Source organism: Variovorax sp. Soil_C_33, assembly GCF_057656935.1.
In genome coordinates, this window is sequence record NZ_JBDGJK010000022.1 from 1 (window position 1) to 52,760 (window position 52,760).

Annotated in this window: 58 protein-coding genes (1 of these 58 running past the window's edge); 30 read left to right on the forward strand and 28 right to left on the reverse strand. The window is 68.2% G+C overall.

Going from position 1 to position 52,760, the window contains the following annotated elements; translation table 11 throughout:
- Positions 1-73: 73 nt before the first annotated feature.
- The 3 genes from AC3A6B_RS26250 to AC3A6B_RS26260 form a co-directional block, all read right to left on the reverse strand.
- Positions 74-871 carry an enoyl-CoA hydratase/isomerase family protein gene (locus AC3A6B_RS26250; RefSeq protein ID WP_487839579.1) on the reverse strand — a complete coding sequence of 266 codons (798 nt, stop codon included), beginning with the start codon at positions 869-871 and terminating at the stop codon, positions 74-76.
- A 12-nt stretch (positions 872-883) separates the two neighbouring features.
- Entirely contained in the window at positions 884-1,303 is a 420-nt protein-coding gene (locus tag AC3A6B_RS26255) for a hypothetical protein (RefSeq protein WP_487839580.1), read from the reverse strand.
- Between the two features lie 81 nt (positions 1,304-1,384).
- A complete protein-coding gene (locus tag AC3A6B_RS26260; RefSeq protein WP_487839581.1) occupies positions 1,385-4,348 on the reverse strand; it encodes an autotransporter outer membrane beta-barrel domain-containing protein in 2,964 nt (987 codons plus the stop codon).
- Positions 4,349-4,479: 131 nt separating this feature from the next.
- On the opposite strand from AC3A6B_RS26260, the gene AC3A6B_RS26265 reads away from it, so the two are divergent.
- Positions 4,480-4,701, forward strand: coding sequence for a hypothetical protein (locus tag AC3A6B_RS26265; protein WP_436290677.1), 222 nt, complete (start codon positions 4,480-4,482; stop codon positions 4,699-4,701).
- Positions 4,701-5,762, forward strand: a complete 1,062-nt coding sequence (gene mnmH / locus AC3A6B_RS26270; protein WP_487839582.1) for a tRNA 2-selenouridine(34) synthase MnmH — start codon at positions 4,701-4,703, stop codon at positions 5,760-5,762. The genes AC3A6B_RS26265 and mnmH overlap by 1 nt, the downstream gene beginning before the upstream one ends.
- On the opposite strand, the gene AC3A6B_RS26275 is transcribed toward mnmH, so the two are convergent.
- Together AC3A6B_RS26275 and AC3A6B_RS26280 are read right to left on the reverse strand one after the other, a co-directional pair.
- Positions 5,749-6,654, reverse strand: coding sequence for a DUF808 domain-containing protein (locus tag AC3A6B_RS26275; RefSeq protein WP_487839583.1), 906 nt, complete (start codon positions 6,652-6,654; stop codon positions 5,749-5,751). The two genes, mnmH and AC3A6B_RS26275, sit on opposite strands and share 14 nt — an antisense overlap.
- 8 nt (positions 6,655-6,662) lie before the next feature.
- Positions 6,663-7,178 (reverse strand): N-acetyltransferase family protein, encoded by a 516-nt coding sequence (locus AC3A6B_RS26280; protein WP_487839584.1) that lies wholly within the window; start codon positions 7,176-7,178, stop codon positions 6,663-6,665.
- An 86-nt stretch (positions 7,179-7,264) separates the two neighbouring features.
- Here AC3A6B_RS26280 and AC3A6B_RS26285 point away from each other — a divergent pair, with 86 nt between their 5' ends.
- Genes AC3A6B_RS26285 through AC3A6B_RS26295 form a run of 3 tightly spaced genes read left to right on the forward strand, consistent with a single transcriptional unit; the run spans position 7,265 to position 7,949 of the window.
- Positions 7,265-7,411: a hypothetical protein gene (locus AC3A6B_RS26285; RefSeq protein ID WP_170855465.1), complete on the forward strand. Its 147-nt coding sequence runs from the start codon at positions 7,265-7,267 to the stop codon at positions 7,409-7,411.
- Positions 7,408-7,671, forward strand: a complete 264-nt coding sequence (locus AC3A6B_RS26290) for a VF530 family protein (RefSeq protein WP_487839585.1) — start codon at positions 7,408-7,410, stop codon at positions 7,669-7,671. The genes AC3A6B_RS26285 and AC3A6B_RS26290 overlap by 4 nt, the downstream gene beginning before the upstream one ends.
- Entirely contained in the window at positions 7,668-7,949 is a 282-nt protein-coding gene (locus AC3A6B_RS26295; protein ID WP_487839586.1) for a 2Fe-2S iron-sulfur cluster-binding protein, read from the forward strand. The genes AC3A6B_RS26290 and AC3A6B_RS26295 overlap by 4 nt, the downstream gene beginning before the upstream one ends.
- Here the strand turns inward: AC3A6B_RS26295 and AC3A6B_RS26300 are convergent.
- Positions 7,938-9,176 (reverse strand): MFS transporter, encoded by a 1,239-nt coding sequence (locus AC3A6B_RS26300; protein ID WP_487839587.1) that lies wholly within the window; start codon positions 9,174-9,176, stop codon positions 7,938-7,940. The genes AC3A6B_RS26295 and AC3A6B_RS26300 overlap by 12 nt on opposite strands.
- 47 nt (positions 9,177-9,223) lie before the next feature.
- Here AC3A6B_RS26300 and AC3A6B_RS26305 point away from each other — a divergent pair, with 47 nt between their 5' ends.
- Positions 9,224-9,865: an RluA family pseudouridine synthase gene (locus AC3A6B_RS26305; RefSeq protein ID WP_487839588.1), complete on the forward strand. Its 642-nt coding sequence runs from the start codon at positions 9,224-9,226 to the stop codon at positions 9,863-9,865.
- An 8-nt stretch (positions 9,866-9,873) separates the two neighbouring features.
- Here the strand turns inward: AC3A6B_RS26305 and AC3A6B_RS26310 are convergent, their stop codons facing one another.
- From AC3A6B_RS26310 to egtB, 5 genes are all read right to left on the reverse strand, one after another.
- Positions 9,874-10,311 (reverse strand): universal stress protein, encoded by a 438-nt coding sequence (locus AC3A6B_RS26310; RefSeq protein WP_093102281.1) that lies wholly within the window; start codon positions 10,309-10,311, stop codon positions 9,874-9,876.
- Positions 10,312-10,415: 104 nt separating this feature from the next.
- Positions 10,416-11,159, reverse strand: coding sequence for a 2OG-Fe dioxygenase family protein (locus AC3A6B_RS26315; RefSeq protein WP_487839589.1), 744 nt, complete (start codon positions 11,157-11,159; stop codon positions 10,416-10,418).
- Positions 11,156-11,437 (reverse strand): DUF427 domain-containing protein, encoded by a 282-nt coding sequence (locus AC3A6B_RS26320; RefSeq protein ID WP_487839590.1) that lies wholly within the window; start codon positions 11,435-11,437, stop codon positions 11,156-11,158. The genes AC3A6B_RS26315 and AC3A6B_RS26320 overlap by 4 nt, the downstream gene beginning before the upstream one ends.
- Positions 11,438-11,475: 38 nt before the next feature.
- Positions 11,476-12,462, reverse strand: a complete 987-nt coding sequence (gene egtD / locus AC3A6B_RS26325) for an L-histidine N(alpha)-methyltransferase (RefSeq protein ID WP_487839591.1) — start codon at positions 12,460-12,462, stop codon at positions 11,476-11,478.
- Positions 12,462-13,712, reverse strand: a complete 1,251-nt coding sequence (gene egtB, locus AC3A6B_RS26330) for an ergothioneine biosynthesis protein EgtB (protein ID WP_487839592.1) — start codon at positions 13,710-13,712, stop codon at positions 12,462-12,464. The genes egtD and egtB overlap by 1 nt, the downstream gene beginning before the upstream one ends.
- 137 nt (positions 13,713-13,849) lie before the next feature.
- On the opposite strand from egtB, the gene AC3A6B_RS26335 reads away from it, so the two are divergent.
- The 6 genes from AC3A6B_RS26335 to AC3A6B_RS26360 are packed head-to-tail and all read left to right on the forward strand — an operon-like array spanning position 13,850 to position 17,716.
- Entirely contained in the window at positions 13,850-15,196 is a 1,347-nt protein-coding gene (locus tag AC3A6B_RS26335) for an NAD(P)/FAD-dependent oxidoreductase (protein WP_487839593.1), read from the forward strand.
- 60 nt (positions 15,197-15,256) lie between these two features.
- Complete coding sequence (locus AC3A6B_RS26340; RefSeq protein WP_487839594.1) at positions 15,257-15,811, forward strand: GNAT family N-acetyltransferase; 555 nt, start codon at positions 15,257-15,259, stop codon at positions 15,809-15,811.
- A complete protein-coding gene (locus AC3A6B_RS26345) occupies positions 15,808-16,218 on the forward strand; it encodes a VOC family protein (protein WP_487839595.1) in 411 nt (136 codons plus the stop codon). The genes AC3A6B_RS26340 and AC3A6B_RS26345 overlap by 4 nt, the downstream gene beginning before the upstream one ends.
- 24 nt (positions 16,219-16,242) lie before the next feature.
- Positions 16,243-16,815: a GNAT family N-acetyltransferase gene (locus tag AC3A6B_RS26350; protein ID WP_487839596.1), complete on the forward strand. Its 573-nt coding sequence runs from the start codon at positions 16,243-16,245 to the stop codon at positions 16,813-16,815.
- Positions 16,812-17,234 carry a GNAT family acetyltransferase gene (locus tag AC3A6B_RS26355; RefSeq protein ID WP_487839597.1) on the forward strand — a complete coding sequence of 141 codons (423 nt, stop codon included), beginning with the start codon at positions 16,812-16,814 and terminating at the stop codon, positions 17,232-17,234. The genes AC3A6B_RS26350 and AC3A6B_RS26355 overlap by 4 nt, the downstream gene beginning before the upstream one ends.
- Complete coding sequence (locus AC3A6B_RS26360) at positions 17,231-17,716, forward strand: RidA family protein (protein ID WP_487839598.1); 486 nt, start codon at positions 17,231-17,233, stop codon at positions 17,714-17,716. The genes AC3A6B_RS26355 and AC3A6B_RS26360 overlap by 4 nt, the downstream gene beginning before the upstream one ends.
- Here the strand turns inward: AC3A6B_RS26360 and AC3A6B_RS26365 are convergent.
- Positions 17,713-19,413, reverse strand: coding sequence for a long-chain fatty acid--CoA ligase (locus AC3A6B_RS26365; protein WP_487839599.1), 1,701 nt, complete (start codon positions 19,411-19,413; stop codon positions 17,713-17,715). The genes AC3A6B_RS26360 and AC3A6B_RS26365 overlap by 4 nt on opposite strands.
- Positions 19,414-19,563: 150 nt before the next feature.
- Here AC3A6B_RS26365 and AC3A6B_RS26370 point away from each other — a divergent pair, with 150 nt between their 5' ends.
- From AC3A6B_RS26370 to AC3A6B_RS26405, 8 genes are all read left to right on the forward strand, one after another.
- A complete protein-coding gene (locus tag AC3A6B_RS26370; RefSeq protein WP_487839600.1) occupies positions 19,564-20,004 on the forward strand; it encodes an OsmC family protein in 441 nt (146 codons plus the stop codon).
- Between the two features lie 66 nt (positions 20,005-20,070).
- A complete protein-coding gene (locus AC3A6B_RS26375; RefSeq protein ID WP_487839601.1) occupies positions 20,071-20,820 on the forward strand; it encodes a GntR family transcriptional regulator in 750 nt (249 codons plus the stop codon).
- Positions 20,817-21,608 (forward strand): transporter substrate-binding domain-containing protein, encoded by a 792-nt coding sequence (locus tag AC3A6B_RS26380; RefSeq protein WP_487839602.1) that lies wholly within the window; start codon positions 20,817-20,819, stop codon positions 21,606-21,608. The genes AC3A6B_RS26375 and AC3A6B_RS26380 overlap by 4 nt, the downstream gene beginning before the upstream one ends.
- Positions 21,609-21,733: 125 nt before the next feature.
- The gene (locus AC3A6B_RS26385; RefSeq protein ID WP_487839669.1) at positions 21,734-22,396 is read left to right on the forward strand and encodes an amino acid ABC transporter permease; all 663 of its coding nucleotides are present in this window, start codon (positions 21,734-21,736) and stop codon (positions 22,394-22,396) included.
- 6 nt (positions 22,397-22,402) lie between these two features.
- Positions 22,403-23,056 (forward strand): amino acid ABC transporter permease, encoded by a 654-nt coding sequence (locus AC3A6B_RS26390; protein ID WP_487839603.1) that lies wholly within the window; start codon positions 22,403-22,405, stop codon positions 23,054-23,056.
- A complete protein-coding gene (locus AC3A6B_RS26395) occupies positions 23,040-23,807 on the forward strand; it encodes an amino acid ABC transporter ATP-binding protein (RefSeq protein ID WP_487839604.1) in 768 nt (255 codons plus the stop codon). The genes AC3A6B_RS26390 and AC3A6B_RS26395 overlap by 17 nt, the downstream gene beginning before the upstream one ends.
- Before the next feature lie 48 nt (positions 23,808-23,855).
- Positions 23,856-24,434: a YceB family lipoprotein gene (locus tag AC3A6B_RS26400; RefSeq protein WP_487839605.1), complete on the forward strand. Its 579-nt coding sequence runs from the start codon at positions 23,856-23,858 to the stop codon at positions 24,432-24,434.
- Entirely contained in the window at positions 24,431-25,423 is a 993-nt protein-coding gene (locus AC3A6B_RS26405) for a glycerophosphodiester phosphodiesterase (RefSeq protein ID WP_487839606.1), read from the forward strand. Before AC3A6B_RS26400 ends, AC3A6B_RS26405 begins: the two co-directional genes overlap by 4 nt.
- Before the next feature lie 19 nt (positions 25,424-25,442).
- On the opposite strand, the gene AC3A6B_RS26410 is transcribed toward AC3A6B_RS26405, so the two are convergent.
- Complete coding sequence (locus AC3A6B_RS26410) at positions 25,443-25,916, reverse strand: Cd(II)/Pb(II)-responsive transcriptional regulator (protein ID WP_487839607.1); 474 nt, start codon at positions 25,914-25,916, stop codon at positions 25,443-25,445.
- Positions 25,917-25,971: 55 nt separating this feature from the next.
- Between AC3A6B_RS26410 and AC3A6B_RS26415 the strand changes: the two genes are divergently transcribed.
- The 3 genes from AC3A6B_RS26415 (at position 25,972) to AC3A6B_RS26425 (ending at position 29,094) form a co-directional block, all read left to right on the forward strand.
- Positions 25,972-26,619 carry a cation efflux transmembrane domain-containing protein gene (locus AC3A6B_RS26415; protein WP_487839608.1) on the forward strand — a complete coding sequence of 216 codons (648 nt, stop codon included), beginning with the start codon at positions 25,972-25,974 and terminating at the stop codon, positions 26,617-26,619.
- Entirely contained in the window at positions 26,612-27,631 is a 1,020-nt protein-coding gene (locus AC3A6B_RS26420) for a P1 family peptidase (protein WP_487839609.1), read from the forward strand. The genes AC3A6B_RS26415 and AC3A6B_RS26420 overlap by 8 nt, the downstream gene beginning before the upstream one ends.
- A gap of 104 nt (positions 27,632-27,735) precedes the next feature.
- The gene (locus AC3A6B_RS26425; RefSeq protein WP_487839610.1) at positions 27,736-29,094 is read left to right on the forward strand and encodes a TAXI family TRAP transporter solute-binding subunit; all 1,359 of its coding nucleotides are present in this window, start codon (positions 27,736-27,738) and stop codon (positions 29,092-29,094) included.
- Positions 29,095-29,104: 10 nt separating this feature from the next.
- On the opposite strand, the gene AC3A6B_RS26430 is transcribed toward AC3A6B_RS26425, so the two are convergent.
- Positions 29,105-30,379 (reverse strand): PQQ-dependent sugar dehydrogenase, encoded by a 1,275-nt coding sequence (locus tag AC3A6B_RS26430; protein WP_487839611.1) that lies wholly within the window; start codon positions 30,377-30,379, stop codon positions 29,105-29,107.
- A gap of 75 nt (positions 30,380-30,454) precedes the next feature.
- Entirely contained in the window at positions 30,455-32,116 is a 1,662-nt protein-coding gene (gene ettA, locus AC3A6B_RS26435; protein WP_487839612.1) for an energy-dependent translational throttle protein EttA, read from the reverse strand.
- Between the two features lie 214 nt (positions 32,117-32,330).
- Between ettA and AC3A6B_RS26440 the strand changes: the two genes are divergently transcribed.
- The 4 genes from AC3A6B_RS26440 (at position 32,331) to AC3A6B_RS26455 (ending at position 37,978) form a co-directional block, all read left to right on the forward strand.
- Complete coding sequence (locus AC3A6B_RS26440) at positions 32,331-33,581, forward strand: class I SAM-dependent DNA methyltransferase (RefSeq protein ID WP_487839613.1); 1,251 nt, start codon at positions 32,331-32,333, stop codon at positions 33,579-33,581.
- Positions 33,582-33,758: 177 nt separating this feature from the next.
- Positions 33,759-35,555 carry a DEAD/DEAH box helicase gene (locus tag AC3A6B_RS26445; protein WP_487839614.1) on the forward strand — a complete coding sequence of 599 codons (1,797 nt, stop codon included), beginning with the start codon at positions 33,759-33,761 and terminating at the stop codon, positions 35,553-35,555.
- A 78-nt stretch (positions 35,556-35,633) separates the two neighbouring features.
- Complete coding sequence (locus tag AC3A6B_RS26450; RefSeq protein WP_487839615.1) at positions 35,634-36,074, forward strand: hypothetical protein; 441 nt, start codon at positions 35,634-35,636, stop codon at positions 36,072-36,074.
- An 80-nt stretch (positions 36,075-36,154) separates the two neighbouring features.
- On the forward strand, positions 36,155-37,978 hold the full coding sequence (locus tag AC3A6B_RS26455; RefSeq protein ID WP_487839616.1) for a bifunctional metallophosphatase/5'-nucleotidase: 1,824 nt from the start codon (positions 36,155-36,157) through the stop codon (positions 37,976-37,978).
- Here AC3A6B_RS26455 and AC3A6B_RS26460 read toward each other — a convergent pair.
- The 9 genes from AC3A6B_RS26460 to AC3A6B_RS26500 form a co-directional block, all read right to left on the reverse strand.
- Positions 37,975-38,553: a DUF3501 family protein gene (locus tag AC3A6B_RS26460; protein ID WP_487839617.1), complete on the reverse strand. Its 579-nt coding sequence runs from the start codon at positions 38,551-38,553 to the stop codon at positions 37,975-37,977. The two genes, AC3A6B_RS26455 and AC3A6B_RS26460, sit on opposite strands and share 4 nt — an antisense overlap.
- A gap of 2 nt (positions 38,554-38,555) precedes the next feature.
- Entirely contained in the window at positions 38,556-39,908 is a 1,353-nt protein-coding gene (locus tag AC3A6B_RS26465; RefSeq protein WP_487839618.1) for a (Fe-S)-binding protein, read from the reverse strand.
- 27 nt (positions 39,909-39,935) lie between these two features.
- Complete coding sequence (locus AC3A6B_RS26470) at positions 39,936-40,358, reverse strand: rubrerythrin family protein (protein WP_214694128.1); 423 nt, start codon at positions 40,356-40,358, stop codon at positions 39,936-39,938.
- A 158-nt stretch (positions 40,359-40,516) separates the two neighbouring features.
- On the reverse strand, positions 40,517-41,587 hold the full coding sequence (locus tag AC3A6B_RS26475; protein WP_487839619.1) for an ABC transporter ATP-binding protein: 1,071 nt from the start codon (positions 41,585-41,587) through the stop codon (positions 40,517-40,519).
- A gap of 280 nt (positions 41,588-41,867) precedes the next feature.
- The gene (locus AC3A6B_RS26480; protein ID WP_487839620.1) at positions 41,868-42,719 is read right to left on the reverse strand and encodes a carbohydrate ABC transporter permease; all 852 of its coding nucleotides are present in this window, start codon (positions 42,717-42,719) and stop codon (positions 41,868-41,870) included.
- Entirely contained in the window at positions 42,716-43,585 is an 870-nt protein-coding gene (locus tag AC3A6B_RS26485) for a carbohydrate ABC transporter permease (RefSeq protein WP_487839621.1), read from the reverse strand. The genes AC3A6B_RS26480 and AC3A6B_RS26485 overlap by 4 nt, the downstream gene beginning before the upstream one ends.
- Before the next feature lie 92 nt (positions 43,586-43,677).
- On the reverse strand, positions 43,678-45,054 hold the full coding sequence (locus tag AC3A6B_RS26490; RefSeq protein WP_487839622.1) for an ABC transporter substrate-binding protein: 1,377 nt from the start codon (positions 45,052-45,054) through the stop codon (positions 43,678-43,680).
- Between the two features lie 71 nt (positions 45,055-45,125).
- Positions 45,126-45,869 (reverse strand): FadR/GntR family transcriptional regulator, encoded by a 744-nt coding sequence (locus tag AC3A6B_RS26495; protein WP_487839623.1) that lies wholly within the window; start codon positions 45,867-45,869, stop codon positions 45,126-45,128.
- A gap of 16 nt (positions 45,870-45,885) precedes the next feature.
- Positions 45,886-46,833 carry a 2-hydroxyacid dehydrogenase gene (locus AC3A6B_RS26500; RefSeq protein WP_487839624.1) on the reverse strand — a complete coding sequence of 316 codons (948 nt, stop codon included), beginning with the start codon at positions 46,831-46,833 and terminating at the stop codon, positions 45,886-45,888.
- A 215-nt stretch (positions 46,834-47,048) separates the two neighbouring features.
- Between AC3A6B_RS26500 and AC3A6B_RS26505 the strand changes: the two genes are divergently transcribed.
- Genes AC3A6B_RS26505 through AC3A6B_RS26515 form a run of 3 tightly spaced genes read left to right on the forward strand, consistent with a single transcriptional unit; the run spans position 47,049 to position 49,359 of the window.
- A complete protein-coding gene (locus tag AC3A6B_RS26505; RefSeq protein ID WP_487839625.1) occupies positions 47,049-47,945 on the forward strand; it encodes a 2-dehydro-3-deoxygalactonokinase in 897 nt (298 codons plus the stop codon).
- Positions 47,942-48,583: a 2-dehydro-3-deoxy-6-phosphogalactonate aldolase gene (locus tag AC3A6B_RS26510; RefSeq protein WP_487839626.1), complete on the forward strand. Its 642-nt coding sequence runs from the start codon at positions 47,942-47,944 to the stop codon at positions 48,581-48,583. Before AC3A6B_RS26505 ends, AC3A6B_RS26510 begins: the two co-directional genes overlap by 4 nt.
- Before the next feature lie 11 nt (positions 48,584-48,594).
- Entirely contained in the window at positions 48,595-49,359 is a 765-nt protein-coding gene (locus AC3A6B_RS26515) for an aldolase (protein ID WP_487839627.1), read from the forward strand.
- Here AC3A6B_RS26515 and AC3A6B_RS26520 read toward each other — a convergent pair.
- The 4 genes in view from AC3A6B_RS26520 to AC3A6B_RS26535 are tightly spaced (at most 28 nt apart) and all read right to left on the reverse strand, a layout consistent with a single transcriptional unit that may run on beyond the window.
- On the reverse strand, positions 49,341-50,042 hold the full coding sequence (locus AC3A6B_RS26520; protein ID WP_487839628.1) for an SDR family oxidoreductase: 702 nt from the start codon (positions 50,040-50,042) through the stop codon (positions 49,341-49,343). The genes AC3A6B_RS26515 and AC3A6B_RS26520 overlap by 19 nt on opposite strands.
- 28 nt (positions 50,043-50,070) lie before the next feature.
- On the reverse strand, positions 50,071-51,474 hold the full coding sequence (locus AC3A6B_RS26525; protein ID WP_487839629.1) for an MATE family efflux transporter: 1,404 nt from the start codon (positions 51,472-51,474) through the stop codon (positions 50,071-50,073).
- A complete protein-coding gene (locus AC3A6B_RS26530) occupies positions 51,471-52,739 on the reverse strand; it encodes an MFS transporter (protein ID WP_487839630.1) in 1,269 nt (422 codons plus the stop codon). The genes AC3A6B_RS26525 and AC3A6B_RS26530 overlap by 4 nt, the downstream gene beginning before the upstream one ends.
- Positions 52,732-52,760: the end of a MarR family winged helix-turn-helix transcriptional regulator gene (locus AC3A6B_RS26535; protein WP_487839631.1), read on the reverse strand. 436 nt of this gene lie beyond the right edge of the window; 29 of the gene's 465 nt are visible here — the last part of the coding sequence; the start codon falls outside the window, past its right edge; its stop codon occupies positions 52,732-52,734. Before AC3A6B_RS26535 ends, AC3A6B_RS26530 begins: the two co-directional genes overlap by 8 nt.

The following is a 52,760-nucleotide window of genomic DNA, read 5'->3' on the forward strand; positions in this document are numbered from 1 at the left end:
CGTCTCCTTTGCCTAGAAGTTGGAAATCCCGTTTTAGCTAAACGGGGGTGACTCGGGTAGTCCTACATAGCATCTAGGAAAACTTAGGCGCCCTGCGCTCGCGCAGCGAGGCCACGCCCTCGCGCACGTCAGGCCCCGCAAAGCCCATGAACTCGAGCGCCAGCGAGGCGTCGAAGCTCGGGCCGGCCAAACGCAGCCAGTTGTTGAGCGCGTACTTGGTGAAGCGGATCGCGCTCTGGCTGCCGGCGGCCAGCTTGTCGGCGACCTCGTAGGCACGCGGCAGCAGCTCGGCCTCTTCCACCGCGAGCGAGACCAGGCCGATGCGCTCGGCCTCCTCGCCGCTCACGGCTTCGCACAGCAGCAGGTAGTACTTGGCCTTCGCCATCCCGCACAGGAGCGGCCAGACGATCGCCGCATGATCGCCTGCCGCCACGCCCAGCCGGGTGTGGCCATCGACGATCTTCGCGGTCTTGCTCGCGATCGAGATGTCGGCCAGCAGGCCCGCCACCAGGCCGGCGCCCACGGCCGGCCCGTGCATCGCGCTGACAATCGGCTTGTCGCAGTTGACGAGGTTGTAGACCAGGTCGCGCGCTTCCTTCCACACGCGCACGCGCGTCGCGTCGTCGGTGCTCATCTGCTCGACCATCGCCAGGTCGCCGCCGCCCGAGAAGCCCATGCCCTCGCCGCGCAGCACGGCGCAGCGCACCGTGTCGTCGGCCGACACGTCGCGCCAGATCTCGGCCAGCTCGCGGTGCCCGTCATGGCCTGCGGTGGGCAGCTTGCCGTTGTGCGCGCGCATCTGGATGTCGAGCACCGCGCCGCCCTCGCCGCGGCGCGTGATGGCGAGGGTCTGGTAGCGGGCGTAGTCCATGGCGCTGCCTTTTCAGTTGCGCGCCGCCAGCTCGCGGCAGCGCTTCAGGTTGTCGTCGAAGGTCGAGGCCAGCGAGGGCTGGCAGGTGTCGGCCGAGAGCTTGAAGCGGCACAGGCCGACCACGAGGAACTCGGTCACCGCCTCGGTGCACATGGGGTAGCGCGCCAGCGCCGGGTTGGCGCGCGTCTTGAAGCCCCAGCGGTCGGAGAAGTCGAGCATGCGGCCCATCGCATCCTCGAAGTAGTCGCGGTCCTTGTTGGCGACGGCCGCATCCATCGCGGGAAGCTCGGTGCCGAGGAAGCCCATGGCGGCGGCGGGGAAGCGGTCCGCATCCTGCTGCTGGGCGGCTGCGCCCGTCGCGGCGACGGTCAGCAGAAAAGGGGCGATGGTTCGTGCGGAAGCGGCGAGGAGGCGATGGCGGATGGATCCCATGGTCGGCGGTATGGCGGGTGGATGCGGAAGCGATATTTGAACCCAAACACCGCGCCGCGCCGCCGGCGCGCGAAAACCCGCCTACCAGCTCAGCTTGACGCCGACAGAGCCCTGCACCGAGGACTTCACACTGGCGTCGCCGCCGATGGCGAAGACGCGACCCACCTCGCCGTAGAGGCTGGTGACCGGCGTCACCGCCAGCGTGAAGCCGCCCGCCACTTCGCCCGAGCTGTAGCCGCTCGCGCTCGCGATGCGCGTCGTGGCCGCCGGGCCGATGAACTCGCTGACGTCCGCGCCGCCGCTCGCGCGGTACAGGTTCGCGCGCGCATAGGGCTGCAGCCGCCCGGCGCCGGTGGCGATGTCGCCCTGGATGCGCACGCCGAGGCGGCCGATCCAGCCGCCGTCGGCGTCCTGCCGCACGTTCGCGCCGCTGATCAGCACGTCGTCGAAGCGGCTGCGCTGGTAGATCAGCTGCGCCTGCGGTTCGATGCGCCAGTTCGCGGCCAAAGGGAAGGACTTGCCGGCTTCGATCGAGGCCGCGAGGCTCTCGGCCCTGCCCGAGGCGCTCGGGTTGCCGTCGGGGCGCACGGTGGTGCGGTGGCGGCCGGCCTGCAGCACGGCATCGGCGTACAGGCCGCTCGCGTCCATCCAGGTGGCGTAGCCGCCGAGGTAGCGCGACTGCAAGTCGGTGTTACCGGCGCGCCCGAGGGTGCCACGCGCATTGCCGCTCACGTCAGCGCCGCCGTCCAGGAAGCCGACGTAGAGGCCGGCGCGCCAGTTGGCGCTGGCGAGCAGGTCGGTGCCGGCTTGCAGGCCGCTCACATGGCCGCGGCTGTGGGCGCTGGCGACGCCGTTCTGGCGGATGTCGAGGTCGCTGTAGACGGCGCGGGCCCAGGCGCGGCGCGACGCTCCGGCTTGGCCGGCCTCGCCGGACGCAGCAGCCGCCTCGTCGCCGATGCGGCGGTGCAGGTTGCCGAGCATGCCGAGGTCGGCCTGGCGCAGCTGCGCGGGCAGCGCCGCGAAGAGCGGGACTTCGGCGCGGTAGGTCGGCACGCTCGCCAGCGGCAGGACCAGCTTGACGGTCGTGTCCGCGGTCGTGGTGGTGGGCGCGTCCGCATTGGCAGGCGTTGCCGGGGGCGCGATGGTTGTCTCGGTACGCAGGTACCAGCTCTCGCCGGCGCCTTGGGCATCCGCCGCATACAAGCGGTACTCGTAGGCGCCTGCATCGACGTGGCCGCCGGCCAGCGCGAAGGCATCCTTGGTGGTCTGCGCCGTGGTCGTCGCGCCGTTGCGCGCGCTCACCACCTCGATGCCGTTGCCTGTCGTCTGCGCACCGAGGCCGCCGAGGTTGGTGATGCGAACCGTGGTCTTGCCGCTCGCGCTGGCGCCTGCGCCGCTCAGCACCAGGCGATCGCTCAGGCTGTTGCTGCCGCCGAGCACCGTGCCGAGGTTCAGCATGCCGCCGTTGCCGACGTAGGCGCCGGTCACGGTGAGCGTGCTGCCCGCCGCAGTGCTCAGCAGGTTGACGGTGCCCTCATTGCTCAGCGAGGCGATGCGCTGGTTGAAACCCGCGGTATCGAGCGTCGCGCCGAAGGCCACGGTGTGCGCGGAAGCAGCGCTGAAGGTGTTGGCCGCAGCCGCCTTCAAGGTGCCGGCCGCGACCGTGGTCGCGCCGCTGTAGGTGTTGGCGCCCGAGAGCACCGTGGTGCCGCTGCCCACCTGGCGCAGTGCGCCGCTGCCGCTGATGGCGCCGGCCAGGTCCAGCGTGTTCGAACGGTTCGCGACCAGCGTCGCGTTGTTGACGATGTCGCCCGCCACGCTGCCGCTCGTGCCGCCTCTGCCCAGCTGCAGCGTGCCGGCGCTGATCGTGGTGGTGCCCGTGATCGCCTGGTCGCGCGTGAGCGTGAGCCCGCCGGCGCCTGTCTTCTCGATGCCGCCGGTGCCGGAGAGCAGCCCGGTGTAAGTTGCGTCGTTCGACTGCGCGAAACGGACCAGGCCGTTGTCGGCGATCGCCAGCGGCGCGAACTGCGCGCTGGTCTGCAGGATGCCGGCCGCGTCCACCGTCATGCTGCCCGTATAGCTGCCGGCGCTGGCGCCGAGGATCAGCGTGCCGCCGGCCACCCGCACGCTGGTGATGCCCGAGCCGGGCAGCGCGTTGTTGAAGGTCCAGGTGCCGCTGTCGTTCTTCACCAGCGTCTGGAAGTTGGCGAGCGCCTGCGCGAAGGTATCGGTGCCGCTGCCGTTCAGGGTCAGCAGGTTGCTGCCGCCGCCGCCGTTGATGCTGCCGGTGATCGACGAGCCGGTGTAGACGTTGAGCGTGTCATTGCCGTTGGCGAAGTTCAGCGTGCCGATCAGCCGTCCCCGGTTGGTGAAGCTGATGGCCATGGTGCCCGAGACGCCCATGATGGGGCCCGCGCCGCCCTTGTATTCGATGACGCCGGTTTCGCCATTGATCACGGTGTTCGAGCCGGTCGACGATTCGAACCAGATGGCCGCGCCGCCGGCCTGCGATCGGATCTCGCCGTGGTTGACGATCAGGTTGCCGCTGCCGTGCGGGTTGATGGCTTCCGCGTCGTGGGCGGTGCCGTTGGACAGGACCTTGGCGCCCTGATCGATCGCGAGCGTGGTGCCCGATCGGAATTCGATGGTGTTGGCGCCGGTGCCATAGTGGCCGTTGGCGCTGCCCGCCGCATGGTTCTGCACCGTGGCGTTGCGCTGGATCAGGATGGTGCCGTTGTCGCCCATGCTGATGGCGGGCAGGTTGGTAGTGCTGACCACCGCGCCCTGCTGCACGTCCACCGTGCCGCCGGGCGTGGCGTCGTAGCCGCCGATGACGACAAAGGTCTGCGGCGTGCCGGCGGCACAGGTGATGGTGTTGCTGCCACCGCTGGCGCAATCGGCGGCGGCGGTGCCGGCCAGGCCGAACAGAACCACGGCCATGGCGGGCGCCTTCGCGCTCGACTTGCCGACGCCGCGCGCCAGCTCGGAGGCCACGGCCCAGATCCCTTGCGACGGCCTCCAGACCACCCGGAAAACGCGGTTCATGCGCTTCTTTCTTATGAAAATGAATACTTAAGAATGTAGTTCTTAGGTTTACATTTCCTAAGGAAATAATTCACGGAATCCGCCTGCCTGGCCCGAAGTGGGTGCGCAGTGCCCGCCCCGTAAACTCGGGCATGGCTTCCAGATCCCCCGGAGCGCCGCGCATGCTCGAGCGCGGCCTCATGTGCATCCTCATCGGCGCGGCGGTGCTGCTCGCGCCGCACTTCCTGCAGTCGCCCGCCTGGCGAGAGACCATCGGCGGGGCTTACGTGGTCGGCTGGTTCGCGCTGGTGCTCGGCGTGGCGCTGGTCGCGGTCGACCTGTTCCAGCGCGCGAAAAAGTCCGGAGGCCGCTGATGCGCGACCCGGTGCGCGTGGGCGACCGCCAACGCTTCGACACGCTCATCGATGCGCGCTCGCCCGCCGAGTTCGCGATCGACCACATCCCCGGCGCGATCAACTGCCCGGTGCTCGACGACGAGGAGCGCCGCATCGTCGGCACCCTCTACAAGCAGCAGGGCGCCTTCGAGGCGCGCCGGGTCGGCGGTGCGATGGTGGCCGCGAACATCGCGCGGCACCTGAAGGAGCAGTTCGCCGACCGGCCTGCCGACTGGAAGCCGCTCATCTATTGCTGGCGCGGCGGCCTGCGCAGCGGCTCGATGACGACTTGGCTGCGCCTCGTCGGCTGGGACGCGCAGCAGCTCGCCGGCGGCTACAAGAGCTGGCGCCGCCACGTGATCACGCAGATCGACGCCCTGTGTCCGCGGCTCGAGTTGCGCGTGCTGTGCGGCGCCACCGGCAGCGCCAAGACACGCGTGCTGCAGGCCATGGCGGCGCAGGGCGAGCAGGTGCTCGACCTCGAAGCTTTTGCTGCCCACAAGGGTTCGCTGCTCGGCGCCCTGCCCGGCGTGCCGCAGCCCTCGCAGACCGCCTTCGAGACGCGCATCGCGGAGCTGCTGGACCGCATCGATCCGCAAAAGCCGCTCTACGTCGAGGGCGAGAGCCGCCGCATCGGCCGCCTCAACGTGCCGACGGCGCTGGTGGAGCGCATGCGCGCGAGCCTGGTCATCGAGATCGACGCCACGCCCGAGGCGCGCCTGGCCTACCTGCTGCGCGACTACGCCTACCTCGGCGACGACCCGGAAGCGTTGTCGCGCCAGCTCGCCATGCTGAAGGAACTGCACGGCAAGGCCGTGATCGCGCGCTGGCAGCAGTGGGCGGCCGAGCGCAACCTGCCGTTGCTGTTCGCGGAGCTGACCGCGCTGCACTACGACCCGGCCTACAAGCGGTCGCAGGCCAGCCATTTTGCGCGCTGGGACGAACGGCAGGTCTTGCGCGCCGACGATCTCTCGGACGAAGGCGTCGAGGCGATCGCGCGCCGCGTGGCCGCGGCGAGCCGGGAACTCAGCGCTTCTTGAGCGTCTTCTTCACGAGTTCGACCACCGCCAGCACGATCGCGCCGGCCACGATGCCGACGCCCGCATTGGCGCCCATCGAGCCGAGGCCGCCGACCAGGCTGCCTGCATCCAGGGCCCAGGCCTCGACCGCGTGGCCCAGGGCCGGCACGCCATGCACCAGGATGCCGCCGCCGACCAGGAACATGGCGGCGGTGCCGGCGATGGACAGGCCCTTCATGAGCCAGGGCGCCGCCGCGAGGATGCCGCGGCCGAGCGCGCGCGAGCCCGCGTCTTCGCGCCGGCTCAGGTAGAGCCCCGCGTCGTCGAGCTTCACGATGCCTGCGACCAGGCCGTAGACGCCGACGGTCATGACCAGTGCGATGCCGACCAGCACGCTCAGCTGCGTCACGAAGGTCTGGCCCTGCACCGTGCCCAGCGTGATCGCGATGATTTCCGCTGAGAGGATGAAATCGGTGCGCACCGCGCCCTTGATCTTGTCCTTCTCGACCGCGACCACGTCGATGGCCGGATCGGCGACCGCGCGCTCGTGCTTCGAGACCTCGGCCGCATGCTCTTCCTTGTGCAGGAACTTGTGCGCGAGCTTCTCGCAGCCCTCGAAACACAGGAAGGCGCCGCCGATCATCAGCAGCGGGGTCACCAGCCAGGGCAGCCAGGTGCCGATGGCCAGCGCCGCGGGCACCAGGATCGCCTTGTTGATGAGGGAGCCCTTGCACACCGCCCACACCACCGGCAGCTCGCGCTCGGCCTTGACGCCCGAGACCTGCTGCGCATTCAGCGCCAGGTCGTCGCCCAGCACGCCGGCGGTCTTCTTGGCGGCAAGCTTGGTGAGGATGGAAACGTCGTCGAGAACGGTCGCGATGTCGTCGAGCAGGAGCAGCAGACTGGTGGCCATCTTCTTTTTTAGACGTTGCGTTTGAGGCGGATCTCTTCGATCTTGATGCCGCCGATCGAGGTCGTCTTGGCGGTCTTCATCTCGCGCTTGAAGCCAGCCAGCTCGATGAACCGCATCGCGCGGTCGTTGCGCAGCGGCACCCAGATGGTGACCAGCGTGCAGCCCTCTTCCTCGAGGCCGTCGCGCGCCGCATCCCACAGCGCGACGCCGACGCCCTTGCCCCAGTGCTCGGGCTTGACATAGAGGGCCCAGATCTCGCCCGTGGTCGAGGGCGTCTTGGCATCGCGCGAGCGGTCGAAGCCGACGAAGCCGACCACCTCCTCGCCCTGCACCGCCACATGCACCTGCGGCTCGCTGAACTCGATCGCCTCGCGCCACTTCGCCTCGCGCGTGGACGGAGCCAGCGCACGCAGCTGGTCTTCAGGCAGGATGCCCGTGTAGGCGGCGCGGGCGGCGGCGGCGTGGACTTCGGCGATGGCCTTGGCATCGCGCATCGTGGCGGGGCGAACTTCGTAGTCGGACATGAATGCAGGGGAACGAACGGTAAAGGGCCGTATTGTCGCCGCGCCGCTAAACTTCCTGTTGCATTCGCATCATTCGGAGAATCACCATGGCCAAGAGTCAACAGCGCAGCAACAAGGAAGCCAAGAAACCCAAGAAGGACAGCTCTCCGCCGAAGCCGCCGGGCGCAGGCATCGAACCGGTGCGCACCATCACCACCGCGGTCATCCCGCGCGGCAAGCTCAAGAACAAGTGACGCCGGCGCAGCAGCAGCAGCCCCGCAATCCCCTGCACGGGCTCACGCTCGAGGCCATCGTGACCGCGCTCGCGGCGCACTATGGCTGGCAGGGCCTGGGCGAGCGCATCCCGCTGCGCTGCTTCACCAGCGACCCGAGCGTGGCCTCCAGCCTCAAGTTCCTGCGCAAGACGCCGTGGGCGCGCGAGAAGGTCGAAAGCCTCTACCTCTTCATGCTGCGCGAAGAACGCCGCCAGGCGTCGCGCGGCACCCCGCCATGAAGGTGCGCGTCGAGCCCGGCGGCTTCGATTTCGATACCGAGTCCGGGCGCACGCTGCTGCAGTCCGCCGACGCGGCCGGCATCGAGCTGCCGAGCTCCTGCCGCAACGGCACCTGCCGCACCTGCATCTGCAAGCTGAGCGCCGGCGAGATCCGCTACCGCATCGAGTGGCCGGGCGTGAGCGCCGACGAGAAGGCCGAGGGCTGGATCCTGCCCTGCGTTGCCGAGCCGCTGGGCGATGTCACGCTCGACGTGCCGTACGCGTTTTCACGCTTCTGACCGAACGATCCGGTCACGCTGCGCCAGCGAGGGAAAGAGCCGGAACCACGCCAGCGCCACCAGCACGGTGCCGACGCCGCCCGTCACCACCGAGCCGACCGGCCCCAGCAGCGCCGCCGTGGCGCCCGACTCGAACTCGCCGAGCTGGTTGCTGGCGCCGATGAAGATCGAATTGACGGCGCTCACGCGGCCGCGCATCGCGTCCGGCGTCTCGAGCTGCACCAGCGTCTGCCGGAGCACGACATTGACCATGTCGGCCCCGCCCGAGACCGCGAGCGCGATGAGCGAGACGAGGAAGCTGCGCGAGATGCCGAACACGATCATGCAGAGGCCGAACGCGCCCACCGCCATCAGCAGCGTGCGCCCCACGTGGCGCTCGATCGGCCGGCGCGTCAAGATGATCGACATCGCCAGCGCACCGACCGCCGGCGCGCTGCGCAGCAGGCCCAGCCCCCAGGGGCCGGTGTGCAGGATGTCCTTGGCGAAGATCGGCAGCAGCGCAACCGCGCCGCCGAGCAGCACCGCGAACAGATCGAGCGAGACGGCGCCGAGCACCGGCTTGCGCTTCCAGATGAAGTCCACGCCTGCCAGCACCGTGGCCAGCGTGACCGGTTCGCGCGGCGCCGGCATGTGGTCGTAGCGCAGCTGCATCAGGAGCAGGCTGCCGACGGCAAAGAACAGCAGGCTCGCGCCGTACACCACGCCCGTGCCCGCGGCGAACAGCAGGCCGCCCAGCGCCGGCCCGCCGATGATCGCGCCCTGCATGCCGGCCGAGCTGAAGGCCATCGCGCGCGGCAGCATCAGCGGTGGCACGAGCAGCGGCGTCAGCGCCTGCTGCGCGGGCATCTGGAAGGCGCGCACCGCGCCCAGCACCAGCGACAGGCCGAGCAGCACGCCGCGCGAGTCTTGATGAAGGTAGACGGCGCCGAGCAGCACCAGCGCGACCGCGCCCTGCACCGCCAGGCAGGCCGCGACGATGCGGCCGCGATGGTGGCGGTCGACGATGTGGCCTGCCAGCAGCGCCAGCAGCAGCGCCGGCACGAACTGGTAGAGCCCGACCAGGCCGAGGTCCCAGGCGCTGCCGGTCAGCTCGTACATGTGCCAGCCGATCGCGACCAGCTGCATCTGGGCGGCCGCGCTGCCGAACAACCGCGCGGTCCACAACCGCATGAAGGGCCGCTCGCGCGTGAGATCGGAAAAATTCGGCGAGGCGGCGCGGGCGGACATTGCATCGAGGATAGCCGAGCGCCAAAGCCTTCTAGACTTGCTCGGCCATGCCTTCGCTCGCCGTGATTCACGAAGACCCTTACCTGCTGGTGCTGGACAAGCCCGCCAGCCTCCTCTGCGTGCCCGGGCGCGGCGAGGACAAGCAGGACTGCCTCAGCGCGCGCGCCGTCGCACGCTGGCCCGATGCGCTGGTGGTGCACCGGCTCGACATGGCCACCAGCGGCCTGGTGCTGATGGCGCGCAGCCCGGCGATGCAGCGCGCCCTGGGCGACGCCTTTGCACAGCGGCGAATGCGCAAGCGCTATGAAGCGATCGTCGACGGGCTATTGCCCATGCATGACGAGTGGTCGCTGATCGATGCGCCGCTGGCCGCCGATTGGCCGCGCCGGCCGCTGCAAAAGATCGATGCCGAATCGGGCAAGCCGAGCCAGACGCGATGGCGCGTGAAGCGCCAGCTGCCCGAGCGTGATGCGAGCCACCTGTGGCTGGAACCGCTGACCGGCCGCAGCCATCAGTTGCGGGTTCATCTGCTGTCGATCGGCCACCCGATCCTGGGCGATGCGCTCTACGGCAGCGACGAAGTGCGGCAGCGCGCGCCGAGGCTGCTGCTGCACGCGAGCGCGCTCGAGTTCGTGCACCCTGCCGACGGCCGGATGCGCCGCTTCGAAAGTCCGCCCCCGTTTGCCTGAAGTCTTCTTCAGCCCTTGACCACCAGAACGGGGACTTTCGAATCCTGCAGCACGCGCTGCGTCACGCTGCCGAGCAGCAGCTTCTCGATGCCGGAGCGCCCATGCGAGCCCATCACGATCAGGTCGGCCGCGATCGCCTCGGCGGTATCGACGATGCCTTCGTGGACCACGTGGCCGTCGATCACGCGCTGGTCGCTGTGCAGTCCTTCGGCCGCCAGCGCCGCGACGCCGCGCGCCAGCGCCGCATTGGCGCTGCTGGTGGCGGCTGCAAGGTATTCGTTCTGGCCGAGCGCATAGTCGGCGCCCACGCCGATGAAGGGATAGTTGTCCACCACGTGGATGAGGGTGATGCGGCTGCCGAACGCCAGCGCCAGTCCGCTGGCCTTGCTGACCGCAAGCATCGACGTTTCGGATCCATCGATCGGGACCAGGATGTGATTGAACATGGCAGACCTCTTTCGTTCGCAGGGCTCGCAGGGCGAGCCGGACCCCGAATTTACATCCAGGGAGAGGGCCGGACTGTAGGACGGCTACGGCCCGGCAGGTGGCATCAATCGCCTTGAAATGCGCCGGCGCGGCAGGTCACGACCAGCGTGTCGCGCCAGCCCGGCTGGCCTTCAACCAGCGGCTGGATCGGCGTCGACTCGTGGATCACGCGCGCGTCGTCGAGCAGGAGCAGCGTCCAGGGCTCGGTCATCGTGAAGCGCTCGCCGCGCCGGCCCGCAGCCTCGAACACGCGCGTTTCGCCGCCCTTGATGTTGTGGCGCCGGACCAGCGCGACCGCCACCAGGTCGACGCCGTCGCGGTGCGCGCCTTCCGGCGTCGGGCGGCCGATGCCGTCGGCGGTGTCGATGCGGAACTGGTGCGCCTCCACGTACCAGCGCTGCGTGCCGCGCAGGCCGCTCGCCACGCTGCCCAGGCCGCGCAGCAGCCGCTGCCATGCGGGCTGCGCCAGCGTCCCCGCTTCCATCGGCGCGAACCAGCGTTGCATGCCGCCGTGCAGCGCGTTGTACTCCACCGGCTGCCAGTGCGCGCGGTGCGGCACCTGTTCGAGCGTTGCGTCCTCGACCATGAAGCAGGCATGGCGCCGCGTGCGATAGCGGCCGCCGTCCTTCAGGTATTCGTCGGGCGGCAGCTGGTCCCAGTCGCCGCACAGTGCATCGAATTCGGTGAGCGAGGTGGCGAGCCATTCGGCCACGCCTTGCGGGCTCAGGACGGCGTAGCCGTCCTGGCGCAATGCGGCGACGAGTCGATCGGGCGGCGTGAACGGCGGATTGAAGAGGCCGCCGCTCACTCCGTCACCTTCACGTCCTTCCAGAAGGCGACGCGGTCCCGGACCATCTCGGCTTCGGGCTTGGGGTCGGCGTAGTACCACGCGGCGTCGGTGTGGAGCTCGCCGTCGACCAGCAGCGAGTAGTAGCTCGCGCTGCCCTTCCAGGGGCAGGTGGTCTTGTGGTTGCTGAAGGTCACATAGTCGCGGTTGAGCGAACTCATGGGGAAGTAGTGGTTGCCTTCGACGAGCACGGTGTCGTCGCTCTCGGCGACGGTGACGCCGTTCCAGATTGCTTTCATGAAATTCTCCGTATGCCCGGCGAACGCGGGCAGCCCTGTCATTGTGCCGCGGGCGATTGCAGCCAGTGGACGCTGAACAGGCGCTGCGGATCGGTCCACACCGCGGCCGGCCGGAAGCCCGCCTTCACCGCGAGCGCACGCAGGCCGTCGACGGTGAACTTGTGCGAGTTCTCGGTGTGGATGGTTTCGCCCTCGTCGAAGGAGAAGCGCTGGCCGTCGAGCGTGACGGTCTGCGCGCGGCGGCTCACCAGGTGCATCTCGATGCGCCGCAGCGGCGCGTTGTAGAAGGCGGCATGCGTGAAGCCGTCGAGATCGAAGTCGGTGTCGAGCTCGGCGTTGGCGCGGCGCAGCAGGTTGAGATTGAAGGCCGCGGTCACGCCCTGCGCATCGTTGTAGGCCGCATGCAGCAGCGCCGGGTCCTTGACCAGGTCGACGCCGAGCAGCAGGCCGCCGCCGCGCAGCAGGCGCTGGGCCAGCTGCAGGAAGGCGAGCGCTTCATCGGGACTGAAGTTGCCCAGGGTCGAGCCGGGAAAGAAGCCGACGCGCTGGCCCATGCCCTCGCCACGCGCGGGCAGCACCAGCGGCATGGTGTAGTCGGCCACCAGGGGCTGCACCGCGAGCCGCGGATAGTCGTCGCGCAGGCGCTCGGCCGCCGCTTCGAGGTGCTCGCCGGAAATGTCGATCGGCACATAGCGCTTCGGCGCATCGAGGGCGTCGAGCAGGAGCCGCACCTTGGTGAGCGAGCCGGCGCCGAACTCGATGATCTCGGCCTTCGGGCCGATCTGGGCCGCGATCTCGGAGGCGCACTCGGTGAGGATGCGCAGCTCGGTGCGCGTCGGGTAGTACTCGGGCAGCTCGCAGATGCGGTCGAACAGCGCGGAGCCCGCGATGTCGTAGAAGAACTTCGGCGGGATGCTGCGCGCGCCGCGGCTCAGGCCCGCGAACAGCTCGCGGCCGAAATTGGAAAGCGGCGCGGCGCGCTGCGCGGTGCGGAACGCATGGAGGTTGAATGCGGGATTGCCCATCAGAGCTCCTTCGCGAGCCGCAGCCCGGAGAACTGCCAGCGCGCGGCCGGCGGGAAGAAGTTGCGGTAGCTGGGCCGCGTGTGCCCTTCGGGCGTGGCGACGCTGCCGCCGCGCAGCACCAGCTGGCCGACCATGAACTTGCCGTTGTATTCCGCCGCGATGCCCGCCAACGGGCGAAAACCCGGGTACGGGTCGTAGGAAGAACGCGTCCATTGCCACACATGCCCGCTCATCTGCGTGATGCCGGGCGCGTCATGGGCGGCCTCCCATTCGAACTCGGTCGGCAGCCGCGCGCCGGCCCATTCGGCAAAGGCCGCCGCTTCGTAGAAGCTCAGCTGGGCCACCGGCGCCTCGGGTTCCAGCGGGCGCACGCCGTGCAGGCCGAAGACCTGCCAGCCCGCCGTCGTGCCCTGGTGGGCGAGCCGCGGATCGTCGGGCGCGAGCCAGTAGGCCGGGCAGCGCCAGCCCTGGGCCTGCACCGAGGCCCAGCCGTCGGACAGCCAGAGCTCGGGCCGCTGGTAGCCGCCGTCGGCAATGAACTGCGCATAGTCGCCGCAGTTCACCAGCCGGTCGGCGATGGCGTAGGGTCGCAGCAGCGCCGCGTGGCGCGGCGTCTCGTTGTCGAAGGCGAAGCCGTCGCCGCCATGGCCGACTTCGATCAGCCCGCCGGGCTGCGCCAGCCACTGCATCGGCGGCGGCACCGAGGCCAGGCGCAGCGCCGGCCCTGCCGCGGCCCGGTACGCGGGCAGCAGCGGGTTGCACGACAGGGCATGCAGGATGTCGGTGACGATGAGCTCCTGGTGCTGCTGTTCGTGGTGCAGGCCCAGCGTGACGATCGCCGCGATCGCATCCCAGTCCCCGCCCTCGCCCGCCGTTTCGAGCAGCGCCTGCACCGCCTCGTCGACGTGGCGCCGGTACGCGTGCACCTCGCCCTGCGAAGGCCGCGTCAAGAGCCCGCGCTGGGGCCGCGGATGGCGCGGCCCCAGCGCCTCGTAGTAGGAGTTGAAGAGATAGTGAAAACGCGGATCGAAGACGCGGTAGCCCGTCGCATGCGGCTGCAGCAGCACGGTCTCGAAGAACCAGGTGGTGTGGGCCAGGTGCCATTTGGTCGGACTGGCATCGGGCATCGACTGGATGCACTGGTCTTCGGCCGAGAGAGGCGTCGCGAGCGCGAGGCTTTGGGCACGCACCGCCTGGAACTGATCGCGCAGCACGTCAGCAGCGGGCGCGGCCGGCCGGATGAGGTTCATGGGGTCTCCAATTTTTGGATCGAAAGGTTTTAGCCCATGGAGGCAGGCAGGCGCCGTAGGACAAGCCCGCGCAGTCGAACGCGACACTTTGGCACAAGACGCTGGTGCGTGCCAGAGCCCTGCGTATCATCCGGCGGATGAGTACGACTACCCCCTCCCAGCGCCCCCGTATCGTCATCGTCGGCTGCGGTTTCGGGGGCCTGGAGGCGGCGCGAAAGCTGCAGGGCGCCGATGTCGACGTCACCATCGTCGACAAGACCAACCACCACCTGTTCCAGCCGCTGCTCTACCAGGTGGCGACCGCCGGGCTGGCGGCGCCCTCGATCGCGGCGCCGGTGCGGCTCCTGTTCCGCCGCCAGCCCAACATCACCACCCTGCTCGGCGAGGTCAAGCACATCGATCCGCTTGCGCACGAGGTGCAGCTGGCCAACGGCACGCGCCTCGGGTGGGATCACCTCATCGTGGCCGCCGGCGCCACCCATAGCTATTTCGGCAACGACGGCTGGGCCCGGATGGCGCCGGGCCTCAAGACGCTGGCCGATGCCTTCGAGATCCGCCGCCGCGTGCTGATGAGCTTCGAGGCCGCCGAGATCGAAGCCGACCCGGTGCGGCGCCGTGCATTGCTGACCTTCGCGGTGATCGGCGCCGGCCCCACCGGCGTCGAGATGGCCGGCACGCTGGCCGAGATCGCGCGCCACACGCTGGAAGGCGAGTTCCGCCGCATCGATCCGGGCAGCGCAGAGGTGCTGCTGATCGAGGGCGGCCCGCGCGTGCTGCAGGCCATGCCCGAGTCGTTGAGCCAGCGCGCGCTGGAACAGTTGCAGAAGCTCGGCGTGCAGGTGCGTCTCAACGCCAAGGTCACGGCCATCGACGAGACCGGGCTCACGGTCGAATCGCCCTTCAGCGACGGCGGCGCCGGCACCGGCAGCCACCGCATCGACTGCCACTGCGTGATCTGGGCCGCCGGGGTGGCCGCTTCGCCGCTGGGCCGGCTGCTGGGAGAGGCAACCGGCGCCGAGACCGACCGCGCCGGCCGCATCAAGGTGCTGCCCGACCTCAGCGTGCCGGGCCAACCGGACATCAGCGTGGTCGGCGATCTCGCGGCCGCCATGAGCCACCGCCCGGGCAAGGAGCCGAAGCCGGTGCCCGGCGTCTCGCCCGGCGCCAAGCAGATGGGCCGCGCCGCGGCGGCGAACATCCTGCGCCGCATCGCGGGCAAGGAGACCGTGCCTTTCCGCTACCGCGACTACGGCAACCTCGCGACCATCGGCCGCAACTCGGCCGTGGTCGACCTCGGCACCCCATTCGGGCCGCTGCGCTTTTCGGGCCGGATGGCCTGGCTGTTCTGGCTCTTCGCGCACGCCTACTTCCTGATCGGCTTCCGCAATCGCATCGTGGTGCTGATGGACTGGGCGAGCGCGTACTGGAGCTTCCAGCGGCATGCGCGGGTGGTGGCGGAGGTCAGGGGCAAGGGAGAGTCCTGAGCGGGGGCCTGCTCGTGCCCGCACATTCGCCGGCGCCTCCAGTCGAACATGTGATCCACCATGAACGAGAAACCGTCTGAAGCCCTGTCGTTCCGGCCGTTGGAGATAGCCGACCTTGCGATGCTTCACGAATGGCTGTGCCGCCCCCACGTCAGCGAATGGTGGCAGCCCACCCCGTCGCGCGCCGAGGGCGAAGAGGAGTTCGCGCCGTTGACCGCCGCCGGCCGCGACACGACGCGCGGCTATATCGCCCTGCTCGGAGCTCGCCCCATCGGCTTCATCCAGTGCTACGTGGTCATGGGTTCCGGCGACGGCTGGTGGGAGCAGGAAACCGACCCCGGTGCGCGCGGCATCGACCAGTTCCTCGCCAACGCGGAAGAGCTCGGAGCGGGCCTCGGCAGCGCGATGGTGCGCGCGTTCGTCGACCGCCTGTTCCTGGATCCTCAGGTCAGCAAGGTGCAAACCGATCCTTCGCCGGACAACGGGCGCGCCATCCGCAGCTACGCGAAGGCCGGCTTCGTTGCCCACGCAGAAGTCATGACGCCCGACGGCCCTGCCCTGCTCATGCTGCGCACGCGATCGACCGGCGGCCCATCCACCTGGAGCACACGATGATCCACATCCGCGACATCGACCATCTCGTCCTGCGCGTCATCGATCTCGACCGGATGCTTCGCTTCTACTGCGACGTGCTCGGCTGCACGATCGAGCGGCGGCAGGATGCCATCGGCCTGGTTCAGCTCCGCGCCGGGCGCGCGCTCGTCGACCTGGTTCCCGTGGACGGCGAGCTGGGCCGCGCCGGCGGCGCGCCGCCGGGCAAGGAAGGGCGCAACCTCGATCACTTCTGCTTTCGCGTCGAGCCTTTCGACGAAGCCGCCATTCGCCGCCACCTCGAAGCCCACGAGGTCGAAGCCGGCGCGCTGGCGACCCGAAACGGCGCCGAGGGCGAAGGGCCATCGATCTACATCAGCGATCCGGAGGGCAACGTGGTCGAGCTGAAGGGGCCGCCCGACAAGGAGTGAGGCCTGTTCACGGCACCTTCTGCAATGAATCCTGAAGTGCAGCTCGCCTTCCGCGAGGTCTCTGCCGAGCGCTGGCCCGACTTCGAGCGCCTGTTCGAAGCCAAGGGGAGCCCCAAGTACTGCTGGTGCATGGCCTGGCGCGCATCGTCCGCGGAGGCCAAGGAAGCGAACAATGCCGGCCGCAAGGCGGCGATGAAGGAGCGCGTCTGCTCAGGGGTACCGGTGGGTTTGCTGGCCTATGCCGACGAGGAGCCCGTCGCCTGGTGCTCCATCGCGCCGCGCTCGACCTACCGACGCCTGGTCAGCGACCAGAGCCCGGACGACGGCATCTGGTCGATCGCGTGCTTCTTCGTCGTCCGAAGACTGCGCGGTGCGGGCATCATCCGCGAGCTCATCGCCGCCGCTATGCGCCACGCGCGGGCGCATGGCGCGAAGGTGGTCGAGGCCTACCCCGTGGACGCCGATTCGCCTAGCTATCGTTTCATGGGCTTCGTGCCGGTGTTCGCCGAGGCCGGCTTTGCCGAGGTGGGGCGCGAAGGCAAGCGCCGCCATGTGATGCGCCTCAGACTTTCATCACCACGCCGTTCGAAAAAATGAAGATTCGCCCCTTCCGCCCCGCCGACGAAGACGGCGTCGTCCAACTCTGGCACGCCTGCGGCCTCACCCGGCCGTGGAACGATCCGCACCGCGACATCCAGCGCAAGCTGGGCGAACAGCCCGAGCTCTTTCTGGTCGCCACCGAGAAGGACGCGTTGATCGGCTCCGCGATGGTCGGCTTCGACGGCCACCGAGGCTGGGTCTACTACCTCGCGGTGTCGCCGCAGCACCGCAGGCTGTCCATCGGCCGCGCGCTCATGCAGGAAGCAGAGCGGTTGCTTATCGAGCGCGGCTGCCCCAAGATCAATCTGCTGGTCCGCTCGTCGAATGCCGAGGTCATCGCGTTCTATCGCAAGCTCGGGTACACGCAGGACGACGTGGTCAGCCTCGGACGACGACTCATTCACGACACCCCATGACGCAGATCGAAAACAAACTCAAATCCCTGGGCCTGGTCCTCCCGCCGGCCGTTGCGATGCCCTCTGGCGTGGCACTGCCCTTCCCCTGGGTGCGCATCGTCGGACGGCGGGTGCTGATCTCGGGCCACGGGCCGCAGCATGCCGACGGCTCGCTCGCCGAGCCGCTCGGCAAGATCGGGCGCGAGCTGACGCTCGAGGAGGGCTACGAGGCGGCGCGCCTGACCGCGCTCGGCATGCTCGGCAGCCTGAAGCGCGCACTCGGCGACCTGGACCGCATCACGGCCTGGGTGCGCGTGTTCGGCATGGTCAACGCGGCACCGGGTTTCGACCGCATGCCGGCCGTGATCAACGGCTTCTCCCACCTGATCCTCGAACTCTACGGGCCCGAGGTCGGCGCGCATGCGCGCAGCGCGGTCGGGCTGGCCGAGTTGCCCTTCGACATTCCGGTGGAGATCGAAGCCGAAGTCGAAATCCGCGACTAGGACCTCGTTCCCTTGCTCTCCGCCTCCTGCAGCAGGCGCCACATCACCTTGCCGCTGCCGCTCTTCGGCAACGCGTCGACGAACTGCACGGCGCGCGGAATCTTGTAGACCGCCATGTTCTCGCGGCACCAGTCGATGATGTCCTTTTCGGTGGTGTTCTTGTGCGTGGCGCGCAGCACCACCACGGCCTTGACCGATTCGCCGCGGTAGTCGTCCTTCATGGAGATCACGCAAGCTTCCTGGATCGCCGGGTGGCGGAACATCAACAGCTCGACCTCGGCCGGCCAGACCTTGAAGCCGCTGGCGTTGATCATGCGCTTGAGCCGATCGGTCATGAAGAAGTAGCCGTCCTCGTCCATGCGGCCCATGTCGCCGGAGCGGAAGAAACGCTTGCCCTCGAACTCGACGAAGGCCGCGGCCGTGGCGTCGGGTCGCTTCCAGTAGCCCTGGAACACCTCGGGGCCGCGGATGATGATCTCGCCCGATTCGCCGATCGGCATCTCCTTCAAAGTGTCGGGGTCGACCACGCGCGCGTCGGTGCTCATGTAGGGGATGCCCAGGCACTGCTGTTTGGGGTTCTCGAAGGGGTTGGTGTGCGAGGGTGCCGCGGTCTCGGTCAGGCCGTAGCCCTCCTGGTACTTCAGCCCGTACTGCTCCAGCAGCCGCTGCGCCACCGCCTGCGGCATCGCGGCTCCGCCGCCGCCGATGTAGGTCAGGCTGCTCAGGTCGAAGCTCGCGAAGTTGGGGCTGGCCATCAGGTCGATGACCATAGTCGGGATGTTGGTCCAGCTCGTGACCTTGCGGCGCGAGATGAGGCGCCCCGCCACCTCGCGGTCCCAGCGTGGCATGACGACCAGCGTGCCCCCGACCAAGATGGTGGTGTGCATCATGCTCACCACGCCGGTGATGTGGAACATCGGCACCACGGCCAGCACCACCGCCTCGCACGAGCCCAAGCCCCAGAGCTGGCCCGCGCAGGCGTTGTGCATCAGGCTCGAATGATGGTGGATGCAGCCCTTGGGCAGGCCGGTGGTGCCGCTGGTGTAGGGCAGCAGGGCCATGTCGTTGGCGCCGACCACGTGCTCGGGCGTCGCATGCCCGGCGGCGAGCGCCTCGGTCCAGGCCATGACGGTGCCGCCGGCCAGCGCAGGCAGCGGATGGCGCGCGAGCAGCCAGTCGCGCCAGACAGGCGGCGGCGCCTCGTCGCCGTCCGCCTCGGCATCGAAGGCGTCGGTGAACTGGGTGACGATCATGTGCGCGAGGCGATCCTTGGGTTCGAGCGCATCGCTGGCCTTGGCGAGCTCGGACGCCAGGTCGCCGGTGGTGATGGCGAGCTTGGCATCCGGATCGGTGATGTAGTGCTTCAGCTCCTCGGCGCGGTTCATCGGATTGACCGGCACCACCACCGCATTGGCCCGCAGGATCGCGAAATGCGCGATCACCAGCTGCGGGCAGTTCTGCATGTCGAGGATCACGCGGTCGCCGCGCTTCACGCCCAGCGCATGCAGCGTGCCGGCCAGGCGCTCGACCTGCGCGGCGAGCTCGCGATAGGTAGTCTCGCGGCCGAAGAAGACCATGGCCGCCTTGTCCGGAAATCGCGCCGCGGAAGTGGCGAGGTTGTGCCACAGCGAGGTGGCGGGAACGGTGATGGAACGGGGCAGGCGCTCGGGCCAGAACTTGTAGTGCGGGCGGTCCATACGGTGATCAGTCTCCAATCAGCGCCCGAGCCTACGACGCCCGGAGCGCGCCCCGCATCGGGGAAGCCCCAAGCGCGTCGCATGGGTGACTCCCTGCGCGTTCTGCCGTACAACGGCAGCTTCGTTCCACCCACCCACCGAGGAGCTCACATGGCAGCAGACAAGCAAGCAAGCGTTCACTGGGAAGGCGCCGGCAAGACCGGCAAGGGCCAGATCAGCACCGAGACCGGCGCGCTCAAGGACCACCCCTACGGCTTCGCGAGCCGCTTCGAGGACGACAAGCGCGGCACCAATCCGGAAGAGATCCTGGGCGCGGCGCATGCCGGCTGCCTCACGATGGCGCTGGCCTTCGCGCTCGAGGGCGCGGGCTTCACGGCCGACTCGATCGACACCAAGGCCGCGGTGCGCCTGGCCCGCGACGGCGCGGGCTTCAAGATCGATCGCATCCAGCTCGAGCTCGAGGCTAGCATTCCCGGCATCGACGACGCCAAGTTCCAAGAACTGGCGGCCGGCGCCAAGGCAGGCTGCCCGCTCTCCAAGGCGCTCGCCAGCGTGCCCGAAATCACCTTACAGGCGCGCCTGCGCAGCTGAATCACACCTGTTTGGTGCACAGATCTTGCATACCAGTTGGCATGAAAGCTGCTGGTATGCAGGACCATGGCCATTTCCGCTCCCGAGATCAGTGCACGCATCGTTGAAGCGGTGATGGCGCAGAAGCTCGCCCCGGGCTCGCGCCTGGGCGAGCAGCAGCTCGCGATGCTGTTCGATTGCAGCCGCACCATCGTGCGGGAGGCGCTCACGCGGCTGGCGGCGCGCGGCATCGTGACCGTGAGCGCGCGCCGCGGCTGGTTCGTGATCGAGCCCTCGCAGGCCGAGGCGCGCGAAGCCTTCGAGGCGCGCCGCGTGATCGAGTCGGGCCTGATCCGCAGCGCCGGGCCGATCGACAAGGAGGCCCTGCGTGCGCTCAAGGCGCATCTGAAGCGCGAGAAGGCCGCCCTCAAGGACAGCGACATCGGCAACCGCAGCTACCTGCTGGGCGACTTCCACGTCTGCCTGGCCGAGTGCCTGGGCAATTCGCTCCTGGCCGACACGCTGCGCGACTTCACCGCGCGCACGACCTTGATCGCGATGCTCTACCAGTCCTCGCACGACGCGGCGCAGTCCTGCGAGGACCACGTACGCATCGTCGCGGCGCTGGAGCGCGGCGACACCGCCGGCGCCGAGGCGCTGATGACCGAGCACATCGGCACGGTGCAGTCCGCGCTGCGCGTGCAGAACCCCACCGACCCGCTGGCCCAGCTGCGCGACGCGCTCGCACCGCTGCGCCACGCGCCTGCCGACGACAAGACCAAGGCACAGCTTTTGCGTGATCCCGATTCATCGACCTACCTAGGAGCCCTGTTATGAGAATTTCCAAACGCCACTTCGCGCTGGCCCTCGCATCGGCCGCGCTGCTCGCCACCGGTGCAGCGCAAGCCCAGAGCGCGCTCGACAACGTGCTCAAGTCCAAGACCCTCAAGGTCGCGGTTCCCACCGACTACCCGCCCTACGGCTTCGTCGGCCCCGACATGGCGCCGCAGGGCTTGGATGTGGAGATGGCCAGGCTGATCGCCGCCAAGCTGGGCGTCAAGGTCGAGCTGGTGCCGGTCACCAGCGCCAATCGAATTCCCTACCTGCAGACCAAGAAGGCCGACCTCGTGATCTCGACGCTGGGCAAGAACGCCGAGCGCGAGAAGGTGATCGACTTCAGCGCCGCCTACGCGCCCTTCTTCCAAGCCGTGTATGCATCGAAAAGCCTGAGCATCAAGAGCTTTGCCGACATGGGCGGCAAGTCGGTGGCCGTGACGCGCGGCGCGATGGAAGACCAGGAGCTCGCCAAGGTGGCGCCTGCCAATGTCGACTACAAGCGCTTCGAGGACAACAACGCGACCATCGCGGCCTTCGTGGCGGGCCAGACGCAAACCATCGCCACCAGCGCCGCGGTGGCCGGCAACATGATGCAGAAGAACCCGCAGCTCGGCGCCGAATACAAGCTGCTGCTGAAGGACAGCCCCTGCTTCGTCGGCATCGCCAAGGGCGAGGACGCGCTGAAGGCCAAGGTGAACGAGATCATCGCGGCCGCCAAGAAGGACGGCACGCTCGACGCGCTGTCGAAGAAGTACCTCGGCAAAGAAGCCGGCGACTTGCCGTCATGACCCACCCCCGTTTCTTGCTCACTTCGTGTAGCCGAATCCCCCCTCAAGGGGGCAACACCAGCGGCCCGGCAAAGCCGGTTCCGCGGTGTTTCCCGAACAGTCGCGGCGACGCCGCTCCATAAGGTCTGCTCATGAACTTCGATTTCGGCGCGGTGCTCGTCGACTGGCCACTCCTGGCGAAGGGCATCGTGTGGACGCTGGGCCTCACGCTCGTCGCCACGCTGATCGGCATGGTGGTCGGCATCGCCTGCGCCTGGGCACGCGCGAGCGGGCCGGCCTGGCTGCGCTGGATCGTGGGCAGCTACGTGGAGCTGATCCGCAACACGCCCTTCATCGTGCAGCTGTTCTTCATCTTCTTCGGCCTGCCGGCGGCGGGATTCAAGCTTTCGCCCGAGGTCGCCTCGGTCATCGCGATGGTGATGAACCTCGGCGCCTATGCGACCGAGATCATCCGCGCGGGCATCGAGGCCACGCCGCGCGGGCAAATCGAGGCCGCAGTGAGCCTGGCGCTCAACAAGGTGCAGGTGTTCACGCGCGTGGTGCTGCCGCCCGCGCTGAAGAAGGTGTGGCCTGCGATGGTGAGCCAGATCATCATCGTGATGCTGGGCTCGGCCGTATGCAGCCAGATCTCGACCGAAGAGCTCAGCTACGCGGCCAACCTGATCCAGAGCCGCAACTTCCGCGCCTTCGAGGCTTTCATCATCGCGACGGCCATCTACCTCGTTCTCTCGGTGGCAACGCGCCGGCTGCTGAACTGGGCGGGGCCGAAGTTTTTCTTCGGGAGATAAGCCGTCATGGTCGAGTTCTCCCTCTGGGACATCCTAAGAAACCTGCTGCTCGCGCTGCGCTGGACCGTGGTGCTGTCGCTGATCGCCTTCGTCGGCGGCGGCTTCGTGGGCGCCGTGCTGCTCTTCATACGCCTGTCGGGCGGGCGCCTCGCCGAGCGGCTGATCGGCCTCTACGTGCAGCTGTTCCAGGGCACGCCGCTGCTGATGCAGTTGTTCCTGGCCTATTTCGGCATCGCGCTGTTCGGCATCGAGGTCTCGGCCTGGACCGCCGCTGCGGTGGCGCTCACGCTCTACACCAGCGCCTTCCTCACCGAGATCTGGCGCGGCTGCGTGGCCTCCATTCCCAAGGGCCAGTGGGAAGCCTCCGGCAGCCTCGCGCTGAGCTTCGGCGAGCAGATGCGCCACGTGATCCTGCCGCAGGCCACGCGCATCGCGGTCGCGCCCACCGTGGGCTTCCTGGTGCAGGTGATCAAGGGCACCGCGCTGGCCTCCGTAATCGGCTTCGTCGAGCTCACCAAGGCCGGCAGCATGATCTCGAACGCGACCTTCAAGCCCTTCGTGGTCTTCAGCTGCGTCGCCCTGCTCTACTTTGTGCTGTGCTTTCCGGTGAGCCTGTACGCCAAGAACCTCGAAAGGAAGATCCATGGCGCTCGTCGCTGAAGCCCCTGCCCTCGCGGCGCCCATCGTGCGCATCACCGCGCTGCGCAAGTCCTACGGCAGCAACGAGGTGCTCAAGGGCATCGACCTCGACGTCAAGCGCGGCGAGGTGATCGCCATCATCGGCAAGAGCGGCTCGGGCAAGAGCACGCTCTTGCGCTGCATCAACGGGCTCGAAGTGTTCCAGGACGGCGCGCTCACGGTCGACGGCAAGCCGCTGCTGCACGAGAGCGCGATGGCGATGCGCGAGCTGCGCCAGCACGTGGGCATGATCTTCCAGAGCTTCAACCTCTTTCCGCACCTCACGGTCGGCAAGAACGTGATGCTCGCGCCGACGCTGGTCAAGAAGCGCAGCAGCGTCGAAGCTGCGTCGCAGGCGCGCAAGCTGCTCGAGCGCGTCGGCCTGGCCGAGAAGTTCGACGCCATGCCCGAGCAGCTCTCCGGCGGCCAGCAGCAGCGCGTGGCGATCGCGCGCGCGCTCGCGATGGAGCCGGCCGTTCTGCTGTGCGACGAGATCACCTCGGCGCTCGATCCCGAACTGGTGGGCGAGGTGCTGCGCGTGGTCGAATCGCTCGCCGACGAGGGCATGACGCTCCTGATGGTGACGCACGAGATGAGCTTCGCGCGCAAGGTCAGCGACCGCGTGATCTTCATGCATCAGGGGCGCGTGCACGAGATGGGGCCGCCAGCCGATCTGTTCGGCAATCCGCAGACGGCGGAATTGAAACAGTTCCTTTCCTCGCTGCACGACTGAAGGCCTCCGTGAGGAGGAACCTCCCGCCTGTGGCAAGCTCCGAGCGGTATGCGCAACCGCTCTTCGCTCATTTCCCGCCGCCTTCTCCTGCGCGCACTGTTGGGTGCCGCCGCTGTGCCGGCGCCTTTCGCCGCGCTCGCCGGCTTCAACTTCTTCACCAGCGAGTACACGGCGAGCCGAGACGAGCTGCAAGCCCAGATCGCGAAGCGCTTTCCGGTGCAGCAGCGCTATGCCGAGATCTTCACCGTCAGCCTGCGCGATCCGCAGCTGGGGCTCGATGCGAAAGCCAATCGCGCCGCGATCACGGCCGTGCTCTCGATCGCGAGCCCGCTGCTGCGCCCGTCCGCCGTCGAAGGCGTGGTCTCGGTCAGCAGCGCGCTCAAGTACGACGCGCCGGCGCGTGCGCTGCGGCTCGACCAGCCCAAGGCCGAGCGGTTGGAGCTGCAGGGCGTGACCGGCCGCGATGCCGAGCGCCTGCAGCAGATCGGCGCGCTGGTAGCGCAGGAACTGCTGCATGGCCAGCCGCTGCGTACCTTCACTGCCGAAGAGCTGACCGTCGGCCGCAAGACCTACGAGATCGGTGACATCACGGTGCAACAGGACGGCATCAAGGTCGAGCTCAAATGAAGCTCGGCTCCAGAATTTTTCATCTCGCGCTCGCAGCATCCGTGCTCTCGGGCTGCTCGGCGCTCGATCTCGGCGCGAAGCGCGCCTTCGACCTGCAGGCCCATCGCGGCGGCCGCGCCCTCGCACCCGAGAACACGCTGGCCGCCTTCTCGAACGCGATGGACATGGGCGTCGACACGCTCGAACTCGATATCGGGCTCACGGCCGACGGCGTGGTGGTGATTTCGCACGACACCGTGCTCAACCCGGACCACACGCGCGACGCGGACGGCGCCTTCCTCACGGCCAAGGGGCCCGCGATCCGTTCGCTGACACTGTCGCAACTGCAGGCCTACGACGTAGGCCGCATCGATCCCGCCACCAACTACGGCAAGCAGTTTGCGAAGCAGCTGGCGAGCGACGGCGAGCGCATCCCGACGCTGGCCCAGCTGTTCGAGCGCGCGCGCGAGCGCAACGCCGCGCAGATCCGCTTCAACATCGAAACCAAGCTGGATCCGACCCGGCCCGACGAAACCGCGCCGCCCGAGCAGATGGTGCGTGCGCTGCTCGCAGAGATCGACAAGGCCGGCGTTGCACAGCGCGTGACCATCCAAAGCTTCGACTGGCGCACGCTCGCGCTGGTCGGCCAATGGGCGCCGCAGATGCAGCGTGCCTACCTCACCAGCGGCCGCACCCTGAAGGACAGCCGCTGGACCTCGGGCCTGCGGCTCGAGGACTTCGGCTCGGCGCCGCGCCTGGTGAAGGCCGCCGCGGGCGGGAGCAAGGGCGCAGTCATCTGGTCGCCGTCCTTCAACGATCTCACGCGCGCGCAGGTCAGGGAAGCGCAATCGCTGGGCTTCCAGGTCGTGCCCTGGACCGTCAACCAGCGCGCCGACATGGCGAAGCTGATGGACTGGAAGGTGGACGGCATCATCACCGACGATCCGGCGGTGCTGCGCGACGTGATGCGCGAGCGCGGCCTGGCGCTGCCGCGCGGGCTCGGCCGCTGAGCCAGGGCCTGTTAGACCCTCACACGTGGCGCGCGGCCCGCGTGCGCTGCGCGCCCGCCGGCGGCTGCCGATCGGCCCGCGCATGCAGGGCTTCGATGATGTGGCACTCTGCATCGCTGCCGTCGCAGCAGTCGCGCAGCGCGATCAGGTCCTTCTCGAGCGAACGCAGCTCGCGCAGGCGTTCGCGCACATGGCCCAGGTGTGCATCGAGCGCCACGCAGGCGGCAGCGCAATCGGCCTTGCTGCGCAGGTCGAGCCCGAGCAGGGTGCGCACCTCGTCGAGCGACATGTCCATGGCGCGGCACAGGCGGATGAAGCGCAGCCGGTGCACGTCGGCATCGGTGTAGAGCCGGTAGCTGTTGTCGCCGCGCGCCTGCGGCGCGATCAGCCCTTCTTTCTCGTAATAGCGGATGTTGGTGGCGCTAACGCCGCTCTGCGCGGCAGCATCGCCGATGCGGTAACCCTGCGCGGCGGGCGGGTTTGCGACTGCCATGGCTTGACCTTCCAGTGACTTCAACCTTTCCAATGGTGCCATCACTGGAGAAACAATGTCTGCGAACTGCTGCGAACACGATCACGACCACGAACATCTTTCGGCCTCCGACACGCCGCGCTACCGGCGCGTGCTGTGGCTGGCGCTGGCGCTCAACGTGGCCATGTTCGCGGTCGAGATCGGCGCCGGCTTTCGCTCGGGTTCGGTCTCTCTCCTGGCCGATGCGATTGACTTCTTCGGCGATGCTGCCAACTACGGCGTGACCCTGGCCGTGCTGTCGGCCGGCCTCGCGTGGCGCGCGCGCGCCGCGGTGCTCAAGGGTCTCAGCATGCTAGGCTTCGGCGTCTTCGTGGCCGCCAAGGCCCTGTGGTCGGCCGCGCAGGGCGTGCCGCCCGAGGCGCTGACCATGGGCCTGGTCGGCGCGCTGGCGCTGGGCGTCAACGTGCTGGTCGCGCTGCTGCTCTACGCCTTTCGCGAGGGCGATGCCAACATGCGCAGCGTGTGGCTGTGCTCGCGCAACGACGCCATCGGCAACGTGGCCGTAATGCTCGCGGCGCTGGGCGTGTTCGGCACCGGCACCGCCTGGCCCGACCTCGCGGTGGCCGCGGCGATGGCGGCGCTCGCGATCAGCGGCGGCTGGTCGGTGCTGCGGCAGGCACGCGGCGAACTGCGCCGCGGTCCCATAATCGCCGGCGATGCCTGATGAACATGCTTCCTCCCCGGCCCCGGATGCGGGCGCCATCACCGATGTCTCCGGCATCGAAGTCGGCCACTTCAGCGACCCGCGCCGCCCCACCGGCTGCACCGTGATCCTCGCGCGCGAAGGCGCGGTCGCCGGCGTGGACGTGCGGGGCGCCGCGCCCGGCACGCGCGAGACCGATCTGCTCGCGCCCGGCAACTTCGTCCAGCAGGTGCATGCCGTGATGCTCGCGGGCGGCAGCGCCTGGGGCCTGGCGGCGGCCGATGGCGCGATGCAATGGCTGGAAGAGCATGGCATCGGCTTCGACGTCCGTTTCGGCACGCTGCCGATCGTTCCGGCCGCGGTGCTCTTCGACCTGCCGGTCGGCGATGCGCGCATCCGGCCCGATGCCGCCGCCGGCTATGCGGCCTGCGCGGCTGCATCGACGGTCGCTCCGGCCGAAGGCAATGTGGGCGCCGGCAGCGGCGCGCTGGTGGGCAAGCTGTTCGGCGTGCACCGCGCGATGAAGGGCGGCATCGGCACCGCCTCGGTGACGGTCAACGGCGTGACGGTCGGTGCGCTGATCGCGTGCAATGCCCTCGGCGACGTGCTGAATCCCGACACGGCCCAGGTGGTGGCCGGCGCACGCACCGAGGACGGCCTGGCACTGCTCGACACGCGCCGCGCCCTGCTGCGCGGCGATCTGCCCCAGCCGCTCCTGGCCGGAACCAACACCACGCTGGGCGTGGTCGCGACCGATGCCGTGCTCAGCAAGGTGCAGGCCAACCGGCTCGCGGCCGTCGCCCACGATGGCCTGGCGCGCGCGATCAATCCGGTTCACACCATGAGCGACGGCGACACCCTGTTCGCGCTCGCCACCGGCCGCGTGCCGCTCGAAGGCGATGCGCCGGGCATGACGGTGCTGGGCACCATGGCCGCAGAGGTGGTGGCGCGGGCCACGCTGCGCGCGGTGCGGGCGGCGCGCACGGTGCGGATCGGGGAGAGCTGCTTTCCCTGCGCTGCGGACCTGGGGTGAAGGGGCCGGCCGCACGCGCTTTGTAACCGAGGTGCGGCCCAAAGCCACTCAAAATGCGCGCTGCCGCAGCCGCGGCGACCTCGAGCACCGTTCCATCCCATCGCATGCCCCGCACCATCCGCCTCGTCCTCCTCTCCATCCGCGACCTCATCGCCTCGGCGGGGCCCGTGGTCTTCCTTGTCATCGGCTTGCTCATCGCCGCCTACTGGTGGCTCGACCCGCAACCGCCCCGTCACGTGACGCTCGCGACAGGTCCTGCCGGCAGCGCGTACGCCGAGTTCGGAAAGCGCTACGCCACTGCACTCAAGGCCAATGGCATCGAGGTCGAACTGAAGCCCACCGACGGCTCGCAGGACAACCTGCAGCTGCTGCGCAGCGGCGGCGCTGACGCGGGCTTCGTGCGCGGCGGCAGTGCAGAGCCGGTGGCCGACGAGGAAGCGGGGCTCAGCTCGCTCGGCAGCCTGTTCTACGAGCCGCTGTGGTTCTTCTATCGCACCGACGCGGCGCGTGCGGTCGACCGCAAGACCGGCCGCCTGACCTCGATCGCGCAATTCCAGAAGCTCCGGGTCAACGTCGACAAGCCCGGCAGCGGCGTGCCCGAGATCATGGAACGAATGTTCCGCGCCAACCACATGGATCCGCAGACGCTGCAGCTGTCCAACCTCGAGCAGGCGCCCGCCACTGAGGCGTTGCAGGCCGGGCTGCTCGACGTGATCGTGCTGGCCTCGGCACCGCAGTCGCCGCTGGTGCAGCGGCTGCTGCGCGCGCCGGACATCCAGCTGATGGAATTCGGCCAGAGCGACGCCTATACGCGTCGCTTCGCCTTCCTTCAGGCCGTGACGCTGCCGCGCGGCGTGGTCGATCTCGCGGCCGACCTGCCGCCGCAGGACCTGTCGATGCTGGCCGCGACCACCTCGCTGCTGGCGCGCGAAGAAACTCATCCCGCGCTGCGCCAGCTCTTCGCGCAGAGCGCGCAAACGCTGCACAGCGGCGCCGGCTGGTTCAACCGCGCGCGCGACTTCCCGAACACCCGCACCAGCGAGCTGCCGGTCAGCCCCGAGGGCGACCGTGCGATCAACGGCACGCCGCCCTTCTGGCAGCGTTACCTGCCCTTCTGGGCCAGCAACCTGGTGGAACGCATGTGGCTGGTGCTCGGCGGCCTGGTGGTGCTGATGCTGCCGCTGAGCCGCGTGGTGCCGCCGCTCTACCAGTTCCGCGTGCGCCGGCGCGTGTTCCGCTGGTATGCGCGCCTGCGCGAGGTCGAGAACAAGCTGGAAGCCGGAACCGGCGAGCGCGAGGCGCTCATCGAGGAACTGGACAACCTCGACCGCGTGGTCAACAAGGTGGCCGTGCCGCTCTCGTACGCAGAGGAGCTCTATGCGCTGCGCAACAACATCTATGCGGTGCGCAAGCGGGTGCTGGCACGCATGCCGGCAAGCGTGCCCCTGACTGCCAAAGCCTAGGGCGCTCCTACTACTGCTGCAGCCGCAGCAGCTTGCCGTTGGCGCTGTCGGTCAGCAGGTAGATCCAGCCGTCCGGCCCTTGGCGGACGTCGCGGATGCGCTCGCCGCGATCGGCCAGCAGCCGTTCGCGCCCGGTCACGGTGTTGCCGTTGAGCGTGAGCCGCCACAGCGCGGTGCCCGCGAGCGCGCCGACGAAGAGGCTCCCCTTCCAGTCGGGCAGCGCGTCGCCGGTGTAGAAAACCATGCCGCTGGGCGCGATCGAGGACTTTGCCGTGCCCGGCGTCCAGGCCGAGCCGTCGATCTTCTCCCAGTAGCTCAGCGGCTGCTCCATGCCGGCCTTGGCCGTGCCTTCGCCGACCTGCGTGAGCGTGCCGTATTCCTGCCCGTAGCTGATGACGGGCCAGCCGTAGTTCCTGCCGGGCAGGCTGAGGTTGACTTCGTCGCCGCCCTGCGGCCCGTGCTCGTTGATCCACAGATCACCGGTCGCCGGATGCAGCGCGGCACCCTGCACATTGCGATGGCCGTAGCTCCAGATATGCGGCTGCGCACCTGGCGTCGTCGTGAAGGGATTGCCCGGCGCCGGCACGCCGTCGGTGGTGATGCGCACCACCTTGCCGTGGCCGCGCGTGAGGTCCTGGGCGAAGCCGCGCTGGTCGATGCTCATGCGCTCGCCCAGGGTCACGAAGAGATGGCCGCTGCGATCGAACACCAGCCGCGATCCGAAATGCATGCTGCTCTGCACCTTCGGCTGCTGCCGATAGATGACGACAAGATTGCTCAGGCTGCGGCCGGCGACGTCGAGCTCGGCGCGCGCCACCGCGGTGCTGTTGAGGCTGGCATTGCCCATATCGCGCTCCGAATAGCTGAAGTAGATGCGGCGGTTGCTCGCGAAAGCCGGATCGACGGCCACGTCGAGCAAGCCGCCCTGCCCGACCGCCTCCACCGGCGGAACGCCACTGACCTGGTCGGCCCCGCCATCGACCGGCGTGCCGTCGGCATTGCGCAGCCGGATCTGCCCGCTGCGCTGCGTCACGAGCAGCTTGCCATCGGGCAGGAAGGCCAGGCCCCAGGGGTTGTTGAGGCCGGAGGCCAGTTCGGTGACCTTGACGGTCATCGGCCCGGCGGGCGGCGGCGGATTGGCCGCCGGGGGAGCCGGCGCGGGTGCGGGCGCCGCCGTCCCGTCCACCCCGAAGGCGCTGATGGCAACGCTGCCCCCGCCGCCTCCGCCTCCGCATCCCGCGAGAAGCACGATCGACGCCGCCACATACCGGATCGCTGCAGCCATGTCCGCTCCTAACGGCGCCCCGGGCGCCCCTCTGGAAGCGGAAGTTTGCCTCGATTGCGGCCCTTCAGCGCATTGTTACTTGAGCGCCTTGAAGCGCATCCGGTGCGGCTTGGCGCCCTCTTCGCCCAGGCGCTTCTTCTTGTCGACCTCGTACTCCTGGTAGTTGCCGTTGAAGAAGGTCCACTGGCTGTCGCCTTCGGCCGCGAGGATGTGGGTCGCGATGCGGTCGAGGAACCAGCGGTCGTGGCTGATCACCAGCACCGAGCCCGCGAACTCGAGCAGGGCGTCTTCCAACGCGCGCAGCGTTTCGACGTCCAGGTCGTTCGAGGGTTCGTCCAGCATCAGCACGTTGCCGCCCGCGATCAGGGTCTTGGCCAGGTGCAGGCGGCCGCGCTCGCCGCCGGAGAGGGTGCCGACCTTCTTCTGCTGGTCGGCGCCGTTGAAGTTGAAGCGCCCGGCATAGGCCCGGCTCGCCATCTGGAACTTGCCGACGTTGATGATGTCGAGGCCGTTGGAGATGTCTTCCCACACCGTCTTCTCGTTGGCGAGCGCGTCGCGGGTCTGGTCGACGAAAGCCATCTTGACCGTCTGGCCGACGATCACCTCGCCGCTATCCGGCTTCTCCTTGCCCGCGATCAGCTTGAACAGCGTGGACTTGCCGGCGCCGTTCGGGCCGATGATGCCGACGATCGCGCCGGCGGGAACCTCGAAGCTCAGGTTGTCGATCAGCAAGCGGTCGCCGAAGGACTTGCTGACGTTCTTGAACTCGAACACCTGGTTGCCCAGGCGCTCCGCCACGGGAATGAAGATTTCCTGCGTTTCGTTGCGCTTCTGGTATTCGAAATCGCTCAGCTCCTCGAAGCGGGCCAGGCGCGACTTGCTCTTGGCCTGACGCGCCTTCGGATTCTGGCGCGACCACTCGAGCTCCTTCTTCAGGGCCTTGGCGTGGGCTTCTTCGCTCTTCTGCTCCTGCGCCAGGCGTTCACCCTTCTGCTCGAGCCAGGTGCTGTAGTTGCCCTTCCACGGGATGCCGCGGCCGCGGTCGAGTTCGAGAATCCATTCGGCCGCGTTGTCGAGGAAGTAGCGGTCGTGGGTGATGGCCACCACCGTGCCCGGAAAGCGCTGCAGGAACACTTCGAGCCACTCGACCGATTCGGCGTCCAGGTGGTTGGTGGGTTCGTCGAGCAGCAGCATGTCGGGCTTGGACAGCAACAGGCGGCACAGCGCCACGCGGCGCTTCTCGCCGCCCGAGAGCACGCCGATGTTGGCGTCCCACGGCGGCAGGCGCAGCGCGTCGGCCGCGATCTCGAGCTGGTGCTCGGAATCGGTGCCGGCGGTCGCGATGATGGCTTCGAGCTGGGCCTGCTCGGCCGCCAGCGCATCGAAGTCGGCGTCTTCGGCGCCATAGGCCACGTACACCTCTTCGAGGCGCGCCTTGGCCGCATAGACGGCGCCCATCGCTTCCTCGACCGATTCGCGCACCGTGTGCGCGGGGTTGAGCTTGGGCTCCTGCTCGAGGTAGCCGATCGTGAGGCCCGGCATCGGCAGCGCCTCGCCCTCGATCTCCTTGTCGATGCCGGCCATGATCCTGAGCAGCGACGACTTGCCGGAGCCGTTCAGGCCCAGCACGCCGATCTTGGCGCCGGGGAAGAAGGAAAGCGAAATGTCCTTCAAGATCTGCCGCTTGGGCGGCACGGTCTTGCTGACCTTGTTCATGGTGTAGACGTACTGGGCCATGTCTATCTCTGTTCGGTGATGGGGACTGCTCGGGGTGGTCGGGAAACCCGGCAACGATCTTGTGCGAGGATCGATGGCGAATCTGCCTTGCATGGCAGGCGCTTGCTGCTGCAGCGCGTTTTCCGACCGGGGGTTTGCCGCCAAGTCTAACGCAGGGGGCCTCGATTCCTTGAACGGAGGCCCGAAGCGCTGCTATTCTCGGCCGCACCCGCCTATGTGTGCCGCACCCGCCCACGATGCCTTCGACCAGGCCAAAGAGCTCTTCTTCGACGGGCTGAAGGCCTTCGAAACAGCCCGCTTCGACGCCGCCGAGCAGTTCTTCCGGTCTTCGCTCGCGCTGCTTCCGGGCCGCATCTCGACCCTGATCAATCTCGCCGCCACGCAACTGAAACTGTCGCGCCCGCAAGAGGCGCTGGTGGTGGCCGATCAGGTGCTGGCGGTTGAGGCCGACAACGCCGACGCCTGGCTTCACAAGGCCACTGCGCTCGCCCAGTTGAATCGCCACCGCGAAGCATTGGCCGGCTACGAGAAGGTGCTGCAACTCGGCACGCTTCCCGCGGCCGAGCCGTGGTTTCGCCACGGACAGACCCTGCAGGCGCTGGATCGGCCCGAACAGGCGCTCGCCTCCTACGACCGCGCGCTGGCTGCCGACCCCGGCCTGGCGCAGGCCTGGAGCAATCGCGGCGGCATCCTGCGAGAGATGAAGCGCACCGAAGAAGCGGCCCATGCCTTCGAGCAGGCGATTGCGCACGGCGCCGATCCCGAGTTGCACCGCTACTACCTGGCTTCCGTCTCCGCGCAGCCCGTTCCGGCGACAGCGCCGGCTCACTACGTCGAGACCCTTTTCGACGACTACGCCGACGAGTTCGATACCCACCTGGTGGGCATGCTGGGCTACTGCGCGCACAGCACGCTGGCCCGATACCTGGCCGCATTGAACCGCGGCCGCTTCCGCTCGGCCCTCGACCTCGGCTGCGGCACGGGCCTCTGCGCGCCCTTCCTGAAACCGATGACGGAAAGGCTCGCAGGCGTCGATCTGTCGAGCCAGATGATGGACAAGGCCCGCGCCCTCGGGCTCTACGACCGCCTCGTGCATGCAGACATCGTCGCGTACCTGCGAGGCACGGACGAACGCTACGACCTGGTCACGGCCGCCGACGTTTTCATCTACGTCGGCGATCTGGAACCCGTGTTCGCGGCGCTGGAAAGAGCCATGGCGCCGGACGCGATCTTCTGCTTCTCGGCCGAATGCGCTGCCGGCGAGGACGTCGGCTACGAGTTGCTGCCGAGCCTGCGCTACGCCCATTCGGAACGCTATCTTCGCGCCCTGGCCATGCGGCACGGCTTCGATGTGGTGCAGCTGGTTCGCGCGCCGATACGCGAAGATCAGCGCGAGTCCATCCAAGGCATGTTCGTCTATCTGAAACGCGCCGAGGGCGGGGAAACTCGAGTCATGCGACAATAGCGGCGTTGCCGGGTCCAGTTGCCCGCAGCACCGGCCCTCCGCCGGGGACGACGAAGGCCCATCTCAAGGCTTTCAGGCTCCCACCCCTGACCCTCATTCGCCTTTACTGGCTCGACGTCGCCAAGACGCCGCAGCGGGCGAATACCACTGCGCCGTGTAAGGCGCTTGTTGAACTCAATGAACTTTGATGAACTGAAGCTGGCTCCGGCCATCTTGAAGGCTGTGCATGAGCACGGCTACGACACCCCCACCCCGATCCAGGCCCAGGCCATTCCGGCAGTGCTCGACGGGCACGACCTGCTCGGCGGCGCCCAGACCGGCACCGGCAAGACGGCTGCCTTCACACTGCCGATGCTGCACAAGCTGACGATGAGCCGCAGCGCCACCAACAAGTTCGGCGGCACCGGCATCCGTGCCTTGGTGCTGACCCCCACCCGCGAACTCGCGGCGCAGGTCGAAGAGTCGGTCCGCACCTACGGCAAGTACCTGCAGCTGAGCTCCACGGTAATTTTCGGCGGCGTCGGCATGAACCCGCAGATCAGCAAGCTCAAGAGCGGCGTCGACATCCTGGTCGCCACCCCGGGCCGCCTGCTCGACCTGCAGCAGCAAGGCATGCTCGACTTGTCGCAGGTCCAGATCCTGGTGCTCGACGAAGCCGACCGCATGCTCGACATGGGCTTCATCCACGACGTGAAGAAGATCCTCGCGCTGGTGCCGAAGGAAAAGCAGAGCCTGCTGTTCTCCGCCACCTTCAGCGACGAGATCCGCGACCTGGCCGCCACGCTGCTGAAGAACCCGCAGAGCATCCAGGTCACGCCGCGCAACACCACGGTGCAGCGCATCACGCAGGTGATCCATCCGGTGGGCCGCGGCAAGAAGAAGGCGCTGCTCGCGCACATCATCAACGAGCACAACTGGAGCCAGGTGCTGGTGTTCACCCGCACCAAGTTCGGCGCCAACAACGTGGCCGAATTCCTGACCAAGAACGGCATCGAAGCGATGGCGCTGCACGGCAACAAGAGCCAGAGCGCACGCACCCAGGCGCTGGCCGGCTTCAAGAGCGGCGAGATCCGCGCGCTGGTGGCGACCGACATCGCGGCCCGCGGCATCGACATCGACGAGCTGCCGCACGTCGTGAACTACGAGATTCCCAACGTCAGCGAAGACTACGTGCACCGCATCGGCCGCACCGGCCGCGCGGGCGCGAGCGGCGAGGCGGTGAGCCTGGTCTGCCTCGACGAAGAAGGCTTCATGCAGGAGATCGAGCGCTTCACCAAGCAGCAGATCCCGGTCAAGCTGATCGACGGCTTCGGCCCCGAGGAAGGCGAGCGCGCCGAGCCCATCGCGATGGGACGCCAGACCATCTGGGGCGGCGCCGGCCGTCCGCCGAGCCGCGAAGTGATGCAGGCCGCGGCCAAGGCCGCGCGGCAGGAAATGATGCAGCGCATCCGCGACAACAAGGCGGGCCAGGGCGAGCAGCGCAGTGGCGGTGGCGGCAATGGCGGCGGCCAGCGGCGCGGCGGCGGTGCCGGCCAGGGTGCACCGGCCGGCCGCAACGGCGGCGGGCAGGGCCAGCGCGGCCAGGGCGGCGGGCGTGGACCCGGTACGGCACGCGGACCGCAAGCTCCGGCACGCACGCCGCACCATGCACCGCACCACGTGGTGCAAGGCCATCTGCCGCACGATGAGCGCCAGCCGCGTCACCACGGCAACAGCCACAGCCCGACGCAGGCCAATGCAGTGGCGCATCTGCGCGCCGAAGCGGTCGGCGGCGGCGAAGGCCAGCCCGATCCGTTGCGCACCAGCGTCGACATGATGAGCGCCGGCCGCGGTCGCGGTGGCCGCAGCGGCGGCGGCGGTGGCGGGTACGGCGGCAACCGTTCCGGCGGCGGTGGCCGTTCGGGCGGCGGCGGCGGTCGCTCGGGCGGCGGCTACGGTGGCAGCGGCGGTGGTGGCCGCTCCTTCGGTCGCTGAGCACACGACCACTGCACAAAGGGCGCTACGGCGCCCTTTTTCATGGGCCTGTCATCGGCTCTCCCTAGCCTGCCCGGAATGAAACCTGGTCCGGCCCCGCTGCTGGCGCTTGCACTCGTCGCGGTGGCGGGTTGGCTTGCGCTGGGCCCGCGCCAAGAGCCTCGCGACGAAGGCATCGAGATCCGGTGGCACCAGGGCAGCGTGGTGCTCGACGGCAAGGTGCGCGATGCAGAGACCGAGCAGATCCTGGTGGCGGGTGCCACGGCACGGCTGGGCGGCGAAGTCGATCAGGTGGTGGACTGGCTGGTGATCGACGCCGCGACGGCGCCGCTGGCCGACACGCATGCCCTCGCACAGCTGATACGGCTCGGTCTCGATGGCTGGCACCTGCAGGGCCGCGCGCAGGAAAGATGGCTCGCCGTGCCGGACCCCGGCGATGCGCGCAGCGCCGAAGCGAAGGCGCTGGCCCAGCGTGCCTTCGGCCGCGCGAAGCCGGTGCACCTCGTGGCGTTGCGCTGAGGCCGGCGCGGGTCACGCTTGCGTCACAGGCGCTTCCTAGCATGCGCGTCATCACCACACGCACCGGGAAGAGGACCTTCATGCACATCTCGTTGAAGCACGCTGCGCTCGCCGGCGCCATCGCTGCTGCCGCCCTGCTCTCCTCCTGCGGCGGCAGCGGCGGCTCGGGCGGCATTCCTTTCGTTCCGCCGCCTGCCAGCCCCGACACGCCGAGCACGCCCGCCAGCGTGGACGTGAAGCTCATCAGCTTCAACGACCTGCATGGCAACCTGGAGCCGCCCAGGCTGTCGATCACCGCGCCGGCTGCCGCCGGCGGCACGATTGCGGTGCCGGCCGGCGGCGCGGCCTACATGGCCTCGGCCATCGCGTCGCTCAAGGCCAAGAATCCGAACAACGCCGTGGTCTCGGCCGGTGACATGATCGGCGCCTCGCCGCTGGTGTCGGCGCTCTTCCTCGACGAGCCGACCATCGAGGCGGTGAACCAGATGAAGATCGACTTCAATGCCGTCGGCAACCACGAATTCGACAAGGGCCAGACCGAGCTGCTGCGCATGAAGAACGGCGGCTGCGCCAAGAACACGCCGCTCGAGCCCTGCCGCGTGAACAAGGCCTTCCCCGGCGCCAACTTCGGCTTCCTGGCCGCCAATACCAAGAAGAGCGACGGCAGCACGCTGTTCCCCGCGACCGGCATCAAGAGCTTCACCAAGGATGGCGCGACGGTGAAGGTGGGCTTCATCGGCATGACGCTCAAGGGCACGCCGACCATCGTCACACCCTCGGGCGTCGCCGGATTGAGCTTCACCGACGAGGCCGAAACCGCCAACGCGCTGATTCCGCAGCTCAAGTCGCAGGGCGCTGACGCCATCGTGGTCGTCATCCACGAAGGCGGCACCACCACCGTGGGCTACAACGACAAGAGCTGCGCCGGGCTGTCCGGCGACGTCCTGCCGATCCTCAACAAGCTCGATGCCCAGGTCGATGTGGTGATTTCCGGCCACACGCACCGTTCCTACATCTGCGACTACGGCAAGACCAATGCGGCCAAGCCTTTCCTGCTGACCAGCGCGGGCCAGTACGGCACCTTGCTGACCGACATCGACATCACCATCGACACGCGCACGCGCAAGGTCACGGCCAAGAAGGCCGACAACGTGATCGTCCAGGGCGAGGCCTTCACCAGCGGCGCCACGACGGTGGCCCTCACCGACCAGTACCCCGTCTTCGGCAAGAACCAGGAGGTCGCGGCACTGATCTCCCAGTACGCGGCCGTGGCGGCGCCGCTGGTGCAGCGCGTGGTGGGCCAGCTCACGGGCCCGGTGACGCGCACGCAGGTCATGCCCTCGCGCGAGAACGCGCTCGGCAACCTGATCGCCGATGCGCAGCTCGCCGCGACCACCGCGCCGGCCAAGGGCGGCGCGCAGATCGCCTTCATGAATCCGGGCGGCGTGCGCGCCGATCTGGTGCCGGCCGCCAACGGCGATGTCAGCTACGGCCAGATCTTCAGCGTGCAGCCCTTCGGCAACAGCCTGGTCGTGAAGACGATGACGGGCGCGCAGATCAAGGCGCTGCTCGAGCAGCAGTTCAACAGCGGCACCAACACCGTGGCCGCGCCGCGCGTGCTGCTGCCCTCGAACTCCTTCACCTACAGCTACAACCTCGCGCAGCCGGCCGGCTCGCGCATCACGGCCATGGCGCTCAACGGCACCGCGATGAGCGATGCGGCAAACTACCGCGTGACGATGAACAGCTTCCTGGCCACCGGCGGCGACAACTTCACCGTCTTCAACCAGGGCACCGATTCGCTGGGCGGCGACCAGGACGTGGACGCGCTCGAAGCCTACATCGCCGCCAACAGCCCGCTCGCGCCGGCGGCGACCAACCGGATCACCAATCTGACGCCCTAAGTCAGGTCGCCGGCCAGGCTCGCCAGAGTCTCCGGCGCGATGCTTGCGAGCGCCGGGTAGTTGGTGTGGTCGCAGCCCAGCTTGACGCTCGCGCCCGCGCGCACCGCCGCGCGCGCGGCATCGCCGAACTCGAAACGCACGAAGTGGACCGCCGAGGTCTTCTCGTCGTTCTCGCGCTCCATGTCTTCGTCGGCGATCGCGTAGATGCGTCCGTGGCCTTCGACCTCGACGAACACGCGGTCCTCCACGTCGATGAGCCTGGCGAGTTCGCGTTTGCGCTCGTGCACGTCGGGGAACTCGATCAGCATGGTGGCCTTCCAGTTGCTGCCTTCGGGCACCAGCGGGGCGTAGGTATCGATCTCGCTCTGGATGCCCTCTTCGTCGAAGATCTTTTCGATGTGCAGCATCTCCTGGATCTGGCGGCGGATCGTCGTCTCGTCCTCGAACTGGATGCTGACATGCTCGCCCAGGTGCACCGTGCGAAGCCGCCGGTGCGCAATGAACTCCGGCGCGCTGCTCTTGCGGATCTTCGCGTATGCCTCCAGCGTCAACAGGCTGTCTCGGGTGATGCTCATGTTCACTCCAAACCGTAGGCCTTGCGCACGAGGCTGAGCGGATGCTGCAGCGGGGCGGTCGGCAAGCCGTCTTGGGCCATGCCCTGTGCGATGTGGTGGCCGGCCAGCGCGCAGTCGGAACTGATGTAGTCGGGTGCGTCCTTCGCCATCGTCTTGAACACCGGCTTGCCGATCTTCATCGCGACCGGATGGGTGGCTGTCTTCACGCCGTAGGTGCCGGCATGGCCCGAGCAGCGCTCGACGGTGTTGAGCTGTACCGCCACCGTCTGGCCGATCAGCTTGAACATCTCCTCGGTCTTGCGGCCGATCTTCTGCACGCGGCCGTGGCAGGGAATGTGGTAGCTCACCTTGCCCAGCGCAGACTTGAAATCGGTCTTCAAGAGGCCGTCCTTGTGGCGCGCCATCAGGTATTCGAAGGGGTCGAACATCGCCTGCTGCACGAGCTTGACCTCGGCGTCGTCGGGAAAGAGCAAGGGCAGTTCCTGCTTGAACATCAGCGTGCACGACGGAATCGCCGACAGGATGGCATAGCCGTCCCGCGCGTACTTCGCGAGCACCGGGATGTTGGCTTCCTTGTGCTTCGCCACGCCATCGAGATCGCCGAGTTCGAACTTGGGCATGCCGCAGCAGCTCTCCTTCTCGACCACGATGTAGGCGATGGCGTTGTGCTCGAGCAGCTTGATCAGGTCGAACCCGATGCCGGGCTCGTTGTAGTTGACGTAGCAGGTCGAGAAGATTGCGACCTTGCCGGGTGCGCGCTCGCCGTCCACCACCGGCTTGGCCGCTTCATCCTTGGGCGCGCTCCAGCGGAAGCGCTTCGTCGCCAGGTCGGGCAGCCAGGCATTCGGGTGCACGTGCAGGGCACTGTCGAGCAGCTTGCGCACCGGCTTGGTCTTGTTCAGCGCATTCACGGCCTGCACCACGACCGGGATGCCGGCGAACTGGCCGTGCACGTCGGTCGAGGCCAGCAGCCTCTCGCCGGCGGCGACTCCCCCGCTCTTGAACTTGATGGCTTTGGCGCGCAGCATGGTGTGCGGGAAGTCCACGTTCCACGGGTGCGGCGGCACGTAGGGACACTTGGTCATGTAGCAGAGGTCGCACAGATAGCACTGGTCGACGACGCTCGCGAAGCCCTTCTTGGGCACGGCATGGACTTCGCCCTCTTCGGTGGCATCGACCAGGTCGAACAGCGTCGGGAAAGCCTGGCACAGGCTCACGCAGCGCCGGCAGCCGTGGCAGATGTCGAAGATCCGCTCCATCTCCTTCTCGCAGGAGACGGGGTCGTAGAACTCGGGGTTCTTCCAATCGACCGGATGGCGTGTCGGAGCCTCGAGATTGCCTTCTCGATTCGTCATGAGGCGGCGCCAGGCGCCTACGCCGAATCAGTCGGCCAACGCGTCCAGCGCCTTGGTATAGCGGTTGGCGTGCGAGCGTTCGGCCTTGGCCAGCGTCTCGAACCAGTTGGCGATCTCGTCGAAGCCTTCTTCGCGGGCCTGCTTGGCCATGCCCGGGTACATGTCGGTGTACTCGTGGGTCTCGCCGGCCACTGCGGCCTGCAGGTTGAGACGGCTGTCGCCGATCGGCAGTCCCGTGGCCGGGTCGCCCGAACCGTGCTCCAGGAACTCCAGGTGGCCGTGCGCATGGCCGGTCTCGCCTTCGGCGGTGGAGCGGAACAGCGCCGCCACGTCGTTTTGGCCTTCGATGTCGGCCTTGTTCGCAAAGTACAGGTAGCGCCGATTGGCCTGGGATTCGCCTGCGAAGGCGTCCTTCAGGTTCTGCTCGGTCCTCGATCCTTTCAACTCCATGGCTATCTCCTTGATTTGGATATGGCTAGGCGGGCAGGCAGGTGGAACCGTCGCTGCTAGGCAGCGGCGCCTCGCCAATCTACGCTACATGGCGCCGATATCCAAATACAAAGCCTCAATAGAGGCCATTGACGCAACCAATGAGCGAGGCGCCGCGCTCAGTTCAGCCGGCGACTGTTCTGCCTGTCGAAGAGGTGCGCGCTCCCGGCGCCGATCACGAGGCCGATGGTGTCGTCCGGTGCCGCGTCGACGCGACCGTGGACCACCACGATGAGCTTCGCCTCGCCCACCTGCACCAGCAGCTCGGTCTCGTTGCCGGTCGGCTCGACGACGATCACCTTGGCCGGCACGCCGCTGCCCGCGCTCCCGAGCGCGATGTCGCCGGGGCGGATGCCGTAGTGCACCGCCTGGCCGTCGGCCGCCGCGGTTGCGGCCGGCGCCGGCCAGTGCGCACCATGCGCCTCGACGCTGCAGCCGTCGCCGTTGCGCCGGAGCACGCCTTCGATCACGTTCATCGCCGGGGAACCGATGAACTGCGCGACGAACAGGTTGTCCGGCCGGTCGTAGAGTTCCAGCGGCGTGCCGATCTGCTCGACCAGGCCGTCGTGCATGACCACGATGCGGTCGGCCATGGTCATGGCCTCGATCTGGTCGTGCGTGACGTACACCGTGGTGGTCTTCAGCCGCTGGTGCAGGGCCTTGATCTCGGCGCGCATCGCCACCCGCAGCTTGGCGTCGAGGTTGGACAACGGCTCGTCGAACAGGAAGACCTTGGGATCGCGCACGATGGCGCGCCCCATCGCCACGCGCTGGCGCTGCCCGCCCGAAAGCTCGCGCGGATAGCGCCCGAGCAGCGCATCGAGGTTGAGGATCTTCGCGGCGTCGGCCACACGCTGTTCGGTGACCGACTTGTCCGCATTGCGCAAGCGCAGGCTGAAGCCCATGTTCTCGCCCACCGTCATGTGCGGATAGAGCGCGTAGCTCTGGAACACCATCGCGATGTCGCGGTCCTTGGACTCGAGCTCGTTCACGACCCGGCCGTCGATCAGGATCTCGCCGCCGGTGATGTCCTCCAGGCCGGCCAGCATGCGCAGCAGCGTGGACTTGCCGCAGCCCGAGGGGCCGACCAGCACCACGAATTCGCCGTCGGCGATGTCGAAGCCCAGCCCGTGAAGGATGTCGACCTTGCCGAAGGACTTCTTGACGTTGTTGAAGGAAACGGATGCCATGTTTTTGATCCCTTAGGGCCTGTTAACACATGAATCACCCCCGCGCCGGGGCGGCAAGGGGTGCAGGGCTAGGCGCGGGCCGCAGCCCGGGGTCGCCCCCCGGGCAAGGACCGCAACGACGCCATGCGCCTCTTGCCGCCCCGGCCCTCCGGGTGAGGCCCCACAGAGGGCCCGCTCGTCGTTGCCAATGCTCACTGGGTGTGCAACCCAGTTCCGCTTGGCGCCTGGATTGGGCCCTCTGTGGGGCCCCACGCGGGGGTGATTCATGTGTTAACAGGCCCTAACTCTTGACGGCGCCGGCCGTCAGACCGCCGACCATGTAGCGCTTGAACGCGTAGTAGATCGCCGCCGGCGGCAGCGCATAGATGAAACCGGTGGCCATCAGCAGTTCCCATGGCGAATCGTCGGCCGCCAGGAAGTTGCCCAGAGCCACCCCGAGCGTGATGTCGGTTTCGTTGGACAGCAGCAGGAAGGCATAGAGGTATTCGTTCCAGGCCAGGAGCAGTGCATAGGTGCCCACCGCCACCATCGAGGGCACCATCAGCGGCAGGTACACCAGGCGAAACAGCTGTACCGGCGTGGCGCCGTCCATGCGCGCCGCCTCGTCAAGCTCGTAGGGCAGCTTGTCCGAGGCCTGCTTGAGCACCCAGATGCAGTAAGGCGAGGCGATGGTGACCATCGCGAAGATCAGCGACCACTGGTTGTTGAGCAGCCCGTAGTTGGCCATCGTCTTGTACATCGGCACCGCCAGGAACGCGGCGGGGATGAAGTAGGTGAACAGGGCCATGTTGAGCACCGTGCGCCCGCCTCGCACCCGCAGCCGGCTGATCGCGAAGGCGGCGGTGGTGGCCACGATCAAGGTGATCAGGCCGACCGCGATCGCGATGACGAGCGAGTTGCCGAGCTGCTGCCAGAAGTGCGAGAGATAGAAATGCTTCTGGTTGAACACGGTGTCGAAGTTCTGTAGCGTCGGGTTCTTGGGCCACAGCCGGCCGGAGGTGGCCGAGTCGCGCTCGGAGATCGCGAACAGGAACATGTGATAGACCGGGATGATGGTCCACAGGAACACCGGGATGCCGATCAGCAGCAGCTTGGCTTCGGCGGTGACGGAGCGCAGGGTCCATCGCTTCATTTCGACAACCTCTTCATCATGAAATAGACCAGCGGCAGCACCAGCGGCAGCGCGACCACGATCGAGGCCATGGCCACGTCCATCTGGTCGAGCCGCAGGTAGCGGATGCCCAGGGTCGCCAGCACGTGTGTCAGGTCGGCCGGCCCGCCGCCCGTGAGCAGGTAGACGCTGTTGAAGTCGCCCAGCGTCCAGATGGCCGACAGGATGGTCGACGTGATGTAGAGCGTGCGCATCGCCGGCCAGGTGATGAAGCGGAACTTCTGCCAGTTGCTCGCGCCGTCGACCGAGGCGGCCTCGTACTGCTCGGACGGAATGGACAGGCGCCCGGCCACCAGGATCAGCGTCCAGAACGGCAGCGATTTCCAGATGTGCATGAGCATCGAGAACGAAAGCGCAAGCGTCGGGTCGTTGAGCCAGTTCGGTCCGTCGAGCCCCGTGAGGCGGAAGATCACCGAGTTGATGACCCCCCACTCCGGATTGAGCATGAAGCGCACCGACAGGATGGTCGGAATCGAAGGCACTGCCCAGGGCAGGATGAAGAGCACCGAGAGCGCCTTGATCCACCAGCGCGTCTTGATGAAGAAGCCGGACAGCACCAGCGCGGCGATCATCTTGAGATTGATCGCCACCACCAGGAACACGATGGTGTTGACGGCACTGCGGAAGAAGATCGGGTCGTCGAACAGCTTGGTGTAGCTGGCCGGGTGCCGCGCCAGCCACAGGCCGTAGCCCACCGGGTACAGCACGAACACGATGAACACGAGCAGGTAGGGCACGACGAACAGGCGCCCCCAGAATTCCCAGCGGGAAAGGCTGCGAGACGCCGGCGCCGCGACGTGCGGCAATGCGGTGACAGCTTGAGTCATGGTTCAGTTCACCCCGATGTCGTTCAAGCGGAGAAGATGATGGACAGGCGGACGGCCGCGGCGCCGAGCCGCGGCCGGACCGATTCAGAGGCTCAGCCCGCAACTGCCTTGATGCGCGCGATCAGTTCGTCCACGGCCTTGTCCACCGGCACCTTCTCGCTGAGGATGCGGTTCATCGCCTTGGCCCACACGTTCTCGTTGTTGAGCACCGTGAACTTGTAGTTCTTGGTGAATTCGAAGGGCGTGGTGCCGGCCATGAACTGGTTGTAGACCGCCGTGCGATGCGGGTCCTGCTTCCAGAACGGGCTTTGCTGCGCCGCCTTGGTCACCGGGAACCAGCGTCCGAGCGAGCCTTCGACATAGGGCGTCAGATTGGCATCGTCGAGCATGAAGGCGACGAATTTCTTCGCGGATTCCTTGTTCTTGGCATCCTTGAAGATCACGCCGGTCTTCACGGCCGCGCGGTACACCATCTTGGAGCCGTCGGGCTTGTTGGGGAAGCCGGCGGTGGCGATTTTCTCGGTGTAGTTCGCCTTGGCGGCGGCGCGCTGCGCTTCCGTCAGGCTGGCATTGTTAGAGTCGTCGAGCCACTTGGCGGCGATCGAGATGGTCGCGTTGTGGGTGAGCACCGTGGTCTTGTTGTGGAAGGCGACGTTGTTGTCCGGATCCTTCCAGTTGGTGGCCGATGGCGGGGTGCAGTTCTTCGCATAGACCGATGTGTAGTCGGTCAGCGCGTTGATCAGGCCCTGACGCACCGCCGGGTCGTCGACCGTCAGCTTGCCGGCGTCGTTGACCAGCTTCACGTTGTAGGCATCCATGAAGGTCAGGAACGAGTAGAACGAGTCGCTCGAATCCACGCCCATCGGGAAACCCGTGCCGAAGGCGCGGGTGCCGGTCTTCTGGCGGTAGCCGGCCTGCACCTTGTCGCACCAGAAGCTCCAGTAGCCCTTCCAGTCGGTCGGGATGTCGCTCTCCTTGAAGCCCGCCTCGGCCAGCATGTCCTTCCAGTACTGGATGTGCATGGTCTGCTGCTTGATCGGATAGGCGTAGTAGGCCCGGCTCTTGGTGACGTCGTTGTAGAGGAAGGTGGTCGCCAGCGCCGCGGGCTCGAACTTGGCGCGCATCGGATCGAGGATGCTGGTCACGTCTTCGAGCTTGCCGTCGTAGGCCCACTTGGCCGTGACCTGGAAGTCGTAGACGTCGCCATAGGCCACGTCGGGCGGATTGCCGGCGTCGAGCGCGGCCACCGACTTCGGAATCATTTCCTGCGGCGCATAGAGCGACAGTTCGACCTTGATCTTCGGGTTCTTGGCCTCGAACTTCTTGATGGCGGAGAGCAGCGCGTCGTCTTCCGCCTTGTAGAAGCCCTTGCCCCACCAGACGGTGAGCTTCTCCTGTGCCGCAGCCTGGCCGGCGGCAGCGAGCCCCAGCGCGACCAGCGCGGGGATCATGAGTGCCTTGAATTTCATGCTGTGTCTCCTTTTTTGACGATGGGTGCTCGATCCATGAGCGTTGCTGGGAAAGCGATGCGGCCTGCGTCTCAAGCGGCCCTGAGCCGCGGCGGAGATCGGCCGAGGCGCGGCAGGCGACGGCGCGAGCCGAGCACCTCCTCGATGTCTTCGCGCGCGCCATCGATGAGCTTGATGATGGCTCGCTCGGCGCGTGCCGGGTTGTGCGCGATGACCGCATCGAGCACCGCCCGATGCATCGGCAGCGACAAGGCCGGCCCATCCTTCTTGGCGGTCGAGAGCTCGAAGCTGGTGCGCAGCAGCGCGTTCAGCGCCTTGCTCATCTGCGCCAGCATGCGGTTGCCCGCGGCGACCAGCAGTCCGTGGTGAAAGCGCAGGTCGCTGGTGACGTAGTCGCCGCCGTACTCGACCGCCTGCTTCATGCCGGCGTAGGCCTCTTCGATCTCTTCGATGTCGGCCGCGGTGGCGCGTTCGGCCGCCAGCCGAACAGCTGCCGGCTCGACCACGCGCCGCAGATCCAGCAGGTCGCGCAGGAACTCGGGCGTGAGGCCGGCGCGGGCCTGCCAGGTGATCACGTCGGGATCGAACCAGTTCCACCGGTCCTCCGGCAGCACGCGGGTCCCGACCTTCGGTCCCGTGACGATCAGGCCCTTGGCGACCAGCGACTTCACCGCTTCGCGCACCACCGTGCGGCTGACGCCGAACTCCTCGCACAGCAGGGGCTCCGCGGGCATCGGCGCGCCGACGTCGAAACGGCGCGACACGATCGCCTCACCCAGCAGTTCGAGCGTGCGGCCATGGGTGTTCTTGGTCATGTGCCGCGTCGCGCCTTCAGGCATCCACCGGTGTCAGCAAGGGCGCACCTGCGAAATGCGCACGCAGGTTGTCGAAGGTCAGTTGCGCCATGGCCTCGCGCGTCTGCTTCGTGCCGCTGGCCATGTGCGGCGTGAGCACCACGTTGGACATGGCGCGCAGCTCGGCCGGCACCTGCGGCTCGTTGGCGTAGACGTCGAGGGCGGCGCCGGCGATGACGCCGTTCGAGAGCGCGGCGATCAGCGCCGCTTCGTCGACCACGCTGCCGCGCGCCACGTTGATGAGGTAGCCCTGCGGCCCGAGCGCCTCGAGCACGCGCGCATCGATCAGGCCGCGCGTCGCCGCGCCGCCGGGCGTGATGACGACCAGGAAATCGACGGCGGCGGCGAGCGCGACCGCGTCGGGGTGGTAGGCATAGTCGACCTCCGCGCGCGGCGAGCGCGCGGTGTACGCGATCTGCATGTCGAAGGCGCGCGCACGGTGCGCGATGGCCTGCCCGATGCGGCCCATGCCGACCACGCCCAGGCGGGCGCCCGTGACCTTGCGGTTGAGCGGGAACGGGCCCTTCGGCCACTCGCCGTCGCGCACGAAGCGGTCGGCCTGGGGAATGCGGCGCGCGATCGAGAGCAGGAGGCCGATCGCGAGATCGGCCACGTCGTCGTTCAGCACCTGCGGCGTGTTGGTGACCGGCACGCTGCGTTCGTGCGCCGCGCCCAGGTCGACGCCGTCGTAGCCGACGCCGAATACCGAGATCATTTCCAGCGCCGGCAGGCGGGCCATCAGATCGCGCGGCACCTTGGCCTCGCCGTTCGCGACGACCGCGCGGATGCGCGGAGCAGCGGCCGAGAAGGCCTCGGGGTCGCTGATGTGCGTCCGATCGTGCACCGTGTACTCGCGCTGCAGCGCGTCCATCAGGAAGGGCATCAAGGGCGCGACGACCAGCACCTCGGGACGGGTGGCGCTCATAGCCCGATGCCCGTCGTTTGCACCGGGCGCTTCCGCATCGCGTTCAATGAATGGGGCATGTGTTGTCTCCTGCGGAATCGGGGTCTTCGGATCCCGATGCACTGTCGAGGCTTATCATATGATGATTGAAATCCAGGCCCGGCAGGACAAACCCTGACACCCCCGGATTCCTGCGCAGCAAGCGTGGCTCCTTCGTTCCAAGAGACAATCGCCGAATGCATTTGATCGCCATCGACTGGGGCACGAGTTCATTGCGCGGCGCGCGGCTCGACGGCAAGGGCCGTGTGCTCGAGGAGCGCGAGCATCCGCGCGGCATCCTCACGGTCCCGCCGGGCGGCTTCCCGGCCCTGTTCGAAGAACTGTTCGGCGACTGGATGCGCCCGACCGGCAGCTTCTGCCTGATCTCGGGCATGGCCGGCAGCAAGCAGGGCTGGGTCGAGGCGCCCTACTGTCCCTGCCCGTCGGGCCGGGTCGAAGTGGGCAGCGCGATCGTCGAGATCGAGCCCGGCCGCATCGCGATCGTGCCCGGCCTCAGTGACCTGCACGACGGCGTGCCCGATGTGATGCGGGGCGAAGAAGTGCAGATCTTCGGCGCCATGGCGCTCACGGGCCTCGCCGACGGCGTTTTCGTGCTGCCGGGCACGCACAACAAGTGGGCCACCGTGAAGCGCGGCCGCGTGACGAGCTTCCGCACCTTCATGACCGGCGAGTTCTATGCGCTCTTGAGCCGGCATTCGATCCTGGCACGCACGCTCGATGCACAGGCGCCGCTCGACGAAGTCTCCTTTCTCGAAGGCGTGACGCAGGCCGACAACGGCCAGGGCCTGCTGCACAACGCCTTCGGCGCGCGCACGCTGGCGCTGTTCGAGCGCATGTCGGCTGGTGATCTTGCGAGCTACCTGTCGGGGCTTCTGATCGGCGAGGAGCTGCGCACCCAATCGATCCACGCCGCCGGAGACCTGGTGCTGATCGGCACGCCGGCGCTGACGCAGCGCTATCTGCTGGCGCTGCAGGCTTCGGGCAATACCGCGCGGACGCTGGGCGCCGAAGCCACCTGGGCCGGCTTGCATGCGCTGTCGGCATTCCTCAACGCAAACAGAACAAGACCATGACATCGCCTCTGGACAAATTCTCCGCCGCCATGCAGCAGCTGCCGCTGGTGGCGATCCTGCGCGGGCTGACGCAGGCCGAGGCGCCGGAGGTCGGCGATGCGGTCGTCGAATCGGGCTTCTGGCTGCTCGAAGTACCGCTCAACTCGCCGCAGCCGCTCGAGAGCATCGCGCTCCTGCGCCGGCGCTTTCCGGATGCGCTGGTCGGCGCCGGCACGGTGCTCGATGCGCAGCAGGTGCGCGAGGTGCATGCGGCCGGCGGCGAGCTGATCGTGGCGCCCAACTTCAACGCCGAAGTGCTGGCCGAAGCGGCGCGCCTCGGTCTCGTGAGCCTGCCCGGCGTGATGACGCCGACCGAGGCCTTCGGCGCGCTCGAGGCCGGCGCGAGCGGGCTCAAGCTGTTCCCAGCCGAACTGGCCTCGCCCGCGGTGGTGAAGGCCTTGCTCGCGGTGCTGCCCAAGGGCACGCCGCTGATGCCCGTGGGCGGCATCACCCCCGCCAACATGGGCGCCTGGCGCGATGCCGGCGCCACCGGGTTCGGCATCGGCTCGGCGCTCTACAAACCCGGAAAGAGCGCGGCCGCAGTGCGCGAGGCCGCACTCGATTTCGTCGCCGCGTTCAACGCGGTCGTACGCGCCTGAAAGCCATCGCCATGTCCGCCGAATCCGACTACGCCAGCCCCGCCGTCCGCGCCTTGCGCGACAAGCTCGCGCTCGCCTTGCGCGCCGCCGCGCACCACGGCCTCTCCGAAGGCGTGTGCAACCATTTCAGCGTCGTCCTGCCCGGCGCGCAGGACCGCTACCTGATCAACCCGCGCGGCCTGCACTGGAGCGAGATCGGCCCCGAGGACATCGTGCTGATCGACGTGCACGGCGAAGTGCTGGCCGGCCGCCATCGCGTCGAGCCCACCGCCCTCTTCATCCACGGCGCGGTGCACCGCATCACCGGCCATGCGGTGGTGCTGCATTGCCACATGCCCTATGCGACCGCCCTCACGCTCACCGCCGATCGCGCGCTCGACCCGACGCTGAGCCAGAACGCCATGCGCTTCATGAACCGCATCGCCGTCGACGCGCAGTACAACGGCCTGGCGCTCGACGACCGCGAGGGAGAACGCATCGCCCATGCGATGGCCGGCAAGGACATCGTCTTCCTGGCCAACCACGGCGTGATCGTGGCCGGCGCGAACATCGCTCATGCCTACGACGACCTCTACTACCTCGAACGCGCCTGCCTGCACCAGGTGATCGCGCAATCCACCGGCCGGCCGCTGGTGCCGGTCGACGCGGCGCTGGCCGCGCACGTGGCGGCGCAGATCCAGGGCGAACGCGAGCAGTCCGACCTGTTCTTCGAGGCGCTGCGCCGGCTGCTGCCCGCGCCGCGTCCCGAACGCCCGCTTCAGCGCGCGGCTGCGTAGGCCGGCGGGTCCGCAACGAAGCCCTGCTTGACCTGGCGCGTCACTGCGTCGGCCAGCACTTCGGGCAGGCCGGATTCGACGGCAGCGAAGGTCTGCTTCGCGACGTCGTCGGGCGATGTCTTGTCGCCCGGCACATGGCTGGCCATGTCGGTGTCCATGAAAGCCACATGCACGCTGACGACCTGCGTGCCCTGGCCGCGCAACTCGTTGCGCAGGCCGTTGCTGAGCGACCAGGTGGCCGACTTGGTGGTGCTGTAGGTGGCCGCACCCGGCAGGCTGACCCAGCTCAGCGCCGACAGGACGTTGACGATGGTGCCGCCGCCGTTCTTCGCCAGCACCGGCGCGAAGGCGCGGCTCAAGGCCCAGGGGCCGAAGAAATTGGTCTCCAGCTCGGCACGCGCCGCATCCACGGCATCGGGCGAAAGCAGGCCCGAGCCGCGCGAAATGCCGGCGTTGTTGATGAGCAGCGTGACGTCGCCGCAGGCGCGGGCGGCTGCCTCGACCTGCTCGGGCTTCGTCACGTCGAGCGCGACGGCGTGCACGCCTTCGAGCGCGATCGCTTTCGGGTCGCGCGCGGCTGCATAGACCTTCTTCGCGCCGGCCGCGAGCGCGGCACGTGCATAGGCGAGCCCGAGGCCGCGATTGGCGCCGGTGATGAAAACGACGGAGTCCTTGATCTTCATGAAAAGCTTTCGGTAGTGAGTGGAGGAATCAGGTTTGCTGAACGCGCCGCAGCAGCCCGGCCGTGGTGCGCGGCCAGCCGACACGGCCGAACCAGGCGCCGCCGGCGATCGACGATGCGATGACGGTGCCGTAGACCACCAGCGCCGCGCCCTGCGCGACGAATACGTGACTGAGCTGGCCACCCCAGCGCAACGCGAGCCAGCCGCCGATCCCGGCCACCGCCAAGCGCGCGATGTTGCCGAGCACCGGCCAGAGCAGCCGGCCCGCTCCCTGCGAAGCGAAGTACAGCACCAGCCCGACGCCGAAGAAGCCGTAGAAGGGCCCGACCGCGCGCAGGTACTGCGAGCCCGCTTCGAGCATCGCCGGATCGCTGCCGAAGAGCATCAGCCAGGGCCTCGGGAACAGCGCGGCCGCGAGACCGATGGCCTCGGTGAGCACGAAGGCCATCGCCGCGCCCGCCCAGGTGGCGCGCAGGGCGCGTTCGCGCTGCCCCGCGCCGATGGCGGTGCCGACCATCGCGACCAGCGGTGCGCCGAGGCCGAACACCAGCGGCACCAGCAGGTATTCGAGCCGCGAGGCGGTGCCGTAGCCGGCGATCGCGCCGGGACCGAACTGGCCTGCCAGCGCGGTCGCGATGCCGATCGACAGGTTGGTGGCCACGGTCGAGATCGCGCCCACGAGGCCGACGCGCAGGATGTCGGCGAACAGCGGCCACTGGAAGCGAGCCTTCGCCCACGAGGGCTTGAGCAGGCTGCGGCCCCCGCGCAGGTAGCCCCACAGCGCGAGCGTGCCGGCCAGGTAGTAGAGCAGGAGCGCGATCGCGCCGCCGGCGATGCCCATGCCGGGGATGGGACCCCAGCCGAAAATCAGCAAGGGCGACAGCGGCACCAGCACCACCACGCCAGCGACCGTCACGTTGGCCGGCACCGACATGTTGCCGGTGCCGCGGATCACCGCCGCCAGCGAATTGAAGAGCCAGACCAGCACCGCGCCGGCGAACACCCAGTTGGAATAGGTCAGTGCCGCATCGAGCGAGGCGCCGGTGCCGCCCATCAGCGCATAGAGCCAGCGCCCGCCAAGCAAAAGCGCCAGCGTGAACACGAGGCCGAAGCCGAGCGCGATCAGAATCGCGTGCAGCACCAGCGAATCGGCATCGTCGCGGCGCCGCGCACCGAGCGCGCGCGCAATGGCCGAGGCGGTGCCGCCGCCCATCGCGCCGGCCGAGGTCATCTGCATCAGCATCACGACCGGGAACACCAGCGCCATGCCGGCCAGCGCATCGGTGCCGAGCTTGCCGACGAAGTAGGTTTCGATCAGGCCGACAGCGGCCTGGGCGACCATCACCAAGACGTTGGGCGCGGCCAGGCGCAGCAGCGTGGGGACGATCGGCGCCTCGATCAGAAGGCGCGTGCGCGGATCGACAGCGCTCATACCGCGGCCTTCACAGCGGTCTTCGCCACCAGCACCGGCCGCGACTCGCGGATCGGCAGGTTGACGAGCGCCGCGCCGGCTGCCAGCGCGATGTCGATGTACCAGACGATGTCGTAGCTGCCCGTCACCTGGAACACGTAGCCGCCGAGGAAGGCGCCCAGGAAGCCGCCGACCTGGTGCGCCAGCATCACGACGCCGAACAGCATCGCCATGTTGGCCGGACCGAACATCTTGGCCACCAGGCCCGCGGTCGGCGGCACGGTCGAGAGGAAGGTGATGCCCATGACGGCGGCGAACACCAGCATCACGGCCGGCGTCTTGGGCGCCAGCAGGAAGATCAGCACCGCGATGCCGCGCGTCGCATAGAGCAGCGCCAGCAACGACTTCATGCGCCAGCGGCCGACGGCCCAGCCCATGGCCAGGCTGCCGACGATGTTGAAGAGGCCGATGACGCCCAGCGCCCAGCCGCCGATCTCCGGCGGCAATCCGCAGGCCGCCACCACGCCCGGCAGGTGGGTGGCCAGGAAGGCGACGTGGAAGCCGCAGACCAGAAAGCCGAGGCTCAGGTAGAGGTAGCTCGGCGTGGCGAGCGCCTGGCCGATCGCCTGGCGCGCCGTCAGCGGCTGGGTGCCGCTCGCCGCGGCCGACTGGGCAGCGAGCAGGTTTGAATTGCCTTTGAGCACGAAGACCGCGGGCAAGGCCAGCAGGATCAGCACGCCAAGCCATTGCATCGCACTGGCCCAGCCGACGCCGGCCATCAGCGCAATCGCGATGGGCGCCATTGCGAACTGGCCGAAGGAACCGCCGGCGTTCACGACGCCGGTGGCCAGGCCGCGCCTGGCCGGCGGCACCATGCGCGTGACAGCGGCCATCAGCACCGAAGGCCCGGCCATGCCGGCGCCGCCAGCGGCCAGCACCCCGATCGCGAAGATCAGGCCGGCCGTCGTCGTCATCAGCGGCGTGAGGATGGTGCCCAGCGCCACCAGCAGCACGCCGATGAAGATCACGCGGCCGGTGCCGATGCGGTCGGCGACGGCGCCCGCGAAGGGCTGCGTCAGGCCCCACCAGAGCTGGCCGAAGGCGAAGGCCAGGCTGATGCTGCCGATGCCCAGGCCGGTTGCGGTGTTGAGCGAGGAGAGGAAGAGCCCCATCGTCTGCCGCACGCCCATGGTGAGCGCGAAGGTGCCGGCAGCGGCCAGCAGCACCAGCCAGAGGGCGTAGCGCGCGACGGGCGTGGCGGGCGCGGCGGTCGTCTTGTCATTCATCCGCATCTCCCTCGTCGGCAG

Bases quoted from the DNA above. Each gene is read 5' to 3' on its own strand.
- AC3A6B_RS26250 (WP_487839579.1), bottom strand. From the start codon at position 871: ATGGACTACGCCCGCTACCAGACCCTCGCCATCACGCGCCGCGGCGAG.
- AC3A6B_RS26255 (WP_487839580.1), bottom strand. From the start codon at position 1,303: ATGGGATCCATCCGCCATCGCCTCCTCGCCGCTTCCGCACGAACCATC.
- AC3A6B_RS26260 (WP_487839581.1), bottom strand. From the start codon at position 4,348: ATGAACCGCGTTTTCCGGGTGGTCTGGAGGCCGTCGCAAGGGATCTGG.
- AC3A6B_RS26265 (WP_436290677.1), top strand. From the start codon at position 4,480: ATGGCTTCCAGATCCCCCGGAGCGCCGCGCATGCTCGAGCGCGGCCTC.
- mnmH (WP_487839582.1), top strand. From the start codon at position 4,701: ATGCGCGACCCGGTGCGCGTGGGCGACCGCCAACGCTTCGACACGCTC.
- AC3A6B_RS26275 (WP_487839583.1), bottom strand. From the start codon at position 6,654: ATGGCCACCAGTCTGCTGCTCCTGCTCGACGACATCGCGACCGTTCTC.
- AC3A6B_RS26280 (WP_487839584.1), bottom strand. From the start codon at position 7,178: ATGTCCGACTACGAAGTTCGCCCCGCCACGATGCGCGATGCCAAGGCC.
- AC3A6B_RS26285 (WP_170855465.1), top strand. From the start codon at position 7,265: ATGGCCAAGAGTCAACAGCGCAGCAACAAGGAAGCCAAGAAACCCAAG.
- AC3A6B_RS26295 (WP_487839586.1), top strand. From the start codon at position 7,668: ATGAAGGTGCGCGTCGAGCCCGGCGGCTTCGATTTCGATACCGAGTCC.
- AC3A6B_RS26300 (WP_487839587.1), bottom strand. From the start codon at position 9,176: ATGTCCGCCCGCGCCGCCTCGCCGAATTTTTCCGATCTCACGCGCGAG.
- AC3A6B_RS26305 (WP_487839588.1), top strand. From the start codon at position 9,224: ATGCCTTCGCTCGCCGTGATTCACGAAGACCCTTACCTGCTGGTGCTG.
- AC3A6B_RS26310 (WP_093102281.1), bottom strand. From the start codon at position 10,311: ATGTTCAATCACATCCTGGTCCCGATCGATGGATCCGAAACGTCGATG.
- AC3A6B_RS26320 (WP_487839590.1), bottom strand. From the start codon at position 11,437: ATGAAAGCAATCTGGAACGGCGTCACCGTCGCCGAGAGCGACGACACC.
- egtD (WP_487839591.1), bottom strand. From the start codon at position 12,462: ATGGGCAATCCCGCATTCAACCTCCATGCGTTCCGCACCGCGCAGCGC.
- egtB (WP_487839592.1), bottom strand. From the start codon at position 13,712: ATGAACCTCATCCGGCCGGCCGCGCCCGCTGCTGACGTGCTGCGCGAT.
- AC3A6B_RS26335 (WP_487839593.1), top strand. From the start codon at position 13,850: ATGAGTACGACTACCCCCTCCCAGCGCCCCCGTATCGTCATCGTCGGC.
- AC3A6B_RS26340 (WP_487839594.1), top strand. From the start codon at position 15,257: ATGAACGAGAAACCGTCTGAAGCCCTGTCGTTCCGGCCGTTGGAGATA.
- AC3A6B_RS26345 (WP_487839595.1), top strand. From the start codon at position 15,808: ATGATCCACATCCGCGACATCGACCATCTCGTCCTGCGCGTCATCGAT.
- AC3A6B_RS26350 (WP_487839596.1), top strand. From the start codon at position 16,243: ATGAATCCTGAAGTGCAGCTCGCCTTCCGCGAGGTCTCTGCCGAGCGC.
- AC3A6B_RS26355 (WP_487839597.1), top strand. From the start codon at position 16,812: ATGAAGATTCGCCCCTTCCGCCCCGCCGACGAAGACGGCGTCGTCCAA.
- AC3A6B_RS26360 (WP_487839598.1), top strand. From the start codon at position 17,231: ATGACGCAGATCGAAAACAAACTCAAATCCCTGGGCCTGGTCCTCCCG.
- AC3A6B_RS26365 (WP_487839599.1), bottom strand. From the start codon at position 19,413: ATGGACCGCCCGCACTACAAGTTCTGGCCCGAGCGCCTGCCCCGTTCC.
- AC3A6B_RS26370 (WP_487839600.1), top strand. From the start codon at position 19,564: ATGGCAGCAGACAAGCAAGCAAGCGTTCACTGGGAAGGCGCCGGCAAG.
- AC3A6B_RS26375 (WP_487839601.1), top strand. From the start codon at position 20,071: ATGGCCATTTCCGCTCCCGAGATCAGTGCACGCATCGTTGAAGCGGTG.
- AC3A6B_RS26380 (WP_487839602.1), top strand. From the start codon at position 20,817: ATGAGAATTTCCAAACGCCACTTCGCGCTGGCCCTCGCATCGGCCGCG.
- AC3A6B_RS26390 (WP_487839603.1), top strand. From the start codon at position 22,403: ATGGTCGAGTTCTCCCTCTGGGACATCCTAAGAAACCTGCTGCTCGCG.
- AC3A6B_RS26395 (WP_487839604.1), top strand. From the start codon at position 23,040: ATGGCGCTCGTCGCTGAAGCCCCTGCCCTCGCGGCGCCCATCGTGCGC.
- AC3A6B_RS26400 (WP_487839605.1), top strand. From the start codon at position 23,856: ATGCGCAACCGCTCTTCGCTCATTTCCCGCCGCCTTCTCCTGCGCGCA.
- AC3A6B_RS26405 (WP_487839606.1), top strand. From the start codon at position 24,431: ATGAAGCTCGGCTCCAGAATTTTTCATCTCGCGCTCGCAGCATCCGTG.
- AC3A6B_RS26410 (WP_487839607.1), bottom strand. From the start codon at position 25,916: ATGGCAGTCGCAAACCCGCCCGCCGCGCAGGGTTACCGCATCGGCGAT.
- AC3A6B_RS26415 (WP_487839608.1), top strand. From the start codon at position 25,972: ATGTCTGCGAACTGCTGCGAACACGATCACGACCACGAACATCTTTCG.
- AC3A6B_RS26420 (WP_487839609.1), top strand. From the start codon at position 26,612: ATGCCTGATGAACATGCTTCCTCCCCGGCCCCGGATGCGGGCGCCATC.
- AC3A6B_RS26425 (WP_487839610.1), top strand. From the start codon at position 27,736: ATGCCCCGCACCATCCGCCTCGTCCTCCTCTCCATCCGCGACCTCATC.
- AC3A6B_RS26430 (WP_487839611.1), bottom strand. From the start codon at position 30,379: ATGGCTGCAGCGATCCGGTATGTGGCGGCGTCGATCGTGCTTCTCGCG.
- ettA (WP_487839612.1), bottom strand. From the start codon at position 32,116: ATGGCCCAGTACGTCTACACCATGAACAAGGTCAGCAAGACCGTGCCG.
- AC3A6B_RS26440 (WP_487839613.1), top strand. From the start codon at position 32,331: ATGTGTGCCGCACCCGCCCACGATGCCTTCGACCAGGCCAAAGAGCTC.
- AC3A6B_RS26445 (WP_487839614.1), top strand. From the start codon at position 33,759: ATGAACTTTGATGAACTGAAGCTGGCTCCGGCCATCTTGAAGGCTGTG.
- AC3A6B_RS26450 (WP_487839615.1), top strand. From the start codon at position 35,634: ATGAAACCTGGTCCGGCCCCGCTGCTGGCGCTTGCACTCGTCGCGGTG.
- AC3A6B_RS26455 (WP_487839616.1), top strand. From the start codon at position 36,155: ATGCACATCTCGTTGAAGCACGCTGCGCTCGCCGGCGCCATCGCTGCT.
- AC3A6B_RS26460 (WP_487839617.1), bottom strand. From the start codon at position 38,553: ATGAGCATCACCCGAGACAGCCTGTTGACGCTGGAGGCATACGCGAAG.
- AC3A6B_RS26465 (WP_487839618.1), bottom strand. From the start codon at position 39,908: ATGACGAATCGAGAAGGCAATCTCGAGGCTCCGACACGCCATCCGGTC.
- AC3A6B_RS26470 (WP_214694128.1), bottom strand. From the start codon at position 40,358: ATGGAGTTGAAAGGATCGAGGACCGAGCAGAACCTGAAGGACGCCTTC.
- AC3A6B_RS26475 (WP_487839619.1), bottom strand. From the start codon at position 41,587: ATGGCATCCGTTTCCTTCAACAACGTCAAGAAGTCCTTCGGCAAGGTC.
- AC3A6B_RS26480 (WP_487839620.1), bottom strand. From the start codon at position 42,719: ATGAAGCGATGGACCCTGCGCTCCGTCACCGCCGAAGCCAAGCTGCTG.
- AC3A6B_RS26485 (WP_487839621.1), bottom strand. From the start codon at position 43,585: ATGACTCAAGCTGTCACCGCATTGCCGCACGTCGCGGCGCCGGCGTCT.
- AC3A6B_RS26490 (WP_487839622.1), bottom strand. From the start codon at position 45,054: ATGAAATTCAAGGCACTCATGATCCCCGCGCTGGTCGCGCTGGGGCTC.
- AC3A6B_RS26495 (WP_487839623.1), bottom strand. From the start codon at position 45,869: ATGACCAAGAACACCCATGGCCGCACGCTCGAACTGCTGGGTGAGGCG.
- AC3A6B_RS26500 (WP_487839624.1), bottom strand. From the start codon at position 46,833: ATGAGCGCCACCCGTCCCGAGGTGCTGGTCGTCGCGCCCTTGATGCCC.
- AC3A6B_RS26505 (WP_487839625.1), top strand. From the start codon at position 47,049: ATGCATTTGATCGCCATCGACTGGGGCACGAGTTCATTGCGCGGCGCG.
- AC3A6B_RS26510 (WP_487839626.1), top strand. From the start codon at position 47,942: ATGACATCGCCTCTGGACAAATTCTCCGCCGCCATGCAGCAGCTGCCG.
- AC3A6B_RS26515 (WP_487839627.1), top strand. From the start codon at position 48,595: ATGTCCGCCGAATCCGACTACGCCAGCCCCGCCGTCCGCGCCTTGCGC.
- AC3A6B_RS26520 (WP_487839628.1), bottom strand. From the start codon at position 50,042: ATGAAGATCAAGGACTCCGTCGTTTTCATCACCGGCGCCAATCGCGGC.
- AC3A6B_RS26525 (WP_487839629.1), bottom strand. From the start codon at position 51,474: ATGAGCGCTGTCGATCCGCGCACGCGCCTTCTGATCGAGGCGCCGATC.
- AC3A6B_RS26530 (WP_487839630.1), bottom strand. From the start codon at position 52,739: ATGAATGACAAGACGACCGCCGCGCCCGCCACGCCCGTCGCGCGCTAC.